This is a genomic window from Ligilactobacillus ubinensis (assembly GCF_024160875.1).
GTDB classification, from domain to species: domain Bacteria; phylum Bacillota; class Bacilli; order Lactobacillales; family Lactobacillaceae; genus Ligilactobacillus; species Ligilactobacillus ubinensis.
In genome coordinates this window covers 1-57,671 of the sequence record NZ_JAIULA010000012.1, presented here as the reverse complement: position 1 = coordinate 57,671, position 57,671 = coordinate 1, and the positions used below count along the sequence as shown (strand labels likewise).

Below are 57,671 nucleotides of genomic sequence, written 5' to 3'. Positions count from 1 at the left end.
TAGACAATCAAGCTGACCAATATGTCATTTGTTTTGGCGGGGCAATGGTTCAAGCAACAGATGGAAAAATCATTGATTTAAAAGGCATTTCTTATGAAAATTATCAAGACTTAGAATTACTTGCGCGCAAAAAAGATTTGCATTTTCATGCGATTAGCCAAGATAAAATTTTCACAGCTAATCGTGATATCGGTCATTATACGGTTTATGAGAGCAAGTTAGTTAATTTAGAAATATTCTATCGTACACCAGAAGAATTGCGCGAAGAAAAATTAATTAAGGCGATGTTTATTGATGACTCAGAGAAGTTGGATTATGCAATGAAAGATTGGGCACCTTTTGCTAAACTTGAAGATGAAGTGGTTTTTACTAAGAGTTCCCCCTTTTATTTAGAAGCGAATGCCAAGGGGGTAAATAAAGCAGCTGCAGTTGATATTTTGGCTAAGCAACTGCATTTGAAATCAGCTGAGATTATGGCTATTGGTGATGAAAACAATGATCTAAGCATGATTGAATATGCTGGCTTGGGTGTCGCGATGGGTAATGCAATTGATACTGTAAAAGCTGCAGCAGATGTACAAACAAGTGACAATGACCATGATGGTGTTGCGGCTGCAATTAAGCAATATGTTTTGAAGGCTAATTAAATATAGCACAGTTAATTAATCACAAAGCTATTGAGAGTAAGAATTACAAACAGCTATACTAAAAAATCATCTTCTATCCACTGGAATTGTTTCAGCAGATAGAAGATGATTTTATTTTTAATTAAGTAATTACAGTCGTTAGCGCACTAGTTCTCCCAGCCAAGCAGAAGTGCCACCATTGATGTTGACAACGTTAAAGCCGTTGCTGCTTAAAAACTGGCAAGCATAGGCAGAACGTGAACCGGATTGGCAGACGACATAATATTCTTTGTCTTTTGCCAAACTTTGGTATTTTTCAGCTAATTCACTTAATGGCAGATTTGTAGCATGTGGAATATGACCAAATGCAAATTCATCTGACTCGCGGACATCGATAACGGTTAATCTATTGTTGTTATATTTTTGAAAAAAGTCTTGCATTGAAATTGATTTAAACATATTTTAACTCCTCTGGTAAGACAGTATGATAAAGAGCAAAAGCACCATCTAGATTTTTAACAGTAAACCCATGCTGTTTTAACTGGCGTTCGGCAATGTAACTGCGTAGTCCACTTTGACAACTAACAATATATTCTTTGCTAGCATCTAGTTCTTTAATCCGTTCACGTAGTTCACTTAATGGAATATTGATAGAATTTGGGAAAGTTCCTTGGGCTAATTCATCTGGGTTACGCACATCCAAGAGGATTTTTCCTTTACTTAATTGATCTTTAACTTCATACCATTGAACTGATTCGCTTAAACCTTCTGCGATATTCATGGCAACATAACCCAACATATTGACGGGATCTTTAGCTGAACCAAAAGGTGGAGCATAGGTGAGTTCTAGTTCAGGCAAATCAAAAATGGTAAGCTTACCTTTAATGGCAGTTGCTAAAATATCAATACGTTTATCAACCCCTTTTTTACCGATGCCTTGCGCACCGTAAATTTTGCCAGTTATTGGATTGAAAACAAGTTTTAAAGTAATATCGGACGCCCCTGGGTAGTAACTTGCATGGTCTTTACCAGAAGTATGAACAACGGCAACTGGTAGTTTAGCTAGTTTAGCACTACGTTCGCTTAGACCAGTAGAAGCTGCTGCTAAATCGAAGACGCGAACGATAGCTGTTCCGATACTTCCACGATTCAGTTGCTTTTTGCCTGCAATGGCATCAGCAACTTGGCGTCCTTGACGGTTGGCGGGTGAGGCTAAGGAGATGAGTCCATCTTGCTGATTAATTTGTTGTTTAACGATGATGGCATCTCCGACAGCATAGATATCAGAATTACTTGTTTGATAGTTTTCATTGACAACAATACCGCCACGTAAGCCCAATTCAAGTCCGGCAGCCTTAGCTAATGAACTTTCTGGTTGAACTCCGACTGATAAAATCGTAAGATCACTGGTTAACTTCGTCCCGCTTTCTAGAACAATTTTTTTACCAGCATCAGCAAAGCTAATGGCTGAATCTGAAGTATAGACATGGATTCCTACGCGAAGTAATTCATTTTTGACATAAGCGGCCATTTCTTCATCTAACGGGGGTAAAACATGCGGTGCCTTTTCAATAATTGTGACGTCTAAGCCGCGCTTCTTTAGATTTTCAGCCATTTCAAGCCCGATAAAACCTGCACCAATTACAACAGCTTGTTGAGTGTCAGCAGTAATACCAGTCATAATCTTATCTAAATCAGGGACGTTTCTTAATGAATATACGTTTTTAGCTTCGACTAGTCCGGTAATAGGTGGTGTAAAAGGTTTTGCACCAGGAGATAAAATTAACTTGTCATAGGTTTCAGTTTGTTCTTGTCCATTGAATTGAACGGTAATAGTGTGTGTTGCTGGTGAAATAGCTGTGACTTCATGGAAGGGACGAACGTCTAAATTAAAACGTGCTTTTAGACTTTCAGGAGTTTGTACTAATAGAGCATCGCGTTGGCTAATTTCACCTGATACAAAATAAGGTAGGCCACAATTAGCAAATGAAACAAATGGACCTTTTTCAAAAACGATAATTTCAGCGTCATCCATTAAACGACGTAAGCGGGTTGCTGCTGACATACCGCCAGCCACACCACCTATAATAACAATTTTCATTTATTTTCCTCCTACAATGCGACCGGACCATTGATTCATGCCACCGCGGACATTAACGACTTGATAACCTTTTTTTAGTAGTACCTTACTAGCTTGCTTACTGCGCATACCAGATTGGCAAATAACGAAAACCTCCTTTGCTTTAGTTGAATAATTTGCAATCTTATTCAAAGGAACGTTCTTAGAACCACTAATATGCCCTGAACGGTATTCTTGTGGGGTGCGAACATCTAACAAAGTAATATTATTAGCTAGTTTATCAGCTAATTCACGTGTTGTAATTGATGGAATCTTTTGAAAAAATGAAAACATGGTTTTCCTCCTTTGGATATACCTTATAGGGTATATTAAATACCATGATAACAAAGATGTCAAATGAAAAGTTTGCAGTTTGTGTAATAAATCATTTGACTGTTATACCCATATAGGTATAATGAAAGTGCAAACAAAATTTATTAACTAGAGGAGAAGACCATGACTAAAAAAATATTGATTATCGGTGGAGTTGCTGGTGGTGCAACGGCAGCAACTAGATTACGCAGATTGAGTGAAGATGATGAGATTATTTTGTTTGAAAAAGGAGAATATATTTCTTTCGCTAACTGTGGTTTGCCATATCATATTGGTGGCGTGATTAAAGAACGTGAAAACTTGCTTTTACAAACAGTTGAGGGTATGCAAGCACAATATGGCTTAGATATTCGTAATTTTTCGGAAGTAACGGCCATCCATCCCAAAGAACATTATGTCGAAGTGGTTAATCATCAAACAAATAAAAGGTATCAAGAGACGTTTGATAAGTTGATTATCTCGACAGGCGCTAAGGCAATTACACCTAAGATTACAGGGTTAGACACTGCTGAAAATGTCTTTTCATTACGGAATATTCCTGATATGGACAAGATCAAGGCTTATATTCAAAAAAACAACGTCCAAGCAGCTTCAATTATTGGCGGTGGTTTTATCGGACTTGAAATGATGGAAAATCTAACTAAGCTAGGCATTAACGTTCAGTTAGTTGAGATGTCACCTCAAGTAATGCCTAATATTGATTTTGAGATGGCACAACAAATTCATGCTCAAATTAAATTGCATAAAGTACAATTATATTTAAATGATGGGCTAAAAGAATTTCGTGAAAATGGTAAAGAATTAATTTTAACTAGCGGAACAAAACTTCAATCCGACCTAACTGTCTTGTCAATTGGAGTATTACCAGACAGCACCTTAGCTAAAGAGTGTGGGATAGAATTGGGATTCAAGCAAGGCATTAAAGTTGATGCACAAATGAAAACTAACTATGCTGATATTTATGCAATTGGTGATGTAATTGAAGTTCCTGATTTTGTGGGGCATACAGCAACTAATATTCCTTTGGCTTGGCCAGCAAATCGGCAAGGACGTTTAGTAGCTGATGTGATTAATGGAATCTCGGCAAGTTATGATGCAACACAGGGAACATCTGTCGCTAAGGTATTTGAATTGACGGTGGCAGCTACAGGAAATAATGAACAGGCTTTACGTAGAAAAAAACTTGATTTTCAAGTTATTCATATTCATCCTAATTCACATGCGGGTTATTACCCAGATGCAGGGCCACTGCATTTAAAACTGCTTTTTGGAAAAAAAGGAGAAATTTATGGTGCGCAAGGGATTGGAGTTGAAGGGGTTGAAAAACGTATTGATGTGATCGCAACAGCAATGAAACTAGGAGCGACAGCAGCTCAATTAGCCGGACTTGAACTTTCATATGCACCACCATATTCTAGTGCTAAAGATCCAGTAAATATGCTAGGTTATACAGCTGACAATGTTTTGGCGCATAAAGTAGCAACTATTCAATGGTCACAAGTAGATGAATTATTAGCAGCGCATGCTTACTTCTTAGATGTACGTGAAGAATTTGAGCTGAGTTTAGGTACATTACCAGGCAGCCATTTGATTCCTTTAAGTACACTACGGCACCGACTAACAGAGTTACCCAAAGATCAGCCGATATATGTTTATTGTCAGGTTGGACAGCGTGGATATAATGTGGCACGTATTTTAATGCAAGCTGGGTTTGATGTTAAGAATCTAGATGGTGGTTTTAAAACTTATAAAATCGGGCACTATCAAATAAAAAACACTCCATTTAAAAATAGTAAACCAGTTATTTCAAAGGATGTTCAAGAAATAGATAATGCAGCAGGAAAAACAGCACAATTTGAACTGGATGCATGTGGCCTTCAATGTCCAGGCCCTATTCTAAAGGTAAAAGAGCAGATGGACAAAATGCAAAATGGTGATCAATTAGTGGTTACTGCTAGTGATTTTGGCTTTAGTTCAGATATTGAATCTTGGGCTAAAAACACCAGTAATACAGTTTTGACTAATGATATTAAGGGTAATAAAGTCCAAGCAACATTGCAAAAAGGAAAAACCGGCGTTCAATTAAGCCAGGCTAGTCTTGCCAATCTTAAAGAAGGTCAGCTTATTGAAACTAAAGATGGGGCAACAATGGTTGTTTTCAGTGGTAATTATGATAAAGCATTAGCTGCCATGATTATTGCTACTGGTGCTGCTGCAATGGGTAAGAAAGTAACACTCTTCTTTACATTTTGGGGATTAAGTATTCTCAAAAAACATTTAATCCAGAAATCAGGAATTGCAAAAATGTTTGATGTGATGCTACCCAAAGATGCAGATCATTTAAAGATTTCTTCAATGAATATGGCCGGCTTAGGTCGTAAGATGATTAAGAAAGTAATGAAACAAAAAAATGTTGATCCATTGCCAGAAATGATTGACAGAGCACAAAAATTAGGGATAAAATTTGTTGCCTGCACAATGAGTATGGATATTATGGGAGTCCAAAAAGAAGAGCTATTTGACTTTGTAGAATATGGTGGAGTAGCAACGTATCTTGGTGATAGTGAACAAGCCAATCTGAACTTGTTTATTTAATTTTTGCTTGTTTTAGGCTATGATTAATTAAAAGTAGAAAAAGGAGCATATATATGATTGAAGAAGACAATCAAAAGAAGATTATAAACCGTCTGCGGCGTACTGAAGGACAGTTGCGTGGTGTGCAAAAGATGATTGATGACCAAAAAGAATGCATTGATATTATAACTCAACTAAGTGCGGTACGTTCTAGTATTGATCGAACAATGGGTATTATCGTTGCTGAAAATTTACAAAACTGTCTAGAAAATCCAAGTAATAATGTGGATGAACAATCAAAGAAACTGCAAGAAGCAATTCAGATGATTATTAAAAAATAAATAACTGTCTAAAACAAATCCCCCCTCTAAAGGTAATCATCTACTTTTAAAGGGGTGATTTTGGTATCAATTATTTGAAGATGAAAAGAGCCTAGAACAAAAGTTCCGGGCTCAGAAAGCTTAATATTTGGCGTAGTGCAGAAAATACGGTTTTCCTCCAACATCTACCAGTAAGTTATACCTAAAGAAATGCTAACTATGCTTATTTTGAATAGGTAAGCAGTAGAGATTAGATTTTTGTTTCGGAAATAAGTGTTTCGTGGTCCATGATTTTACCCAATCGTTCTCGATCTTCAGCAATTAAGAGTAAGAAGATAGTTTCAATAACAGTCATTGCAGCAATTCTTGAAAAATAATATTCGGACTGCAATACACGTTGCCTAACGGCTGTACGTAAGTGATAATCAGCTTTTAGCGCAATTGGCGAATCACTGCGATTTGTAATTGCGATGACTTTCATGCCTTGCTTTTGAGCGATATTAATTTGAGCTAATAATGATTTTGACTCGCCAGAATTTGAAATGACCAGCAAAAGATCATTCTTAGTTAGATTAAGGGTTTGTCCAATTGAAGTCTGCCACGATTCTGAACAAATAGCTAAAATTCCGATTTGGTTAAAACGATAAGCCGCATCTTCAACAACTGGGAAAGTATTTCCCTCAGCAGCGATTTGAACCACTCTTGAATCCTTAATTAATTTCATAATCTTTTTTATAGTTGTAGTGGTAATGCTAGATAACGTATTTGTAATTTCAGCATTTTTATTATCTTTGATATTAGCAAGTGCTTGTTGGATATTATCGATGTTGACAGATTTGTAATAGCTAGACTCTTCACCAGAAACTTTTGCTAATTCGATTTTTAATTGATGAAAGCCGGCTAGTTGCAGATTTTTACAAAAACGCGAAACTGATGCTTCACTAACAGCTGCTTTTGCTGCAAGTTCAGAGATTGTGTAATTAACTGCTTCGCCAGGGTTCTTCAAAATGACTTGAGCAATTTTTTTGTCATTTTGTGTCATAGTATTTAGATTACTATAGATTGTATCAATAACATTTCCGGTATTCATTAATTCAGCCTCCAGATAACCGTACAAAATTGAATTACTTATATCATAGCATCTATTTACTAAAAAGCGTTATCTTTTTTTGGTTTCCAAATACCATAGATTGTGCCAGCTATAAGAGCTCCAATTATTAATGCAAGTATGAAATACAGAGGATTATGCATTAGTAAAACAACCCAAAGGCCACCGTGTGGAGCAGGAACACTAACATTCCACAATTGAGCTAAGCCACCACCAATGGCAGAACCAACTATACAAGAACCGATTACGCGCATCGGATCAGCAATTGCGAATGGAATAGCTCCTTCAGTAATGAATGAAATTCCAAGAATGTAATTGCTAAGGCCAGCTTTGCGTTCATCTTCAGTAAATTTATTTTTCCAAATTGTTGTTGCAATAGCAATTGCTAATGGCGGAATCATACCACCAACCATCACAGAAGCCATCATGCTACCATTTCCAGTTGCTGTTAAAACACCGATTGCGGTTGTGTAGGCAGCTTTATTTACCGGGCCGCCTAAATCAACAGCTTGCATCCCACCGAGAATAGCACCTAACAAAATAGCATTTGCAGTTCCCATATGTGTCAGGAAGTTAACTAAGGAGAGGTTAACAACGGAAAAAATAGGATCAATTAGAAAGTACATGAGCGTACCAACTAGAAACAAGCCAATTACAGGGAAAATAATCATAGGTTTCAAGCCGTCTAATGACTTAGGTAATTTAGCAAATAGTTTTTTTAGTAATAACATTAAGTAGCCTGCAATAAATCCGGCGATTATCCCACCAATGAAACCAGCGCTGCCACTTGACTTAATGATACTAGCACTAGATTGGGTAGCCATATAACCACCAACAAAACCAGGCATCATTGCTGGACGATCAGCAATTGAAAAGGCAATAAATCCAGCTAGAATTGGTATTAAAAAGCTAAAAGCATTTGATCCAAGTGAATTTAGGTAGATAAATGCTGTTGATGTTTTACCGAATGATTGCTCTAACAAGAAGGAAATTGCCATTAAAATACCACCGCCGACAACAAAAGGCAGCATATTTGAAATGCCACTCATCAAGTCTTGGTAAACATTGTGCCAAATGCTGCCACGTTCATCCGATTCACTTGAATTTGTGCTGTCTTTGCCACCTTTAAAAGTAGCTAAATTACCATCTAAGACACGTTGAATAAGTTCTTCAGGTTTCTTAATACCATCAACAACAGCTGTTTGTAAGACTTTTTTACCTGAAAAGCGATTTATCTCGACCTTCTTGTCTGCTGCAACAATTACACCCACAGCATTATTAATTTCTTCAGAGCTTAGCCGATGCTTGACACCTTCGGAGCCGTTTGTTTCAACGCGCATTCGAACGTTCATTTTCTTCCCAGCATCAAGTAAGGCTGATTCAGCCATATATGTATGGGCAATTCCAGTTGGACATGCAGTTACTGCAACAACTAAAGGTAGATCTTTTTCTGTATTGTCTTGAAGATTGCTATCTTTTTTAACACTTGCTTCTTTGAATAGCTGCTGAACTTCTGTCGGTGTTTTTGCTAATTTTAATTTCGCAATTAAGGTGGAATCTAATAGCAGTGATGAAAGACTTGCTAAAGCTTGTAAATGCATGTTGTCAGCATTAGCTGGTGCGGCAATCATAAAAAACAGATAGACTGGATTACCATCAAGTGCATTATATTCAATTCCATTTGCGCTTTTGGCAAAGAGAATAGCAGGTGTCTTAACAGCTTTATTACGTGCATGTGGAATTGCAATACCATCACCAATTCCTGTGGTTGCTTCTTGTTCACGTTTAAAGATATCTTGGATAAAAAGTTCTTTATCGTCGATTAAACCGTTTACAAAAAATGAATTAGCCATTTCACGGAGGGCTTCATCTTTGGATGTTGCTTGTAAATTCATAATCATAATATCTTTTTTTAGTATATTTGATATATCCATAATGAAAACTTCTTTCGTTTATATTTTTTTTATGAAATAAATTACAAAATAAATGTAACTTGTATTTTAAAAAAAGTCAACAATAAACTTAATATGTTGACAAAATAATTTTCGTATACTATGATTTGTTTGTAAATTATTTTCATTAACAAAAATAAAAAATTAGATTATTAAAGAGGTGACTGATTTGGATGCGTTAATAAAAGAAGCTGTAAAACTTATTAAACCTAATATGAAGATAAGTTTAGGTGGTGGGAGTAATGTGGCTAAACTTGCTTCTGCATTGGCGAAAGAAAATAATTTAAATCTAACGATTTGCACACCTTCTGAAATTACAAAAAAGTATTGCAATTTGCTAGGTATGCAAATTACAAGTATTGCTGAAATGACGCAAATTGATTTGGCATTTGATGGTTGTGATTCATTAGATATGGAGCTTAATGCTCTAAAAAGTAACGGTGGGATCCATCTTTTTGAAAAAGTAGTGGCAAAATTAGCAGATAGGTATATTATTTTGACACCCTTAGAAAGAGTGACCGAGGTGCTTAATCCTAAAGTTCCCCTAACAATCGAGATAACTGATGTTTCCAAAAAAGTAATTCAACATAAACTTGAAGAACTAGCACTGACATATACTATTAGGACAGCGCAAAATATTGCAGGATATGCCAGAACACCAAGCGGAAATTTATTGATAGATTGTTATGCAGAGAATTGGAATGATATTGCAAGCATTAATGCAACTATTGCACAGCAAAATGGAGTTGTTGCAACATCGTTTTTTGAAAATATGGTTACAGGCGCTTTAACTTTTGATAAAAATGGTAAAATACGTAAATTTAGAAAGGAAGATTAATTATGACAAAATATAATTGGGGTATGGTTGGAACAGGTTGGATTGCTCATGAAATGGCAGATGCTTTAAATGATGTTAATGGAGAAGTATATGCTGTTGCTGATATTAACGAAGAAATGTTACAAAAGTTTGCAACAGAAAAAAATGTAACTAAGACATACACTGATGCAAAGCAGATGATTAATGATCCTGCAGTAGATATAATCTATATCGCAACTCCTCATACTTATCACTACGACTATATTAAAGCTGCGCTAGAAGCTGGAAAGCATGTCTTTTGTGAAAAGGCAATTACTGTTAATGCTAAGCAATTTGATGAAGTAGCTGCATTGGCTAAGGAAAAAGGTCTAATCTTAACTGAAGGATTAACGCTATACCATATGCCAGTCTTCGACCAAGTTAAAAAAATAATTGCTGATGGAAAATTAGGTGATATAAAGTTAGTTCAAGTTAACTTTGGTAGTTTAAAGGATTATGACCCTAAGAATCGTTTCTTCAATAAGGATCTTGCAGGAGGAGCATTATTAGATATTGGCGGATATGCAACTGCATTTGCTAGAACATTTCTAGCAAGTAAGCCAAACACAGTACTTACTACAGTTAAATTTTTTGAGACAGGTGTTGATGAACAATCAGGAATCATCTTAAAAAATAACGAAGAACAATTAGCAGTTATGGCTCTGTCAATGCGAGCAAAACAACCAAAGCGTGGGGTGGTTTCTGGAACAAAGGGTTATGTGGAAATTAACAACTATCCACGTGCTACAACAGCTGAAATCACATATACAGCAGATGCTCATGAGCAAAAATCTGAAACATTAAGCGCTGGAGATGATTCACAGGCTTTAAGATATGAAGTACGCGACATGCAACGCTATATTGATAATGGTCAAGATGATGGACAATTGGCTATTTCTCATGATGTTGCCCATATTTTAGATAGTGTTCGTAATGCATGGGGAATGAAATATCCATTTGATTAAGGATATTTACAAATAAGTGACTATTTAAGAACTGTACTTCAAAGCAGATGTTTTATAGCGAATAGTGTTTTCTTTTACAATAAAAAGCAGAGGTAAAAAATCGATTTTTGATTTTTTACCTCTGCTTTTTTATGATTATATATATGTTAATGAAGATTTACTGTTAATAAGCGGTATTTACCAAATGCCCAAAATCTTAGTCCAAATGGTACCGACTGATAACCAAATAACAAGGTAGACTAAACCTAAGATAAAGTTCATGCGCCACCAATCAGTTTGTTTTACATAACCTGATCCAAAATAGATTGGAGCGGGACCAGACGAATAATGAGTTGTTGAAGCAAATAAATTACCAAAGAAACCAAGCATCAAAGCGGCTAATGTACCTGGTACACCGGCAGCTAAAGCAACACCTAACATGGCAGCATACATGGCACTAACGTGTGCGGTTGAACTAGCGAATAAATAATGACTATAAAAATAAGTTATAATTAAAATTACTAAAACGACAAACCAATTTAATCCGTGTAATTCACTTGCGATAGTGTTACTTAACCAAGGGATAAAACCTAATTTATTTAACTCAGTTGCCATCATTACTAAAACGGAGAACCAAGTTAATGTATTCCAAGCACCTGTTTCATGTAAAACATCTTGCCATTCTAGAACACCAGTTATCAATAAAAGGCCTAACGCGATAAATGCTGTAAGTGTGGCATCAATTCCAGTAAGTGTTCCAGTAATCCAGAGTAATAGAGCGACTAAGAAGATACAAGTCATCATTTTTTCTGCAAGGGATATTTTACCCATCTTTGCGAGTTCTTGATCAGCCCACTTTTTGGCGTTGGGCGTTTCTTTGATTTCAGGTGGATACATTTTATAAATAAGAAATGGAATTAAGATTAACGAGATAATTCCAGGGACTAAAGCGGCTAAAAACCAAGTCATCCAACTTAACTCAATATGTTTAGCGGCTGCGAAGGTTTGCGCTAAGGGGTTAGCTGCCATCCCAGTTAAAAACATTGCAGCAGTAATCGCATCACCATGAAACTCTGAAAATATTAAGAATGAGCCAATTTTACGTTCGGTTCCTTTTTGGGGATCAGAATCAAATGTTTGGGCTAAAGACTCAATAATTGGATAGATAACACCACCAGCACGAGCAGTATTACTTGGTGTAGCGGGTGCTAAAATCAAATCAACACCTATAATTGAATAAGCTAAGGTTAATGTTTTTTTACCAAATAACTGGACAAATTTCAAGGCAATCCGCCGGCCTAAACCAGTTTTAATAAAGCCACGCGAGATGAAAAAAGCCATCGCAATTAACCAAATACTACCATTACCAAAACCTGCAACTGCAGTATCAATATCGACTGTTCCTGTGAGGGTTGCGGCCACAAAGCCAAGGATTGCTACCGCTCCGATTGGTAACGGCTGAACAATACAACCTACAATTGTAGCAACGAAAAGTGCAAACATGTGCCAAGCAGCTAAGGAAAGTGCTGCTGGACGCAAAGGAGCGCTAAACCAGAGAATTAGACCAACGACAATCGGCCAGATAAACTTCCGATAATCAATCTTTTTTAGCGTCATTTAATTCCATCTCCTAGTATATATTTATAAGCTTGTTGACCAGCCTGACGACCGAAAACAACTGTTTCTGAAATTGAATTACCACCAATTCGATTGTTGCCATGAAGGCCACCGGCAACTTCACCACCAGCAAACAAACCAGCTAAGGCGGTTCCATCTTCGCTTAGAACTTCTGCTTTAGCATTAATTTTAATACCACCCATGGTGTAGTGAACTGCTGGAGCAATATGAATTGCAAAGAATGGGCCGACTGAGATGTCACGTTCCATCCCAGTTGAACGATTAAAGTCAGTGTCTTTTTTAGTGGCTACATATTGATTCCAACTAGTTATCGTAGCGGCTAGTTGCTTAGAATCAACGTCGATTGTTTGAGCTAGTTCTTCAAGAGTAGCTCCATGTTTAACTAATCCAATTTTGTCATAAAAATCAACAGCTTTAACGTGTTGTCTGATATGACTGTCGAGGATTAGGTAAGCACTTTTAGCGGGTAATTGATTAATAGCATTCGTTACGTTTTTGCGCGTATCTAGTTCATTCACAAATCGTTTGCCGTTAGCGGCCACCAAAATGGCACCTTCACCTCGGACTGCTTCACCAATTAAGTAAGCATGATCTGTATCTTGTTGAACGGTAGGATGAACTTGAACTTGATCCATGTCAACTAAACCACTGCCAGCAGCTTGGGCAAGCAAAATACCATCACCCGTTGCACCTGGTTGATTGGTTGTTTCATAGCCAGCTAAATCTGGACGAAACTTTTGGAGCAGTTGTTTATTAGCCCCAAAACCACCTGTTGCTAAAATGACGGCTTTAGCAGCAATATCGGTAGTTGTCCCATCTGGTAGGCTAATTGTTGCACCAGTAACTGCTTTTGTCGCTGTTTGTAATAACTTATCAACATGAACATTAGTAAATAATGGAATCTTTTGTTCAGCAACTTTTTTTAATAAGCCAGTAACTAAAAAGCCGCCAATTGGTGCCATATTAGTAGGACGATGCGTTCTTTTCAATTTCATTCCGCCAGTGATTGTTAGATCATCTAAGACGATATCTTTTGAGGCTAACCAGTCGACGGCTAAAGCAGCATGAGAAGCAAAATATTGCAATAAGTCGGTATCATTTAACTTGCCGCCACCACGATAAGTATCTTGATAGAATTCTTGATAACTGTCAACAATTCCATGTTGCAGTTGAACATCTGTTTCCGCTGCATTCATCCCGGAAGATGCACGGGTAGTGTTACCGCCGATTTTATCCATTTTCTCAAAAATAGCGACAGAAGCCCCTAATTCTTTAGCTTGCAGTGCGGCGGTTAAGCCAGTTGCACCAGAACCGACGATTAGGATGTCATACTGCTTAGCTAAATCAGCCACAGACGTTGCTTGGAAGGTAAATTTATTTGGCATTGCTTTTTCTCCTTTGATTATTATTGGATAACAAAACTAATCAATATTAGTCATTTTCAATGGATCAACCCATTCATCGAATTGTTCTGCAGTGACTTTACCCGATTTGATAGCAGCTTCACGTAAAGTAGTTCCAGCCTTATCAGCTGCTTGCGCAATTACAGCACTATCATGATAGCCGATGTGTGGTGAAAGTGCAGTAACTGTCATTAAGGAGTTATTCACTAAATCTTCCATACGTTGTGCATTAACAGTTAAACCATGAACCATCTTATCAGCAAAGCCGGTCATTGTCCCAGCTAATAAGTCAGCAGATTCTAAAAAGGCGTCAATTAGTACTGGTTTATAAACATTCATCTCAAAGTTACCTTGTGATGAAGCTAAGTCGACGACAACATCATTTCCCATTACACGAACTGCGGCCATGGTGATGGCTTCAGATTGTGTAGGGTTGACTTTACCAGGCATAATAGAAGAACCTGGTTCATTAGCTGGAATGTTTAATTCATCATAACCAGCACGTGGACCACTGGCTAAGAAGCGGACATCGTTAGCAATCTTCATTAAGTCAGCAGCTAAAGTTTTTAGAGCGCCATGGACAACGTTTAAACCAGAATGGGCTGCTAAACCTGCAAACTTATTGGTTTTAGCGGTAAAGTTTAAGCCATAAACACTGCTCATTTTATCTGCAATGTCATCAGCAAAGTGGGGAGCAGCATTTAAACCAGTTCCGACTGCCGTGCCACCCATAGCTAGTTCTAGCAGGGTTCCTTCTAGTTGTTCTAGGTAGTGGACATCATGTTCTAACATGCTGACCCAACCGCTAACTTCTTGGCCAAATGTTAGTGGTGTTGCATCTTGGAGGTGTGTCCGTCCGATTTTAACTGTGCGCCAATATTTAGTTTGTTTGATTTTTAGTTCAGAAATTAGATGTTCAGCAGCTTTCTTAACTTGTAAGATAGCTTCGCTTGCTGTGATATTCATTGCGGTTGGAAAGATATCGTTTGAACTTTGCCCGCGGTTAACATCATCATTAGGTAAAATTTTAATTTTACTGTTAATTTGAGATGCTTTGTAGGCAACGACTTCATTAACATTCATATTAGTTTGAGTACCTGAACCAGTTTGATAGACTTTCAAAGGAAAATCTTTACGTAATTCTTCATCTGGTAAGGCTAGTAGTTGATCAATAGTGGTAGCAATTAATTCACTTTTTGCTTGTTCCATATTTCCTTCGGCTAAGTTTGCTTGTGCAGCTGCCTTTTTTAGTTGTAACAATGCCTTAATAATTGGTAATGGCATATAGTTACCAGTTGGAAAATTATTGCGACTCCGTTCTGTTTGGGGTCCCCATAAAGCTGTTGCTGGAATCTTAACTTCACCAAGTGTATCTGCTTCAATTCTAAAATCTTTTTCTGACATGAAAGTCCCTCCTAAAATTAAATCAAAGTTTCTAAACTATTGTTAAAAAAATCACAATCAACTACAACCAAATAATATGCTTATAATCACCTTATAGTCAAATTCCCATCAGCTAATTAATAATATTAATGTATGCGCGATAAATGTTATTAAATTGGCAAATAAAAAGTTAACTAACAAAACAGAGATTAGCATTGTGATAATATAAAAGCAAAAAATATTTAATTTTTGCTAATTGAATGCTAAAATAAGTTATTAACTTCACATATCAAAAAGGAGTATAGCAATGAAATTACATGATTTAGCTTATTTTTGCAGCCTATACAATTTGAGAACTTTTACCGCTGTTGCCAAGCACTTCAATGTGGAACAGCCAACGGTAACATTAGCAATCAAGCGTTTGGAAAATTCCGTGCAAGCAAAACTTGTATTTCGTGATCGTTCAAAAGGGATGATTCAAGTCACACCAGCTGGCGAAATACTGTATCGGCATGCCGTTAAAATGTTGGAAGATGCTAACTTAGCTGAAATAGAGATTAGGCAATATGCAAACAGTAAAATTCGGTTTGGGTTACCGCCAATTATTGGCAGTTTATATTTTCCAAAGATTATTAATGAAATTACAGATGCAGAATTATTAAAGAATCTAGAAATTGACGAGTCTGGCTCACAACAGTTATTAACAGATCTGATGACAGGAAAAGTTGATATTGCGTTACTAGCTACATTGCTACCAGTTCAAAATAGTAATATTAGTGTCAACTTTTTGGGTAGTCGTGATTTTTACATCATTTCAGCGACGAATCATTGGTTAGCACAACAAGAAGAAATTGATTTTAGCGAGTTAAAAAATGAACCTTTTATCACACTCAATGGAAAGTTTATTCATCAACACTTGTTGAAACTATATGGTCATCAGGCGCATTTCAAACCGCGAGTAGTTTTTGAAACGCAAAGTATTTCTACCTTAAAAAAGCTAGTTGCTAAAAATGCAGGGATTGGTCTTTTAGTCGGGGATGCTGTTAATTCACATGATCAACTCTCTTTGACGAAGATAACTCCCGCGTTACCTGAAAGATTTAATATTTCAATTGCAACACGCAAAGATTACTTGTTTGATGAACAAGAAGAAAGTTTTATTAACAAGTTGTTGCTTTTGCAAGATAGGATAAATAATTAGTAACTAAAACGTGTTCTTAAGAAGGCAGCTTGAGCTTCAAAAGAACACGTTTTTAAAACAAGTATCTAATAAGTAGTAACATCAATAAATTTGAACTTATCCCATGGTTTAATGAAGTCAATAAACTCGGTGTTGCTAGAGCAGACTTTGGCAACTACATTTTTATGTTTATCCGTATTCGGCATGCTTTGTTTGACGATACTTACTTCACCTTTATATTGACCAAAGCTGTTATTTCCAAGCGTTACATCGCCTTTTTCTAATTTGTATAAAGCATTATTAATGGGAATATCGCTATTAGCGTACTTGAGTTTTACAAAAGTTGAGCGAATAGAATAGCTATTAATATCGCCACGATTGAAATGTAAATTATCTAGAATAATTTCTTTTTCGAGGTCAGTTGTACCTGGGAGAAAAGCAATAAAAAATTGAGCTAGCTCTAAGTTTAATTTAGCAACATCTTTTAATTCTTTTTCTGAAGCAAAGGCATTTCCAATGATAATATCATCAATTAATTTAGTATTAATTAGATACTGTGCTTGTTGGACTAAGCTACTATGGCGATGGATTTCTAAAGTAGGCAAGCCGTCATTATAAGCATGCGGGCCTTGAGTAGCAGCTTCTGATGAGATAAAGGCGGCTGTTCGCAAGCCCATTTGTTTATATTTCGCAGTGGTTTTCAGAAAGTAATCTGTGTCTAACCCGGTAAATGGTTGAGGATAAAAATTATGACAACCAATAATCTTATTTTTGAGCGGACTGTAGCTAAAGGTATTAGCTATATTGCCAGTATCATTACTAATATTAACCTCTAACAAAAGCCCGGATTTATCGTAAGTCATGATAGATTCAGATAGGCCATCGAAGTTCATATCTAAGCGGATAATATCAGCACCTAAATCTTTAAAAAAGCTAAGATTATCGTAATCAATGTTAAGCAATTTAAATAAGTGCGGATTAATATCAAGACTAACCCACATTTTTTTAGTTTTTGCATGATGCAATACTTTTTTGAACGCAGCAACTGTTTGGTCTATATTTTCGGGCTGCAATTCTAATAGACTGGTAAAGAGGCGTTTATAGCCTAATCTAGCTGCTTTATTAATATAGTCATTACATTCTTCTACGGTACTTTTATTTGGATACACGGAAATTCCGAGCATAAGAAAACACCTGCACTTTCTATTTTGATGTTAAATTGAAATTATTTAACTAGATTGCTAGTATTTCTAATAAGGTATTTATTAATCATTTTGTTCAAAGCCATTATGGTCAATTAAATCGCGATACCAGAACCCACTTTTTTTAATAGTTCGTTTGTAATTATTATCCAAATCGAGACTAACCAATCCATAACGATTACGATAGCCATTTAGCCAAGACCAACAGTCAACAAAGGTCCAAAGATGATAACCGCAACAGTTACTTCCTTGCGTGATCCCCTTATGTAGTTGCACTAAGTGTTCTTTGATAAAATCAATGCGATATTGGTCGTTAATCTGGCCGTCTTTGTTAGCATAACGCAGTTCATCAGCAACTCCCATACCGTTTTCACTGACATACCACGGAATATTGCTATACTGTGTTTTCATTATCATGGCAATATCATAGAGAGCTTCGGGATAGATTTCCCAACCACGGTAGGGATTAATTCTTCTTTCAGGCCATTCATATTGTTCAAATAAATCAGTTGTATCTTTAGCCGGAAAGCGAGGATTACTTGGTGCCTTGACACGCAATGGCTGATAATAATTGATTCCAATAAAATCGACAGTATTTTGTTGGATTAAATCGAGATCCTTTTTTCTTGTCTCTGGTAATAGCTGATGTTTTTTGAGCAGTTGGATTAATTCTTCAGGAATAACACCGTGAACAGCAGGGTCTAGAAAACTTTTACTTAGCAATAAATCGGCTACATTTTGGGCAGTTTGATCTTGTGGATCATTACTTCGTGCATAAGCAGGAGTAACATTTAGGATTATCCCAATCCGACTATGTCTAATGTTTGATTCACGATATGCTTTAACTGCCATTACGTGTGCCATTAAAGTGTTGTAACCAACCTGAACTGCTTTTTTGAAATCAACAATAGCAGGGTAATGATAATGAGATAGATATCCCATTTCAATGTGGACAAGTGGTTCATTAAAGGTCACCCAATCTGTAACAAGATCACCAAATTGGGCGAAGGCAGTCTGAGCATAGAAATAAAATTTAGTAATAGCTTCTTTATTTTCCCAGCCGCCTTTTTCCATTAACCACCAAGGCATATCAAAATGAAATAAATTTACAGTAGGTCTAATCCCATTATTAAGCATTTCCTGAAAATAATTGCGATAAAAAGTAACGGCTTCTTGATTTAGATGTTCACCGTCTGGTAATAAACGTGCCCATGAGATTGAGGTACGGTAAGAAGTTATATGCAGCTTTTTCATCAATTTGATATCTTCAGGGTACATCTCATACGTATTATTAGTAGTTGCAGGGCCTTGATTTTCATTAAATATTTCAGGTTTTAATGAAAACCACTTGTCCCAAGTTGTAGCAGATTTGCCATTTTCTAAACTATGTCCTTCTGTTTGTGGTGCTGAAGTAGCAACACCCCATAAAAAGCCTTTTGGAAATTTCATTAATTTTCATCCTATCTATTTGAGAGTAGTGAGTGTTTCAATTTTTTAAAAATGGATATTGTAAAAATTTTAACGGTTAGTCTTTTTTAGTTGGAAACAATGTTTCAGCTGCGGCGTAGATCAGTTCAGATTCAGCATCTAGTGAAAGCTCCCAAAGCATTAACCCACCTAGATTATTTTGGTGAACAAATTCAGCTTTGCTAGCAATAGATTTTGTGTCTTCAAATGACATAAACACTTCACCATCGAAATAATAAGGGGCAAGAGCATTGTTGTCCCAATGACAGTTGGTGGGGTGTTTTTTTAATATTAATTTCAAGTCATTGTAGTCAGTAGTATGAGTTCCATTTGAGTGAGCAGTTTTTCCAATAATGGGTTGTGTATTTGGCTCATCAAATGTGTACCAGTCACGACTATATGCAGCTGCACCAACAACGATTTTACTTGCTGGGACATGATGTGAAAGTAACTGTTTGACTGCTTGATTAGCACTTAATGCACCATTTTCTTGTGGATATGCATATAGATTAGCATGATGTCCAGTAATATTCGTCCAACTGCCACGTAAATCATAAGTCATAACATTAATAAAATCTAAATACTGGGTATAACTGTACTGACCATCCACCGCCAAAGAATCGATTAAATCAGCATCTGCACCAATCGCTGCTGATAAGATATATTCTTTAGTTTCAGCATGTAATTTTGTATGAAGTAGCTTTAAAAACGCTGTATAGTTTTTGGCATCTTCTGTGCGGGCTTTAATTCCTCCGAGTGCTGATCCGGGGTATTCCCAGTCGATATCAACGCCATCAAAATTATATTTTTTGATGAATTTAACAATTTCTGAGGAAAAGGTTTCTCGATTTCGCTGTGAAACAGCGGCATCTGAAAAACAATCTGCTGCCCAGCCACCAATACTGATATTGATTTTTAAATGTGGATATAAAGTGCGTATCTCAGAAATCTTTTGAATGTTAGGGACATCTTCTCCCAAGGATAATCCTTTAATTTTGGCAAAAGAGTAATTTAAACAAGTTATTTTATCGCCTGGAATCTGTGCGGGAGTCCAGTTTTTTCTACCATGCAGGTAGGCAATTAATTCAGTCATAAAAAAATCCTCCTAAAAAAATAAAAAAACGGTTGCAAAAAAACCTTTCTTTAGTCATAATATAATTGAACCGGTTCAAAAGCAAGCTTAATCTTTATTTTTTAGGAAATTATCTGTGGAATATCCGCAGTTATTTGGTTAAATGCGTGAATTTTTATAATCTATACAAGTTACAGGGGGAAAAATGAAAAAAATTCGGCAAGATATCGTTGAAAATGAAACAACCAGTAATGAGGCGTATGGACAGTTAACTAAAGAGCAACAAGAACAATTAGAGTGGTTTCAAGATCAAAAGCTAGGAGTGATTTTTCACTGGGGGTTGTATTCAGCTGCAGGAATAGTTGAGTCATGGCAACTATCTAAAGAGGATAGTTGGGCGAGAAAAAAGCCATGGCGAAAAGATTTGGCCACCCTAAGACATGATTATTGGCAGTTGGCAGAACAGTTTAATCCACAAAACTTTGATGCGGATACATGGGCTAAAGAAGCCAAAAAAGCAGGCTTTAAGTATGCTTTATTTACGACTAAGCATCACGATGGTTTTAATATGTTTGATACAAGACAATCTGACTATAGCGTAACCCACTATACGCGAAAAGATCTTTTTGGTGAATTTGCGAATAGATTTAGAAAACAAGATATTTCGGTAGGGGCGTATTATTCAAAAGCAGATTGGCATTCACCATATTATTGGCCACCACAATCAGATCCTAAAGGACGATATGCAGCTTATGATCCTAAAAAGCAACCTGAACTCTGGCACAAATTCAATAATTTTGTAGCACAACAATTATTAGAGATAAGTCAGAACTACGGTAAGATTGATATTTTATGGTTAGATGGTGGTTGGGTCAACAAAGAAAATCATGAATTTTTAGATATGGATAATATTGTCGCAAATATTCGCGAAAAACAACCCAAGATGTTAGTCGTGGATCGAACGATTGGTGGAAAATATGAAGATTATGTAACCCCTGAACGTAAGGTTCCCGCCATAGTACCCAAAAAGGCATGGGAGAGCAATATACCTCTAGCTAAGAATTGGGGTTATGTTGAAAATGATATTTATAAGCCATTTTCGCAAATACTTACAACGATTGTTGAGATTGTTTCTTTGGGAGGAAATATTATATTAGGGGTTGGACCAAAACCAGACGGGACTTTGCCTAAAGAGGCACTGAACATTATGGGGCGGTTGGGTAATTGGTTAAAAATATATGGTGAAGGAATATACAATACACGAGCAATTCCAGCGTTAAAACAAACTGGTTGGTATTTCACGGTAAAGCAAAAGACACTATATGCTTTTGCTAAAAGAGATTGTTTTGATTTGAATAATTTGGATTTAACAGCAATTACACCATGGATTGTGAGCAAAGAAATTATTAATCAAGGCGTAACAGCTAGTGAAATATTATGCGCTAAAATCAATTGCACTAAAAATATTCGAGACATCATAAAATGAAAATTTGCATAAAAAAGGAGTAACTACGTAATGAGTTTAACAGATAAAATTTCGGCTAAGTTAGTACCCGTGGCAGCAAAGTTAAATGGACAACGACATTTAACAGCAATTAGGGATAGTTTTATCGTGACTATGCCATTGATTATGGCAGCATCGGTTTTTATTTTATTAAACGCTTTATTGTTTAGTAATGCAGCAGTCAATAAAATAATTGATTTAAGCAAGTTAGCTGATTTAGCAACGATGACTAATAATGCAACTTTAGGGATCTTAGCTATTTTAGTAGCGTACAATATAGGGATTAATTTGGCTACATGGTATGAGGCTAATGGCAACATTAATTCAAAAGCCTTTACACCTAATCATGCCGGTGGATTATCCGTATGTTTAATGTTTTTAATGATGCCAATTCAAACAACAGTAACATTAACATCTGGAAAAACAGCTGCTGTTACAGGGATTTACTCACAAGATTTAACATCATCATCAGGTTTGTTTTTAGCAATGTTTGCAGGTATCTTAGGAACTGAAATCTTTGTTAGATTATCTAAGGTTGAAAAACTACGGATCAAAATGCCAGACTCAGTGCCACCAGCAGTTGCATCTACGTTTAATTCGTTGATTCCAGAAGTCTTAGTTATCATCATGGTTGCAATACCAATTTACTTAATAAAGGCTTTTACTGGTATGAGCATTCCCGATATTATCACGATAGTTATTCAAACACCGCTTAAAGGGTTAGTTTTATCTGGCGTGGGAATGATCGTCATTCAATTTATTTCAGATACACTTTGGGTGTTTGGATTACATGGCTCAAGTATTTTATCGCCAATAACGGTTGCGCCACAGTTAGAATCTATTCAAGAAAATATGCAAGCATTTGCCGCACATAAGACAATTCCCAACATTGTAAATGCGCCTTTTCTTGGTTCATACGGGATGCTTGGCGGTGGAGGTTGTGTTCTTGCATTATTAATAGCCATCTTTTTAGTTTCAAAGAGAAAAGAGCAAAAAGATATTGCAAAATTAGCAATTGGACCAAGTTTATTCAATATTGCTGAACCAGTTATGTTTGGCTTGCCAGTTGTTATGAATCCGATCTTTATGATACCAACAGCAATTATTCCATCAATAAACTTATCATTGGCATATATGTTAACCAAAATCGGGATTCTAGGTAAAATGGTTGCAATTTCTCCATGGATAACACCACCTGTGTTACAAACATGGATTTCAACTGCTGGTAACATTCCAGCTACTGTATTTACGATATTGTTATTGATTATGGACATTTTAATCTATATACCATTTGTTATTGCAAGTAACAAAGTTAATCAAAGCGAGGACTAAAAATGCGTTATCCATATCAAAATGCTAATCTAACGATTAGAGAGCGCGTGGCGGATTTATTGTCACGAATGAGCATCCAAGAAAAAATTGGACAAGTTAATCAACATCTATATGGGTGGGAATCTTTTACAGATGAAAAACGACAAGAATTCACAGAAAAGTTTAAAAACCATGTTGAATGGGGCGGTGGTTTAGGCGCGCTATATGGCCTTTTTAGAGCTGATCCGTGGTCGAAAGTTAATTATAGCAACGGTGTTTTAGCTAAGGACAGTTGGAAAGTAGCAAATCGTGTCCAAAAATATGTGATTGAACATTCGCGGTGGCAAATTCCAGCACTGATTGTGGAAGAATGTCCCCATGGTCATCAAGGACTAGACGGAATTTCATATCCTACAAATATTGGGCGGGGGAATTCATTTAACACTGATTTAATGCAACAATCAGCCCAGTTAATGAAACAAGAACTTGCTTTAAAAGGAGTCAACTTAGCTTTAGTATCAACCTTAGATCTAGTAAAAGATCCAAGGTGGGGGCGCTCAGAGGAATGTTTTGGTGAAGATCCAAAATTAGCAGCAAAAATGACGGAGGCTATAGTAGCAGGATTTCAGGAAGATCTAATTCAAAAAGATGTAAATTATTTAGATCAAACGGTAAGTTTACGAGAGAATAAAGCCGTTGGAGTAGTTTTAAAACACTGTATTGCGCAAGGGGAGGCATTAGGTGGTCATAATTCTGGAACGGTAACTATAGGTATGCGAGAATACAGTGATATTTACCGCCCACTACTAAGTAGTGTTAAGCAAGCTGCTGGTGTTATGGCTGCTTATAATGATGTTGATGGTGTTCCGTGTCATATAAACCAAGAATTACTAAAAACGCAATTGCGTCAAGAAGTTGGTTTTCAAGGGATTGTTATGGCAGATGGAGTAGCTTTAGATCGGTTAGAGGACGTTTTTGATAGTAAGGCAACAGCAGCGGCAGCAGCTTTAAAAGCAGGTGTTGATTTGAGTTTATGGGATCAAACCTATATGCAAATCAATGAGGCTATTCAAGAAAAATTAGTTGATTTAAAGGCATTAGATCAGGCAGTAGCCCACGTTTTAGGCTTGAAATTTTTATTAGGTTTGTTTGACGATCCTTATCTAGAGGAGCCAGAACAAGAATTAACGCAGGTACTAAAACAATCTGAAGAACTTAACCTAAAAGTTGCACAAGAAAGCATAACGCTAGTTAAAAATAGTGGGATTTTACCATTGAATCAGACAAAGAAAAAAATAGCAGTTATTGGTCCGAATGCAGATAATATCTATCATTTACTAGGTGATTATACGGCGCCACAAAGCTCTCAACGGCAACAAGAAACGATTTATCAACAAATTAAGCAAACATTTCCGAATGCGCAGGTAACTTATGCACAGGGGTGTGAGGTTCGTGCAGTTGATTCAAGTTATGCACAGATTGAACACGCAATGGCACTTGCAAAAGATGCTGATATAATTGTTGTGGTTTTAGGAGGGTCCAGTGCACGTAATTTTGATATGGAATTTTTAAGTAATGGTGCAGTTAGTTCTAAGGGAATCAATATGGATTCAGGGGAAAATGTCGATGTCGCTTCATTGAAGTTAGGCGGACAACAGTTGTCTTTATTGACAGCTCTTAAGCAGCTAAAAAAGCCAATTATTTCTATTCTTATTCAGGGACGCCCATATGAACTAACAACCGTACAAGAAGTTTCAGATGCTGTCTTAATTGGTTGGTTTCCTGGACAAAAGGGGGCACAAGCAATTGCTGACACTTTAAGTGGAAACAACAATCCTAGTGGTCGGTTAAGTATCTCATATCCATTAAACAGTCAACAATTGCCAGTGTATTACTATCAAAGGGACGCTAGCAAACAAGAAAATTACTATGATCAACCAGGGGCTCCCTTGTATTCTTTTGGAACAGGATTAAGTTACACCACGTTTGAGTACGATAATTTACAAGTGAAAACAGCTGTTGACAAAATAGTGATAACTGTTAACATGAAAAATAATGGCGTATGTGCAGGTCAAGAAAGTACATTGTTGTTTGCTAAACTAAAGGGTGGACATGTTATCCAACGAACTAAGTTATTAAAGGCATTTCAAAAGAATTGGCTAGAACCAAAGCAACAACAAAAATTGACATTTGTATTGCCAAAATCGGAATTTGAGTATATGGATATAGACCATAAAATCAAACAGGCAAGTAAAGTAACCTTTATGATTGATAAATTAACCATAGATATAGCATGGTAGTTTAAGTGAGGAAGAATAATGGCATCTGTTAAAGAAGTAGCAGAGTTGGCGGGTGTTTCTGTAGGAACCGTTTCTCGTTATTTGAATGGCTACAAGTTAAAAGCAGCAAACATGGATAGGATTGCTGCTGCAATTAAACAACTAGATTATAAGCAAAACATTATTGCTAAAGGTTTAAAAAACAATCGCAGTTTTTCGATTGGATTGTTAATGAATAGTATCTCTAGTCGTTTTGGTGCGGAAGTTGTTTCAGGAATTGAACAGCTATTTGAGGCGCAAGGATATAGCTTAATATTAAGTGGTTTTAACGGTGATGCGCAACAAGTAGATCAGAAACTAGACTATTTGATGAGTCGTTCAATTGATGGATTAATTGTTTTTTTAACGGGAGAAGAATGGAATAGTATTGAAAAATTAGCGGATTTGAAGATACCTATTGTCTTTATCAATAGACCTAATAACCTACAAAATGCGGATGCCATTGTTGTGAATGATCGTGAGAGTGTTAAACAAGCAATTCAACGTATTATTGAGCTCGGACATAAGAAAATCGGGATGATTACACCTCAACAAGCAGACTATTCTGCTAAGGAACGCTATGGTGGCGCAAAAGAAGCCGTGTTGGGGTTAACGGATGTTGATTTGAAGATATATGAGGGCGACTATTCTAGGTTTAGTGGATATCAGGGAGCAAAAGAGTTGATTCAAGAAGGAATTACTGCGCTTTTTGTAAGTAACTACACCATGTCTATCGGTGCTTTGGAGTATTTAAATGTTGCAGGAATACGAATTGGTAAGGATATTTTCTTTGGACATTATGATTACGATGATCAAATTAAGAATGAAGAAATTCCAATGCTGATTATACAGCCGCCAACTAAAGCAATGGGACTAAAATGTGCTGAAATTCTATTAGAACATTTAAATAATAATACGACCACAACAGGTCAAACGATTGTGATGAAGAATCAAATTGATTGTTTTAATTGAAGTAAGTGAAATTAGAAGATTTAGATTGATATAGTAATGAAAATTAATTCTATAAAAATAAGCTAAAATTAGTTCTGATGATGAAACGCTAAAAAGAGTTTCATCATCAGAACTTTTTTATTTCCACTAAAAGAGAAGTTAAAACCAGCTGTAGATTATGGGACAACATGAGGTATATCCCCAAAGTTAAGTGATTTTTACTTTAACTTTTGGGGTATACCAAAAGGCAAGCACTTAACTTTAATTGCACACCATTTTTCTTTATCTAATAGTTCAACATAATGTTGAGCTATAGTTTTGCGCACTCATCTAGAATATGTGTTTTAATCAGACAAACCTTAATTGAAGAAAAAAATCTATGCCCCTTTTGGTATAGCTGAAAAATTGGCTGAATATGATAAAAAAACGAAGAGTCAAGCAAGAAAGAAATTACTTGCGGAACTCCAAAAGAGGTTTGAGAATAGTTATTATTAATAGTCTATTGAATCTTACAAATACATTTTTGTGTTGACTATTAGCGATAATTTGAGATAATATAGTCATATTTAGTATTTAGTAACGAAAAAACGTTTTTAAGGGAGAATAATATGTTAGTAGAATTCAAAATATCCAACTATAGATCTTTTAAAAATGAACAAGTCTTTTCTATGCAAACTGGGAAAAGACTAACCAAGTATCAAAAATCCAATACGATAATAATGGGAAAAGAGAAATTATTAAAATCATCCTTACTTTTTGGAGCAAATGCCAATGGAAAAACAAATTTACTCACTGCTCTATTAATGCTTAAGAATTTGATTATTCATCCAACAACAGATGAAATTCAAAAATTGCATACTGATTCATTTGGTTATAATAAAAGAAATACAACTTTTGAGATTACATTTATAAAAAACAAGAATGAGTATAATTATGCTTTAGAGTATAATTCAAAAGAAATTGTTAAAGAAGTTTTGACTTTAAATAAAAAAATTGTGTTTAGTCGTAATAGACAAAAAGTTGAGCATATTCCAAATCAATTGGTTCAACTAACTGCTAACGTTAGAAAAAACCAGTTACTTTTATACTTTGCGCAACAAAACAATGAAAAGTACTCCAAAGAGGCATATAGCTGGTTTGTTGAGGATTTAGTATTTGTTAATACAGATAGAATTCAAAATATCAAGTTTAAATCGTTGAAAAATGAAAGATTTAAAAAAAGGTTTCTCCACTTTTTACAAGCAGCCGACTTCAATATCAATGATGTTGAAGTCAAGGAACGTGTAGAAAATGTACCCAATCCTAAATTTATATTAAAAAAAATAAACGCAGATGATGACGATTCTGGTGAAATTGATGAATTAATTCCATCTACTTTTTACGATATTTATTGTACACATAAATCTGAAGAAGGATCTTTTTCGGTTTATTTCAATAATGAAAGTACTGGTACTAAAGTATTTATGTTTCTGGCCTTATATATTTTAAGTAATAGTAAAAAAACTTTATTGATTGATGAATTTGATCGATCTTACCACTTAGAATTAGCGCAGGCATTACTAGTATTGATAAACAGTGCAACGCAAACAAATCAATTCGTTTTAACTACACATGAGCTTTCCCTCATGGATTGTAACTTACGACAAGATCAAATTTGGTTTGCTGAAAAAAATAGATTTGGTGAAAGTGAATTATTTAGTCTTTTTGATTTTGATGATCCTGCATTAAAGAGAAGTGACTTTAATTATAAAAAAAGGTATTTAGAAGGCCGATATGGTGCAACACAAATAGTTAATAAAAAATTATTATTGGAGGCTCTCGAAGAAAATGAGTAGATCTAAGAAGAAAAGAAAACTCAAACCTAGAATTCTTTTTTTTGTTGAAGGGGAAACCGAAGAAGCTTTCTTTGATTCTTTATCACAGAATTATGGAATGTCAGCAGCCAAGACTATTAAAATTTTAAACAATAGTGGGGGGGATTGGATCGATAAAGCCAAAAATATGATGGCTAACAACACGGCATTAAAACCCGATTCCAAAACTAAAGTTTTTATTATTTTTGATAAAAATAATAATACTGAAAGAGAAATTACAGAAATGTTTAAAAAAGCTGAAAAATTAAATTTAAACAATGCTACATGTAAAATAGGTTTTTCTAACAGTTCTTTTGAAGTATGGTTGCTTGCTCACTATCAAAAAATAAGCTCAACAGTTAAAAGCCAGAAAGAGTTATATATGGCCTTAACTAAATATTTAAATCAAGAATATATTAAAGCTAATCGAAGACAAATTGAAAATATTTTGAAAGGTGATAAAGTTTATACTGCAATTGAAAATACAAAAAATGTTTCTACTATTTCAGTTAGTAAACAATCAACAAACATTGGTAATATTGTAACTGAGGTTATTTTATCCAATCAATAATGCTTATGACCAAGCAGTTCAACTTCAGGGTATATATATCAAATATCCCCTCTAAAACATTGTTTAAATAGCTCTCGGTATCTATGCCGCAGATATTGGGAGCTATGGATGTAGTATGAAACTTGAGACAACTTTTTATAGAGGTTATACTCGTTAAAGAGCCAGTTATATTAAACTTTTGAGAACACGTTTTTACTGATATACTGAGTTGTAATTTGAATCGGAATTTAGTATAACAAATGGTTATAAAGTTGAGATAATCGCTAAAATTAATTGAACATATGGTGTTTTTGGTATATATTGAGCATGAGCACTAAGTGTGTAGCTATTAAGTGGAAATTATAATATTTAATTGGAATCAAAAAATGGTTATATTTTTAAAGTAGCTAGAAATATAGGTCATTAGAGGAGGCTAATTATGATAATTTATAAACTTATTTTTTTGTTTTTAGTGATAGAAGGAATCGTGAGAACTTTTTTCCCACCCCAATATACAAAGTTAGGGAATCACTGGGGCTATAGAACTCCTACGTCAAAGAAAAATAAAGAAAACTGGTATTTGGGACAAAAGTTTAGCGCCATTTATTCAATAATTACAGGCTTAATCTGTTTTTTAATTTTGCTTAGATATAATACAAGCACAGTAGCAAACATATTAGTTGTTTTTGAAGTGATTTCGATAATTGTGTTCACGGAATTAGTATTATTTATCTATGAACATTTTTATAAACAAAATCAGCATACTATTAAATAATTAGCAAAATAGTTGATAAGCTCCTATTTGAAGTAAATATATTTATAAAGTCTGGGATAAAATTTTCAGACTTTTTTAGTATTAGAAATTGAAGATAAACGATAAATTTTACTTACACAGAATTTGAATGAGAGTATATACTTAATAGTGATTGTAAACGTAGTTTTTGTATTTGTATTACAAATGATACAAGTAGTTATTGAAACTGGAAGGGAAGAAATTAACGTTTTATGGAAGAGTTGTTTTTACGCACACCAGTACCTAAAGCATATTTTAAATTAGCTTTACCTGTGGTCTTGGGGATGGTTGCTAGTATGATTTATAATTTAGCAGACACCTTTTTTATCGCAAAAACGCAAAATGCAGCTTTAGTCGCAGGGGTGACAATTTGTACACCGCTTTTTTCATTAATGTTAGCGTTAGGTGATATTTTTGGGTTAGGCGGTAGTGCCTTGATTTCACGATTGCTAGGAAAAAAAGAGCAAGAAGCTGCACGAAAAACAAGCAGTTTTTGTTTTTATGCAGCTCTAGTTGTTGGGGTAGTAGTCAGTGTTTTAATGTTGCTTAATGAACATCCTATTTTAAAAATGCTAGGCACAACAAATGCTACATATCACTACGCAGCAGAATTTTATCGAATAATGGTTGCTGGATCTGCACTTATAATTGTTTCATTGGTGCCAGGTAATTTATTGCGCACAGAAGGATTAGCAATGGAATCTATGCTTGGAACGATGAGCGGAACCATTTTGACAATAATCTTGGATCCACTATTTATTCTCTACTTTCATTTAGGGGCAACTGGAGCAGCATTAGCAACTGTAATTGGTTATGCTTTTTCAGACACGGTATTACTTTATTATGTTTGCCGGCGAGCACGCTTTTTAACCATTGAGCTAAGTAGCATGAAAGTAAGTCGGCAAACGATAGCTGCGATTTTAGTAATTGGAATTCCAGCTTCTATAACAAATTTGATGCAAAGTTTTGGAACGGCACTTTTAAATAACTATTTAGCAAGTTATGGAGCTGCAACAGTTGCCGCTTTAGGAATTGCGCTTAAGATATATCTGATTGTAATGTTAGTAATGGTTGGTTTTGCTTTTGGGGCACAACCATTAATTGGCTATAACTATGGTGCTAAACAGCGAGAGCGTTTGAAAAAGGTAATACATTTTGATTTATTGATTGAAGTTGTTGCTGCTTTTAGCCTAAGTATTGTGTTAATGATATTTGCACCTGTGATTGTGGGATGGTTTATGCAAAATCCGACAGTTGTTCGTGATGGCGCACAGATGTTGCGTTATTTATTGCTGACAACACCGTTTGTTGGTGCCATTTTAGTATTTACAACACTATTTCAATCTGTGGGTCAAGCGCTGGGGGCATTTGCAATGTCTATTTCACGTCAAGGAGTATTGTTGTTACTTGTTTTAGTGATAATTGTTCCAATTTGGGGATATACAGGAATTATTATAGCGCAACCTTTGGCAGACTTAGGAACTCTCTTGATTGGTTTGCTATTTTACCAAGGATTTAGAAAGAAATTAGTGAAATTATAATCTTTATTGGATAATTCAAAAAAGATAACATTATGATGGCAACTTACATAGTAGGTTTAATGCATTCAAGAAACTTAAGCGACAGTTAATTAACAAGCATAATAAGAGAAATATTGTGTAACGGCTGTAAAGGCTTTATTATTATGGTTAGGAGCACAAATGTTAAGTTACTAACCCTAAAATCTTTAGGGGTATGCTTTGGGTGTCATTATTATCAGCGATAAATGCAGCTTTACTTGCTTGATAAAATTAATGGCAATAGTCCGAAAGGGGAAAAAGAAATGTTACCTATTATTTTGGATATGGATCCTGGAATTGATGATGCGGCAGCGATTGCAGTTGCAGTTAATCATCCTAAATTAGATGTAAAATTAATTACGACAGTTGCTGGAAATGTGACAGTTGATAAGACAACAAAAAATACACTTAAGTTACTAGATTTTTTTGATAAAGATATTCCTGTTGCAATGGGTGCAAAAGCTCCACTTAAGAAAAAGTTTGTTGATGCATCAGCAATACATGGTAGTTCAGGGATGCCAGGGTATGATTTTCCAGAACCGCAAAGAAAGCCACTATCATTATCGGCAGTTGAAGCTATGCATCAAGTGATTTGCGAATCTAAAGAAAAAATTACTTTAATCGCAACTGGGTCATATACTAATATTGCACAGTTAATGGAGAAATATCCCAAAGATCTGGATCAAGTTAATAATTTGATTCTTATGGGTGGTAGTATTTCAGGGGGGAATTGCAGTTCCGTAGCGGAGTTCAATGTCTTTACTGATCCAGATGCAGCAAAAATCGTTTTTGACTTTCCAATTGAAAAAACAATGATAGGTTTAGATGTTACATTAAAAGCGCTCATTACACCTCAAACATTGGACAAAATTAAAAAGATGGGTAAATCAGGGGATATGCTCTACAGTATTATTTTAGCTTATGGAGATGTACATGTTGGTGGAAAGCCAATGCATGATGTAAATACGATTTTATATGCACTTAATCCAGAATTGATTACTACTAAAAAGTTGAATATTGAAGTTGCAACGAAAGGACCTGCAATTGGTGCTACTGTTGCTGATATACAAAATAGATGGCACAAAGCAGGAACATACAATGCAAATGTAGGTATTGATATTAACGCTGAGTTGTTTAATGAATGGTTTATTGATCAGGTATCAAAAATGCCAAAGTGATTTGTATTATATTAAAACTTATGTGACAATCCTCATATAATGTACAATCTTAGATGTATTCAACGGTTCCTTGCTATAATAAGAAATATTTAGTTAATATAATTTTTTAATACTCTTTTTGATTTTCAATGTTGGGTTCTGAAAATCATGGGGGTGTTTTAGTATAACTCCATAAGAAAAATAACTGAATCTTTAAATGATAGATAAAAAACTATAGTATTTGATATCTATTTTAGATAAATAATTTTGATTTACATCTAATGTATTCTACGATATATTAAGTAACATGAATTGTAGACAATGTATTTGGTTTTGTGAGGTGAGTTGAATGAGTGTAACAATATTTGATGTTTTAAAGCTTTCTTCTATGCGTGGAGCCAAGGTTTTAACCCATAAAAGCAGTTTGGAACAAATAGTAACGTCAGTTACAGTTTTAGAATATTCTGAAACAAACGAGACACAAAGAGAGCTTAAAAATAATATTCATTTTAGAGGAAATGAAATTGTTTTAACATCTTTTTCTGCAATTAAAAATGATGTAGATGCACAGTGTCGAAATCTAGAGTATCAAGCAGATCTTGGTGAAGTTGCTGTTGTATTATTTTATGTAGGTATTGTAATGCCTAAGGTTCATCAGCGTTTAATTGATTTAGCTGATGAGTTAGGGATGGTTCTTGTTTGTATGCCTCAAAATGATCCTACTTTAGCGTATAGTGATATTATAACTGAAACTTTAAATTCAATTTTCAATGATCAACTGAAGCATCCCAATCTAGTAGTTGAAGTACTAAAAAACTTTTCTAATATGCCGGATAGAGGGAAAAACATTGAAACAATAATGCAAATTGTCAGTAATCGTTTAAAAGTGTCATTAGCAATTTTTGACAGTAAAAATATTTTGTTGCATGAAGCTAATTGGCCACGAAGTGAAAAAATAAATTGGATAGCAGTTTATAAAAAAGATAGAGACAAAGATTTTCAGAAATTAAATAATGAAAATATAGTCTTAAAAAATAGTATTCAAGATTTTATGCTTTTAATTTTACCAAGTAGTAAAAATATTAGCGAAGTTAAAGAACGTCAGATTGTCCAAATAATGGAAATTGCTTTGAGAATATGGCAAGAAAGCAAAACATATATTGGTAGAGCAGATTTGATTGAAACATTGATAATGGGTCAAAGAGGAAAAGCAAGACAAATTGCGGAACGCTTAAATGTTAAAATGGAAAGTTTAAAAAATGCTTGGATTATAAAAAATGTGCTAAAGCAAGATAATAGTCAGCAAATAGAAGTCGTACGCGAAATATCAAAAATATTTGCAAATAATGTAATTTGTGAATACTACAATGATAATATTATTATTTTATATACTAAGAAACTGAAATTATATGATATTCTTCAGTGGGGTAAGCAGTTGAAGGAGTGTTTAAGTGGAAAACGGTTTAAAGCAAGTATTAGTTACTATATTAACTTGGCTGATATAAATGAAATAAGTGAAATATTTTCACTAACTGAAATGGTAAAAAAAGATTTACAAGTTGTTTTTCCGCAAAAACAAATATTTAATTTACAGGATTTTACTTTTGTAAAAGAATGTCGGGAATTACAAAGAAAAAGAAATAATCAATCAATTCAAGTGAAAAATATTATTCATCCTTTAGTTTCAAAGCAGGAGTTAATGAGAACATTAGCTACTTATTTATTAGATACACAGGCTAATGTTATAAAAACTGCAAATTTAGAATATGTTCATCGTAATACTATAAAATATCGATTACGTCGCATTAATGATTTATTAGGTATTTCGATTGATAATCCAATAATGATAGGTTATTTAACCCAAGAAGTAGCAATCTATCGTTTAAATAAATTAAAATAAAAAAATAATTAAATTAGTAAAGAGTTAGCATTTGTTAATTTTAACAAATGAAACTCTTATTTTTTTGTCATTTTAACAATGTTAAAAATTCAATAATTGCTGTATGTTATAAAACAAGACATATTGTAAAAGGGTTAACTGTATAGAAAAGAGAGGTTACTTGTTATGAGAGAAAAAGAGATAGTTGCAAAAACAGCAGAGCTTAATGATGACTATTCATTAAGTCGTGTCCCAGAAGAACAAAGAGATCCTATGTGGAAAATTTTATTAATTCGAATTGGAAATTTAACATGCGTTTCTCAGTTTATGATTGGGGCAGAGTTAGGATATGGATTAACCTTTGCGCAAGCATTTTGGGCAACCATGATTGGAAGTGTTTTTTTACAATTTATTTCGTATGGATTAGGAGTTGCTGGACAAAGAGAAGGATTGTCAACTAGCTTATTGTCAAAATGGGCAGGTTTTGGAACATATGGTTCGGCATTAGTTGGTCTAGCATTTGCAATCAGTCTAACAGGATGGTTTGGAATACAAAATTCAGTTTTTGCACAAGGAATTGTGTCGATTTTAGGAAATAATTTGAATTTTGCGGTAGTTGCAGCCTTTACTGGATTAGCAGTTACTTTAGTAGTTCTTTTTGGATTTAAGAGTATGAGTTGGACTGCTAATATTGCTGTTCCAGGTTTTTTGATTGTAATGGGAATTGGTACATTTAATATGTTGCGGACACATTCGCTGGGAAGTCTTATTACAATGGCAGCACCTAGTCAGTCATTGACATTTACAGCTGCAATAACGGTTGTAACAGGTGGATTTATTGTTGGATGTATTATAACTCCAGACATTACCAGATTTGCTAAAAGTTCAAGAGATGTTTTTTGGGCTACTTTAATTGGGACAATGTTGGGAGAATTGGGAGTTAACTTATTAGGAGTTTTAATGGCGCATGCTGTTGGAACAGAGGCAATAATGCCAATTATTTATCAATTAACAGGAATATTAGGTGTTTTTATAGTTATCTTCTCAACTTTAAAAGTAAACGATGTAAATTTATATTCTTCAAGTTTAGGTATCGTTAATTTCATTAAACAAGTTTTTAAGATAAATGTTAATAGGGCATTAATGACAATTATAATTGGTATTTTAGGAACAATTCTTTCAATGATGGGCATTATTGACAAATTTGAATCATTCTTAAGTTTTTTGGGTATTGTATTTCCACCAATAGCTGGAATTATGTTCATTGACTATTTTGTTTTGAAAAGAAGCAGAAGAATTCTGGATGAATCTCGAAAATTAGGAAAGTTACCAGATCAGGCAGAAAAGCTTCATCCAGTGACATTGATTTCGTGGATTGTAGGCAGTATGGCAGGTTTCTTTATTACAATTGGAATTCAATCAATTACTTCGATAGTAGTTGCTGCCATAGTTTATTATATGGGAATGAAAATTTTTAGTAAGGAGAAATAGTTGATGAGAAAACTATCTGTTAACAGCATTAAAAATATAGCGATTGGTGCAGCTTTACTTGGTGCAGGAGGTGGTGGTAACCCCTATATAGGAGAATTGATGGCTGTTAGTGCTACGCGAAAATATGGTGAGGTAACATTGCTTAATGTGGATGAAGTGGAATCGGAGGCTTTGGTTGTACCTGCTTCAATGATGGGAGCTCCATCTGTTCAATTAGAAAAATTTCCCAATGGACAAGAATTTTATAAAGCTTTTGATCTACTGGAAAAGCGACTTAATAAAAAAATAGCAGCTACATTTCCTATAGAGGCAGGAGGAGTTAATTCGATGATTCCAATTATGGTGGCTGCTAAAACGGGTTTACCTCTTGTTGACGTTGATAGTATGGGCCGTGCTTTACCAGAATTGCAAATGTCAACTTTCACTCTATATGGGCATACAGCGACACCTATGGCAATTGTAGATGAAAAAGGCAATGGTGCTTTGTTAGAAACAATCGATAATGTTTGGACTGAAAAAATTGCTAGGTCTATTGCAGTTGATATGGGGGCAACAGCAACAGTTGCTAGTTATCCTTTGACTGGGAAAGACTTACTTGAATCAGGTGTTAAAGGGGTTATTACATTATGTGAAAAAATAGGCGAGATAATCACTAATGTTAATTCTTATTCTACTGTAGCTCAAGCGTTAGTTGCACTGCTTGATTTAACAAATGGTTTTTGTTTTATGGAGGCAAAGATTGTTGACATTAAACATACAACAAAAGATGGCTTTAATTTTGGAAAAGTTGAGCTTGAAGGATTAGGAAATTCAAGAAATAAAAATGGAGAAGTGGAGTTTCAAAATGAAAATATAATCTTTAAATTAAATGGAGAAGTTGCAATCACAGCACCAGATATTATTACTTTCTTAGATATTGAGAGCCTGAATCCGATAACAAATGAAGAGTTGAAATATGGAAAACGTATTTATGTTTTAGGTGTACCATGTTCTGATAAATGGAGAACACCAGCAGGTATTAAATTAGTTGGACCACGCTATTTTCACTATGATGTAGATTATCAGCCTGTGGAAGACTTATTTAAGAAAGTAAAGGAGCTGAATTAAAATGAAACGATTGGGAATTGATGTTGGCGGAACTAATACAGATGCAGTTTTATTAGATGAACAATCTAGAGTTATTGCTTCAGTTAAAACGCATACAACAGTAGATATTCAGACTGGAATTAATAATGCAATAAATGATGTTTTAAAGAAAAGTAAAGTAGATCCTAAGACAATAAAGCAAGCAATGCTTGGAACGACACAATGCACTAATGCAATAGTTGAAAGAAAAGGATTGGCTAAAGTAGGAGTTATTCGTTTGGGTTATCCAGCAACAACTTCTGTAGAACCGTATGCAGAATGGCCGATAGATATTGTCAATGAACTGTCAGGCAAATTTAAAATTGTTAAGGGAGGCTATGAATTTGATGGGCAAGAGTTAACGCAATTAGATTTTGAAGAACTAAAAGAGACATTACTTTCATGGAAGGGACATATAGAAAGTATTGCAATTATAGGCGTATTTTCTGCTATTAATAATGAACAAGAGGAAAAGGTAGCTATTTTTGTAAAAAAAGTACTTGGTAATAAGATTCCTATTTCTTTATCGGCAAAAGTTGGATCGCTAGGACTGATAACTAGAGAAAATGCTACAATTTTAAACTCAGCACTTTTTAACGTTATTCATAAAGTTAGTACAGGATTTACTAAGGCATTAGAAAAACAAGCGATTACAGATGCTGCAATTTTTTTATGCCAAAATGATGGGACATTAATGTCAACAAAATATGCAGAGAAATACCCAATTTTAACAATAGGCAGTGGTCCAACTAATAGTATTCGTGGAGCAGCTTATTTAGCCAAAAAGAAAAATGCTTTAGTGTTAGATATTGGAGGGACTACATCAGATATTGGGGTATTAAGTAACGGATTTCCACGTGAATCTTCAATTGCTGAAACAGTAGGTGGCGTTAAGACTAATTTTCGAATGCCGGATATTTTATCAATCGGCTTAGGTGGCGGTAGTATTGTAAGGCAACAAGCAGATGGAACTGTAACAGTTGGTCCAGATAGTGTTGGATACAAAATTGAAGAAAAAGCAATTGTTTTTGGCGGAAATATTATTACGACGACGGATATTGCAGTTAAACTTGGTATGGTTGAAGTTGGTAATGTAAATTTAGTTGATAAAATTGATATAAAATTTGCACAACAAGCTTTTATAGTTATTCAAGATATGCTAACAGATGCCTTAGATAAAATGAAAACAAGTTCTCAACAAGTTGAGTTGATCTTAGTTGGTGGTGGAGCCATAATTGCACCAAAGCAAATATCAGGCATTTCAAATATTTGGAGAAGTAACTATGGTAGTGTCGCAAATGCTATTGGAGCAACAATAGCACAGGTAAGTGGTGAATTTGAAAAAATTTATCAATATGATATTATTAAACGTGCTCAAGCTTTAGAAGATTCTAAGTCCAAAGCTATTAAACAAGCTTTAGAAGCTGGTGCGGAAGATAAAAGTATTAAAGTAGTTGAAATAGAAGAGATACCTTTAGCGTACGCGCCAAACGACACAACTCGTGTAAAAGTAAAAGTTGTTGGTGAAATTAAGTGATGAGTGGATATTTTAGAATGATCAAAATATTTAGAAATCAATAATGCGAGAAGTGTTTTTTAGTGGTTGGTAAAATAAAATGAGTTAATATGTCTTGTTACTATTTAGACTGTCTGTTTTATAACAGATAGTCTTTTTTAGCTACAAAGTAATTTTAAAATCTAAATTACTAAAAAGAAATTAAATTTCATTATTTTTTATTTTTTATAGTTTAATTTGTAATTTAGTAACATAGATGCTATACTCTAACTGTAAACGATTCCATATGCAAGGAGGAGATTAGATGTTAGGGTTCTCGGTGTTTTTAAATAAGAAACTGACGGTTCCTGAACAAAAACGAATAGAACTGATGAAAAGCTCTGGTTTTGAAGGAATATTTACATCGTTAAATATTCCTGAAGACAATGTTAGTGAATCACTACAACGCTTAAAAGATTTGGGGGGGATTTGTAAAAAATTAAACTTCTACTTAACAGTAGATGTGTCAATTAAGGGGCTAAATCGTTTAAATATTGGAATTAAGGATATTTATAAATTAATAGATTTAGGTGTAACAGCACTAAGAATTGATGATGGTTTTTCTATGGAAGAAGTTGCGTGCCTTTCAAATGAAATGAACATCGCTTTGAATGCAAGTACTATCAGTGATTTGGATATCGAATGTCTAAAAGATAATCATGCAAATTTTGATAATTTAGAAGCTTGGCATAATTACTATCCACGTCCAGAAACAGGATTAGATAATAATTGGTTTATTCATAAAAATGAATGGCTTAAGAAACAAGGTTTTACCACAATGGCCTTTATAGCAAGCGATACTGAATTAAGGGGACCAATCTTTGCAGGCTTGCCAACATTAGAATGTGATAGATATACTAATCCATTAGTTGCAACAATAAAGCTATTGAATGACTGCAATATTGACAAAGTTTATGTTGGTGATGGAACTTTGAGTGAGAAGATGTGCAGAAAATTTGAAATGTTCTTTTCAAAAAATGTTCTGCAATTGAGCATCCAATCAGATGCGGAGTTTTTGTATAAATCTATTTGGCATAATAGACCAGATATTTCTCGTGATGTAGTAAGACTGATAGAGGGGCGCGAGAGAAATACAGAAAAAATAGTTCCACACGAAACAAGAACACGACTTGCAGGTGCAATTACAATCGACAACTGCCGCTATAAGCGATACTGTGGCGAATTGCAAATAGTTAAAAAGCAACTTAATGCAGATACAAAAGTTAATGTTATCGGGCAAGTAGTTGCATCAGAAGTACCATTATTACAATGGATAGGCAGCAATCAAGCTATTCGTTTTGTTAAAGGGGATTAACGAAAGTGAATTTAGAAAATTTAACAACAGAAAAACGTAATGAAAAGACAATGTTATTGGATACTTTATCAACGAGAGAAATTTTAGAACTAATGAATGAAGAAGACCAAAAAGTACCTTTAGTAATCAAAAAACAAATACCTAGAATTGAAGAAGCAGTCACAGAAGTAATTAAACACTTCAACATTAATGGTCGGCTGATATATATGGGGGCTGGGACTAGTGGACGATTAGGGGTGCTAGATGCAGCAGAATGTGTACCAACATTTGGAACAGATCCTAAAATGGTTCAAGGAATTATAGCTGGGGGCATGTCGGCTATGACGGTTGCGGTCGAAGGAGCTGAAGATTCAAAACTACTCGGCAAACAAGATTTGGTGAAATTGAATTTAACTTCTAATGATGTTGTTGTAGGGATTGCAGCTAGTGGGAGAACACCATATGTTGTTGGGGCATTAGATTATGCTGATGAAGTTGGAGCGGTTACGATTAGTATTTCTTGTAATGACAATGCGATAATTAGTAAGCATGCACAGATTCCAATTGAAGTTGAAGTTGGTTCTGAGGTTTTAACAGGCTCAACACGTTTAAAATCAGGGACTGCTCAAAAATTGGTTTTAAATATGATTTCAACGGCAGCAATGATTGGAATTGGGAAAGTATATAAGAACTTAATGGTTGATGTAAAACCGACTAATGAAAAATTAATCGAACGTGCAAAACGTATTATTATGCAAGCAACTGATTGTTCAGAATTAGATGCAGTTAGAGCTTTTAATCAAGCTAAGCAAGATGTTAAAGTTGCAATTATTATGATTTTAACAAATCTAAGTAGAGATGAAGCTATTAAATCTTTAAAGGATGCCAATGGTTTTGTACGTCAAGTAGTTAAATAAACATGGGGGGATATGAGATGAGTACAGATAAATATACACGTATTGCAAATGAAATTTACAGTCATGTTGGGGGACCACAGAATGTTGAAAAATTAATTCATTGTATGACTAGAGTTCGGATGACAATTAGAGATGAAGCGCTAGTTGATATTGATGGATTAAAAGCAATTGATGGGGTAATGGGAGTTGTTCAAGAGGATACCTTACAGGTGATTGTTGGCCCAGGAACTGTTAATAAGGTTGCAGATATAATGGTAAAGCAAGTTGGAGTTGAACTGGGGGAAAAATTTCCAGAGGCTAGTACTATCGCGGCAGCTAGTGATGAAATATCAAAATCAGATTATGAACGTGATAAAGAAATGGTTCAAGCTAAGGCTAAAGAGATGCATGCAGCACAAAAATCTAAAATTAAGCAGACACCTGTACGAAAAGTATTAGAAGCTATCTCTAGTATTTTTATCCCTTTAATTCCGGTATTTGTAGGGGCTGGGTTAATATCTGGGATTGCTGCGATTCTGTCTAATTTGATGGTAGCAGGGGATATTGGTAAAAATTGGACAGAATTCATTGCAATTTTAAAAATTATTAATAGTGGCTTATTCTCTTATCTTGTAATATATGTAGGTATTAATAGTGCTACGGTATTTGGTGCAACTGCCGGATTAGGTGGTGTTATAGGGGCTGTGACTTTATTAACAGGAGTTACGCCGCAAGCTCCTATCCATAATATTTTTAATGGGCAAGCACTGTCAGCTGGACAAGGTGGAATTATAGGTGTTATTTTTGCCGTTTGGGTATTATCAATAGTTGAAAAAAGTTTACGTAAGGTAATTCCAGATTCAATTGATATTATTGTGACACCGACAATTTCACTATTAATCGTTGGCGTATTTACGATCTTTTTGGTTATGCCAGTTGCAGGAGTTGTCTCAACCAGTTTAGTTGGAGTTATTGAATGGATTTTAAATGTTGGTGGAGCAGTTGCAGGTTTCTTATTGGGCTTATTCTTCTTGCCAATGGTTATGTTTGGGTTACATCAGATCTTAACACCAATTCATATCGAAATGATTAATAAACTAGGAATGACACCACTATTACCTATCTTAGCTATGGCTGGTGGTGGTCAAGTTGGAGCTGCTTGTGCATTATGGGTACGTTGCAGAAAGAATAAACAATTGGTCAATATGATTAAAGGAGCTTTACCAGTTGGAATTTTAGGTGTGGGTGAACCCTTAATTTATGGGGTTACATTGCCACTTGGAAAACCATTTATTACTGCCTGTGTTGGTGGTGGTATTGGTGGTGCAGTTATCGGAGCTTTGGGTAATATTGGAGCGACGGCAATTGGACCATCAGGAATTGCATTAATCCCGTTAATAAATAATGGACATTGGTTAGGTTATATTTTGGGATTATTAGCTGCATATATTGGCGGTTTCATAGCAACATATTTCTTTGGAATCCCAAAAGATGCCAGAATGTCTAAGGATGTAAAGGGAAATCTTATTAAGGACTAAACTTAAACTATGACAAACATTTTATTTGAAATTTCTAACAAATTAAATAAGTTTTCACGATCAGAACAAAAAATTGGTCGTTATATTTTAGCGCATGTTACAGAAGTTACAAAAATGAGTACTGCTGAATTAGCAACTGCTTCTGGTGTAAGTACAGCTACAGTTACGAGATTTGGAAAACTAATAGTTCCAGATGGTGGCTATCCAGAATTAAAAATGAAGTTAGCTTTAGAAAAAAATATTGATAAAACCTTATATGATGAAATAAATCCTAAAGATAGCATCGAATCAATAAAAGATAAGTTGGCATTAAGAATAAATCATACAATTGAAGCAACTAATGCTTTATTGAAAGAGGATATTTTAAGCCAAGCTAGTCATTATATTTTTGAAAAAAAGAGTATATATGTCTACGGCTTAGGGGCATCAGATGTTGCTGCACGGGATTTCACACAGAAATTCATGCGTATAGGTAAATCAATAATTCATTCGCAAGATACACATTTACTAGCTGCTGGATTAACGACACAGAGTGAAGATGCAGGTTTAGTTTTATTCTCCAATTCGGGTGAAAAGTTAGAAAGTATCAAATTAGCAGAAGTTGCACGTTCCTTAAAGATTCCAGTAATTTCAGTAAGTAGCAATAGATACAGCACATTAGGTAAATTATCAGATGTTGTAGTAGTAAACGATGATAGTGAGGAAAATCAAACGGCACGTTCAGCTGCAACAACATCATTAATGGCCCAACTATATGTTGTGGATATGCTATATTACACTTTTATTACTAATGACTACCAAAGAAATATCAAGCAGTTAGTAGAATCGCAAAAAACAATAAAAAAACATTTTTCGTAATAGGTGGTGAATATTTTGTTTGGTTTTAAAAATAAGAATAAAAAAGTAGAATTTAAAGCAATGGCTAGTGGCGTTTTGATTCCAATTACGAAGGTAGCTGATGACGTGTTCTCACAAAAGATGATGGGCGATGGATTTGCTATTCAGCCAAATAAAGGTGAAATTTTGGCTCCAATTTCAGGGGAAATTAAGATGGTAGCAGATACAAAACACGCAATAATGCTAGTAACTGACACTGGTTTAGAAATTTTACTTCATCTAGGAATAGATACAGTAGAATTGCAAGGGGCACCTTTTAAAATCCATGTTAGTGTAGGTGATCAGGTTTCAGTAGGGGATAAGTTAGCTGATATGGATTTAGACTTTATAAGGGAACATGAAAAAAAGACAACAGCAATTACAGTAATTACTAATATGGATAAAGTAAGTACCGTAGATGTAAAAAAAGTGGAAAATGTAACACCAGCAGACGTTGTCGCAGATGTAACTCTTAGTTAGATGTTGTCATAGTCGTAATTATCTTTTTGGGGGAGATATTATGAAAAAAAAGTATTTGATTTTTGCAGCGGTTGGTGTTGCTATTTTAACGGGATGTACAAAGAGTTCTACTTTATCAAAAAAGAGCACAGCAAGTGTTATTCGGTATTCCAAAAGTGAACCTAAAGGTGATTTTCAAAGTACAGCAACATTTTCAGAAAAAGCGAGTGCAACTAATGATGATTTTGATTCCTATGCGTTATTAAATAATCAAGAACAACAATTCAAGGGATTTAAAGGTCAAGGGTATTTATGGCTTAAAGCTAAAAATAATAAGGACTTAAAGGTTTTTATTAACAGTCATAAGCTTAATGTGGGGAGCATAAAGCAAAACTATTGGAATAAAATCAGTATTAAGGACTTAACTAAAAATGGAGCTAATATTTTGCAGGTAGATACGCTTAAAAATAAGAATGTTAAAATTAAAATACCATATCCAACATTAAAAAATAAAGCGAATGATGCTAAGTATAAAAATAATGACTCCTTTAAGTTACTGGATGCAGTTATAAAGGCAGAAATAAAGAATGGTTTTTCATCAGCACAATTAGTAGTAGTGCATAATGGTAAAATTATCAAACAGTCTTCTTATGGTATGGTGAATAGTTATAGCAAAGATGGAAAAAGATTAAATGGTCAAAAAGCAGTTACTAATAATACCTTATATGATTTAGCCAGCAACACGAAAATGTATGCAACTAATTATGCAATTCAAAGATTAGTATCTGAAGGTAAACTAAATATTGATTCTAAGGTTAGTGATATTTTACCTAACTTCAAAGATCAAGCTACAGATACAATTAAAGGTAAGAGTGATTTAACTGTCAGAGAAATTCTAGAACATCAAGCAGGATTTCCAGCTGATCCACAATATCATAATCAAAACTACAACAGTGATAATCCATTGAAACCAGAGAAAAATAAGAATATTGCATTATATACACAAAACAGAAATGAAGTTTTGGATAAAATAATCGCAACACCACTAGACTATACACCAGGTACAAAAACGGTATATTCAGATGTTGATTATATGCTATTAGGTTTTATTATTGAAAAAATAACAAATACGCGCTTAGATCAATATGTTAACAAAGAAATATACAAACCATTGGCACTAAAGCATATCACCTTTAATCCACTTGAAAATGGCTTTTCTAAAAACGATACGGCTGCAACTGAATTAGATGGTAATACAAGAGGTGGAGCAGTATCATTTAACAACATTAGAAAAAATACATTACAAGGACAAGTTCATGATGAAAAGGCATATTATTCAATGAAAGGTGTAAGTGGTCATGCTGGCTTGTTTAGTAATGCAACGGATTTAGCAAAATTAGCGCAAATTGTTGTAAATGGTGGAGGCTATGGAAATTATAAATTATGCAATGAAGAAACACTGCAAGAATTTATTAAACCTAAGTCAACAGATCCTAGTTATGGTCTAGGATGGCGCAGAAATGCTACAGGAACTGTAAATTATAACTGGGCATTTTCAAAACAAACAGATTCTAGCACTGTGGGGCATACGGGTTGGACAGGTACACTAACAGTAATTGATCCAAAGAATAACAATGTGATAATTCTGTTGACTAATGAAAGAAATACACCACTGGTTGATGCTAAAAAAGATCCTAATGATTTTGCTGGGGGGCATTATCTGTTAGCTAAATACGGCGATGTTGTGAATTTAGCGGTATCTGGCATTAATAACGATAGCAAAAATGCTAATGATCAAAAAATTATAAGTTTAGTTTCGCAAAGATATGCTGAAATTAAAGAAAATAAAGCGGATAATAGCAAATACGACAAAGCTGATTTGCGTGCACTATTTGAAACTTTAAAAGACAGAGATACGACGACTACAAACAATTTCCTAAAAACAACAACTGCTAAGAATATAACAAGCTATTTAAAAGGTTCTAAGGTAAATGTTGAGTAGAAAATAAGGTACACAAAATAAAAAGTTGTATTTTGGTTACTATAAATTATCTAGTATGTATAGTCAGTTAATGTTTTTTATATGTTTCTGGGTTGAAAATAGTAAAGCAGCTATATTAATCTAGGGGTAATAATTATGCTGTTAGCTAACTAATAATGCGTGCATGACTGTGACGTCAAAAGCCAAAGAGATTAGATTCTTTTTGGTTTTTTTATTGCACTTTATATAACTTTTATACATATATTATGCTTGTAAAATAATATAGCAGAGAAGTTATATTGAAGGATATAAATAAGATGCATGAAATAGAAGTTTACGAAGATAGAAATGGCTAAAGTGAGATTAGGGTAGGTAGCTTGAATGAGAGCAAACAAAAAGATGACTAAAAAGTGCTGAAAAAGGTATGTTATCAGCTAGAAACTTTAGAAAAACTATTAGGTTATCACATGCAAATGTACTAAAGAGTTATAAATATCCAATCATGGAGTTAAGACCACAATCGGAAAGAATTTTCTATGCGAGCTATGCTGGCGAAAGGTTTGTGTTGTTAAGTCACTATACGAAAAAACAGAGTAAGACTGATACGAAACAGGTTGAACACGCAATGACGCTATTAGAAGGTTGGTTTGCAAGAAAGCAAGAGTCTGTTTTGTATTTGACTTTTATATCTTTTAGATATATATTGTTTATATCTAAAAGATATAAAAGGACGGTTGATATTGAAATGATGAATGAATTGTACGTTTTGGGTGAGTTGATGGAGAAGCCTAAGACAGCCTATCGTTTGCGACAATCAATGCAGGTCTCGCTTGGGCGTCACCGAAAAACTAGTTTTGGCGTTATTTATCCGCTATTCGAGCGCTTAGAAAAAGAGGGCTATATTACACTAACCATACAAGACGATGACAAAAGATCGACAAGATTGGCTGCGATTACAAAGAAGGGTGAAGCACGCTTTTTTAACCTGATGCATGAACCGGTTCCAGAGGGTGCCCACACGGATGATATTTTCCAAATTAAGTTGGATTCAATGCAGCATTTACCGCTATCTAAACAGCAGGATTTGTTGGATCAATATATGAATGAACAAGTGGCTATTGTGGATGACTGCCAAGCAGAGCTCGAGCATTTAAAGAAACATGAAAAAAAGGATCACTGGTATGCGATGCAAAAAATGCAATTACGCTTGAAACAGGCACAGGTGACGCAGCAGTGGATTCAAGAATTTAAAGCAGCTTTGAAGAAGAATGGTGGCTTTCAATCGAATGACTAAAGAAATCAAAATTGCGTTATTAATGGCTGCAAGTCTCTTCATGGAAATCATGGATGGGACGATTGTCACAACAGCGTTACCAAGCATGGCGAAATATTTTCGGACTGGATCGTCCACTGTTGCACTACTTGTTAGTATTTATCTAATTACTGTTGCCATTTTTATTCCTCTAAGTGGCTGGCTTGCTGATCGGTTTGGTAAGAAAAAGATGTGGATACTGGCGGTTGGATTATTTACGTTAAGTTCTCTTGGTAGTGCATTAGCACCGACGTTTGGAGTTTTATTAGGGATGCGCGTAATTCAGGGAATGTCGGGTGCAATGATGACACCGACGGCTCGGCTGATTGTGTTGGAAAAAACAATTCCTGAACAATTATTAAGGATGACAAGCTATCTAGTTTGGCCAGCTTTGCTTGCCCCAGCAATTGCTCCTTTAATTGGTGGCCTAATTGTGACGTGGTGGAACTGGCGTTGGATATTTATGATCAATTTACCAATTGGAATCATCATTATTCTATACGGCCTCTTCTTAATCGATCACGATAATCGAACAGTGATTCATCGCCGGTTTGATGTTATGGGGTTTATTGCAATTGCGATTGCTTCAGGGCTGATTTTAGCTGGTGCGGAATTGGCGACACATGGGCGAGCTGAATGGTTATTGGCAGCACTGATGGTTATTATTGGTGCAGGGATGTTAGTTTTTTCTTACTTTCACTTGTGTAAAGTCGAAAATCCATTATTTTCTGTTTCATCATTGCAAATTGAATCATTTCGGTTCACACAAATAGGTTGTAGTGTACTATGGCTATCAGTTGGCGCGATGCCATACTTGATGACTGTGTATTTGCAAACAGTTTTTCAATGGTCACCCGTTAAAGCATCGAGTTTTGTAATTTTTATTTTTCTAGGCAATATAGGGATTAAACCATTCACAACGGTGATTATCAAAACGCTCAAATATTGTGGCGCGCTCCTTAGTGCCTTTCTAATGGTGATGATCAGTTCGCTTTGTTTGGCCATGATTACGACGGAAACATTTCCATGGATTATTGCCTTGCTAGCGTTTATCTCTGGTGTTGGGCGCTCATTAGCATTAACTGCATACAACGGGTTGACATTTGCTGATGTACCTTTGGCTGAACGAAATAGTGCTAATACGTTAACGGCAGTGATTATGACCCTAGCACAAGGGTTGGGTGTATCCTTAATTACGGTGATTGTTTCAATTCTTAGCCACACAATGCCTTTGGAACATGCTTATCAGTTTGGTTTTGCTTTTTTAGGTTTGCTCATGTTATGGCCAATGTTTGAGTTGACGACGGTCAGTCGAAATATTGGTAAAAGTACGATTTAGTTAAAATACTCTTCTGGATTCTAGTACAGAAAATTTAAATTTGATTTATAGTTAGCCTAGAAACAAGGTAGCTATGGCGAAGAATTAAGTTAAATTAAAGTTCATTATTTCTAGAAAGATATTTTTAGTAGCCATTGCCTATTCTTTTTAGGCTCTTATTGAGCCACTGTGGTATTGTTGAAGTTTTACATGATTGTGGATTGCCATTCATCATACAAGTGTTATGCGATGGATTTACTATTATATCAAAAGCTGGACTACGAAAACTTCCAAGTTTTCACAGTCCAGCTTTTTGATATAAGTAGTATGTTTCAATTTTGGCGACAACATCAGGAACTCTTAATGAAAAATTTTTATTGGAATCAAGGATACTACGGATTATAAAAATAAAAAAGAAATTTTGTGAAGCTACTACTCCTTGACTATATACCTGGGTGGGTATATTATAAAAGCATAAACTAGTTTTTAATTACGTAAAGAACAGTGCGTACGACAGAGATCTAACCAACTTTTGGTGAATTAAACGAATATTTTGGATGAAAAAGCAGGAGTGATGTAATTGCCCCTGTATATTAAAATTATCATTTGTGAAATAATAGACAAGGAGAAAATATGGCTAAAAAAATAGTAATTATTGGTGGAGTTGCTGGTGGGGCAACAGCGGCAACTCGGTTACGACGGTTAAGTGAAGAAGATGAAATTATCCTACTAGAAAAAGGAGAATATATCTCTTTTGCAAATTGTGGATTGCCCTACCATGTAGGTGAAGTAATAAAAGAGCGTGAAAGTCTGTTACTGCAAACTGTTGCAGGGATGAGTAGTCAGTATGGTTTAGATGTACGAAATTTTTCTGAAGTTACGGCGATTCATCCAACCGAAAAAACGGTCACAGTCACCAATCACAAAACAGGTAAGGTATATGATGAAAGTTTCGATGAATTGATTATATCAACAGGAGCCAAGGCAATAGTGCCAGCGATTGATGGTTTAGAAAATGCTAAGAACGTATTTAGTCTACGTAATATACCGGATATGGATTTAATAAAAACATATATTACTAGAAACAAAGTCAAGACGGCTACAGTTATTGGTGGCGGATTTATTGGACTAGAAATGATGGAAAACCTTTCTGAGCTTGGTATAAATGTTCAATTAGTTGAGATGGCGCCACAAGTAATGCCAAATATTGATTTTGAAATGGCACAGATGTTACACGCTCAAATTAATATGCACGGAGTTAAGTTAATTCTTAACGATGGTTTAAAAGAATTGCGCAATAATGGTCATGAGTTAGTTTTGACAAGTGGACAAGTACTGGCAACAGACATGACAATTCTATCAATTGGGGTTTTACCAGAAAACACATTGGCCAAACAATGTGGAATAGAGTTAGGATTCAAAGGTGGCATTAAAGTAGATACTCAGATGAGAACAAACTTTGCGCATATTTACGCTATTGGTGATGTTATTGAGGTGACCGATAGCGTTAGTGGTGAAGCTACCAATATTCCACTAGCATGGCCTGCAAATCGGCAAGGTCGTTTAGTTGCAGATATAATAAATGGACTTCCAGCTAAATATCCAGGTACACAAGGGACATCAGTTGCTAAAGTATTTGAATTGACGGCAGCAAGCACCGGAAATAGTGAACGTATCTTGAAAAAGCAAGGAATTGAGTATCAAGCAATTCATATTCATCCCAATTCACATGCAGGTTACTATCCTGGTGCGGCACCAATAGCATTGAAACTTTTGTTTGCACAAAATGGGAAAATTTTAGGTGCGCAAGCAATTGGGACTGAAGGTGTTGCCAAAAGAATTGATGTTATTTCTACGGCAATGAAATTTGGCGCTAAAGCCCCTGATTTAGCGGCGATTGAGTTGGCATATGCACCGCCGTATTCATCCGCTAAAGATCCGGTAAATATGTTAGGTTATACAGCTGATAATATAGTGAATGGTAAAGTTAAAACCTTCCAATGGTCTGAAGTGGATAGCTTAAAAGAACAAGGAGCATATTTTCTTGATGTCCGGGAAGACTTTGAATTATTAACAGGCAGAATTGGTGGTAGTGTTGAAATTCCATTAAATCAGTTACGCCAACATTTAGTTGAAGTGCCTAAAGATCAGACAATCTATGTTTATTGCCAAGTTGGTTTGCGTGGCTATAATGCAGCGAGAATTTTGATGCAACATGGTTACAGTGTGAAAAACCTTGATGGAGGCTATAAAACATATAAAAATTCAAAGTATCAGTTGCATCAGGTTGAGTTTACAAAAATCAAAAAAGATGTTGTGAAAAATGATTATGCCAAAGATACGTTAGAAAATATTGAATTAGATGCGTGCGGTTTACAATGCCCAGGGCCTATCTTGAAGGTTAAAGAAAATATCGACAGGATGAAGCCAGGCCAAAAAATTGAAGTTCAAGCAAGTGATTTTGGATTTAGCAATGATATTGAGGTTTGGTGTCAGAATACAGGTAATACAGTTATTGATAATAAAATAAAAGATAATAAGGTTTTTGCAACGATTGTAAAGGGAAAAGAACTGCCCCAAAAATCAGAACCAAAGATGCCAACTACATTACCTCCTGAAGGTCAATTACTTGAAACCAAAGATGGAGCAACAATGGTGGTATTTAGTGGCGATTTAGATAAGGCCCTTGCTTCAATGATAATTGCATCTGGAGCAGCCGCATATGGTAAAAAAGTAACAATGTTCTTTACCTTCTGGGGGCTATCTATTTTAAAGAAACAGACCGTTAAAAAATCCGGATTGGCAAAAATGTTCGATATAATGTTACCTGCAGGTGCAGATAAACTTAAGATTTCTCAAATGAATATGGGTGGTCTTGGTGCAAAAATGATCAAAAAAGTAATGAAGCAAAAAAATGTAGCACCTTTGCCAGAAATGATTCAACAAGCACATCAATTGGGTGTTAAGTTTGTAGCATGTACGATGAGCATGGATTTAATGGGTATTGAAAAAGAAGAGTTATTTGACTTTGTAGAATATGGTGGAGTCGCTACCTTTATAGGCGATAGCGAAAAAGCTAATATGCAGCTGTTTATATAGAGGTAGAGGTTTAAATTAAGTTTTAAGAGAATAGATATATTTGAGGAGACATTGTAAATATAGCCTGAAATAACTCAGAAAATGGTTTATTTGTGATGTTGCATTATGGTAGATAAAGAATTTAGTCTGTTTAACACCGAAGATGTTTAAGTTTTCGGTGTTTTTAGTGTAGTTATTATAAAAAATGTTATATTGAAACATGTAAATTTTCTATAAATATAAGATTTATAAGACAGACTAATAAAATAGAATTAATGGTATAAAATACAATTTATCTAATCAACTTACAAAGATGGCATCAAACTATTTTTAAATTAATTGAGCTTACGGCTAGATATTGTTAGAATAAAAGAAGTTGGCGCATAGAATTCGTACTAACTATTCAATGACGCAAGGAGAAATATTTAATGGCAACAATTGAAGATATTGCAAAATTAGCTGGTGTTGCAAAAAGCACAGTATCTCGTTATTTGAATGGGGGATATGTAAGCGAAAAAACTAAATTTAAAATTGAACGTATTATACAAGAACAACATTATACACCAAATGCATTTGCGCGTAGCTTAAAGGCTAAAAAAACATATATCATTGGAACAATAATTGCACGATTAGATTCAAGTTCATTATCGCAAGTTTTAAGGGGATTAGATCAGCAATTACAGGATGCAAAATATCAATTGATAATTGCTAATACAAATGAAAGTCAAACTCGTGAAATTCAAAGCATGATTAATTTAGCACATCAAAAAGTTGATGGCATTGTACTATTAGCAACTAGAATAACACCTAAACACTTAAAAATAATTAAGGAGATTGATGTCCCTGTTTTAGTTGTGGGACAAGAGTGTGATACAACATATAATTTACTCAATGCAAATGAAGAAGCTGCCTTTGCGTTAAGTAAGTCAATTTTAATGCATAATTATAAAAATATAGCGTACATAGGCGTATCTGAAGATGACCATGCAGTTGGTAGAGATCGAAAAATGGGATTTCAAAGAGCGTTAAAAAAATTTAGAAGTTGCAATGTTGAATATTATGAAACAAGTTTTAATGCAAATGATGCTAAAAAAGTAGCATTAGAAAATTTTTCTTCAAAATGGCCAGATTTAGTGGTCTGTGCAACAGATAACATTGCTTTTGGAATAATAACAGCTGCTCAAGAAATGGGAGTAGCAGTACCTAAAAAGGTCTCTGTTACAGGATTTGGTGGATATCAGATTGGGCAACTATTGCATCCTAAATTGGTAACAGTAGACCTTCATTTTTTTGAAACAGGCCGTAAAGCCGGTGAAATGATGATAAATATTTTACAGAATAAACAAGAGGAGAAAAAAGTTATAATGGCGTACTCAATTATATATGGTGAAAGCGTTGACAAAAAGTTTTAAATGATTTATTCTAGTTTAAGGAACCGGTTCCTTATAAATTAATGGAGGCTTATGCTATAAAGAATGAAAAATTAGCACAAGATATTGTTCAAAAAGTTGGAGGACGTGAGAACGTTAAATATTTAACTCACTGTGCTACACGATTACGTTTCAGATTGAAGGATCCAAACAAGGCTGATATGGATGCTCTGAAGGCACTAAATGTTTTGCAGGTTGTTAATGCGTCAGGTCAATTGCAAGTAGTAATAGGACCTAATGTAGGTGATGTTTATGATGATGTAATAAAAGTAGGAAAGTTTGATTTTGATTCTAATAATTCTACAGATGATAATAGTGATAAAAACACTGGTATAGTATCCAAAGTATTTGACATCTTATCAGGGAGTTTTACACCATGGATTCCTGTTTTTTGTGGATCAGGGCTAATTAAAGCCTTTTTATCTATTATGACAATGGTAGGCTGGATGTCAGCCAAAAGTGGAACGTATGCGATTTTAGCTGCTGCTGGGAATGCTGTATTTTATTTCTTACCAATTTTGTTGGGAACAACATTAGCCAAAAAATTAAATGTGAGCCCTTATATTGCAGCAACAATAGGAGCCGCTTTACTAGAACCGAATTTTACTGCGCTCATTAAAGGAATCGGTTCCACAATTGATTTTGCTGGTATTCCAGTAGTTTTAATGAATTATTCTACAACAGTAATTCCAATTCTAGTTGCAATTGTTATTTATTCATTTTTAGAAAAATTTCTTAAAAAATATATTCCAAGCCAATTACATTTACTATTTTTACCACTACTTTCACTTATTATTATGGTCCCGTTAACAGTAATGATTTTTGGACCGTTTGGTGTATATGTTGGTAAAGGTATTGCAACTGCAACGACATGGATTATTGCAAAAAGTCCGATTATTGCAGGGTTATTGATTGGAGGATTTTGGATTCCTATTGTTGTTTTTGGTTTACATTGGGCAGTTATCCCTATCATATTATCTAATATAGCTACAAATGGAAGTGATCCAATTTTAGCGATTGCAATGGGAAGTGTATGGGCAGCATCTGGTGCCGGATTAGGTGTGTTATTTAAAACAAAAAATGCACAATTGAAAGAAATAGCTGCTTCCGGTTTAATCCCAGGATTGCTGTCAGGTGTTACAGAGCCTATCATCTATGGTATTTTCTTTAGATATAAACGTTCATTTGCATATGCAATTGCAATGAGTGCTATCTCGGGCGCAATTGCTGGTTCTCTTGATGTTAAAGCAACACAATTAGCAGGAGGTATATTTACGATTCCTACCTTTAAACCAATATGGGGTTATGCATTAATTGCAGCAATTGCATTTTTTGGGACTGCTATTTTACATTGGGTTTTTGGCTTTGGTGAGGATGAAAAACTTGTAGATACAACAACTGAAACTAAAAAAGAGAATAATCAATATACTAATGAAATAGATACAGTAATTAATAGTCCGGTAGAAGGTGATGTAGTATCCTTGAAAGATATTAATGATACTGTATTTAGTTCAGAAGCAATGGGTGCAACCATTGCGGTTGATCCAAGTTCAACAAGTATTAGAGCTCCTTTTTCAGGAAAAGTAATCAAGGTATTTCCAACATTACATGCAATTGGCTTAGTGTCTAATGAAGGAGTTGAAGTCTTAATTCATATTGGGTTGGACACAGTAAACTTACAAGGAGAAGGTTTTACTGCATATGTAAAAGATAATCAGTCTATTGTCGTAGGACAAAAACTTATTAGTTTTGATATTGAAAATATTAGAGCTAAAGGCTACGATCCTGTTGTATTAACTATTATTACAAATCAAGCTGATGTACAACAATTAAAAAAACATGCTAATCTACAGCAACATGTAACTACAGAGACTAAGTTATTTGAAATATCAAGTAAATGATAGTTAGCAAGTAGGAGGAGAAGAGAATTATGATAGAAGTTACTCGACGTTTGAATGATCGGGCATCTTTAACCTTATATATGTTAGATCAGGAAATTTCTTATCAAGTAATTAAAGAGCATCCAACTTTAATTATTTGTCCAGGTGGTTCTTATTTATTTAGAGCTAAAAAAGAAAGTGAACCCGTAGCATTAACCTTTTTAGCACGAGGATATAATGTTGTTTTGTTGAATTATACAACTTATTTTGAAGAGAGGGTTGATTTAAAAATAGATGTACCAAAAGTAGACTCAAATTCTCATTATCCTCAGCAATTAAGTGAATTGGTACAAACTTTAAAAATTTTAAAAGAATTATCTGTAGAATATAAATTAGATTTAACAAGACTATTTTTATTAGGCTTTTCTGCTGGAGGACATATAGCTGCATCATATGCTGTTCACTGGAATGATTATGAGTATTTAAATAAAATTGGAATTGATGGTAGAGATTGTTTAAAATTACGAGGAATCTTACTAGCATACCCAATGTTGACTGGCGATTTGGGTGATATGATTAGTAAAGCCAAAAAAGATACTAGTATTAAAGAACAGTTACCATATTTGAATAATGCAATTTATGGTACTGAACAACCAACGTTAGTTCAAAAGGAGGAGTTAAATTTAATTCATCAAATAAATAAAACAATTCCTCCCACTTTTTTATGGCAATCGTTGCAAGATGAAGTGACGCCCGTTTCGGATTCACTAAAATGGATGGTAAAATTAACAGAATTGAATATTGAATGTGAGAGTCATTTCTTCGGTTCAGGAAAACATGGCATGGGTTTAGCAAATAGTATAGCAGCGAAAAATAGTTCAGATGAAGATATAGCATGCTCAAAATGGGTAGAACTTGCTGATCTTTGGATGAAACGACATGATTATATTAATATTGTAGAGGAGGCTTAATCAATGGCGTTAGACAATCGCTTATTGCGTGATTTAGCTTCCAATGAAAAAAAGTTGTGGTATAAAGAAATTGAAAAGATAAAAAATAATAGTAGTTTGCGGCAATTATTTCATATTGAAGCACCAATTGGTTTTTTAGGTGATCCAAATGGATTTAGTTTTTTTCAAGGCTCCTGGTATCTATTTCATCAATGGATTCCAAGAAAAACAAAGCGTAAGATGGTTTATTGGCGAGGATTACGATCAAAGGATTTAGTTCATTGGGAAAGTCTGCCATATACAATAGATCCTGATACAAAATATGATAGCGATGGGGTATATTCAGGAAGTGCGTGGGTTGATAAAGGAAAACTAGAATTTTTTTACACGGGAAATGTTAGAAATAACGATAATGAACGTGAAGCTTATCAAATGCGTGCAACTTTATCTGAAAATAAGATAAGTAAGGAAATAATTCCAGCCATTAAGGAGCCACCTCATGGCTATACAATGAATTTTCGTGATCCTAAGGTGTGGCAACAAAATGGCAAAAATTATGTAGTCATAGGTGCACAAACTAAAGAAGAAAAAGGATGTGCAATTATATATGAAGCATCGGCTAATCTAAAAAAATGGCAATTTAAATCAGTATTACAGCCTTTTGATCATAGTATTGGTTACATGTGGGAATGCCCTAATTTTTTTGAACTTGATGGGCATCAAGTGTTTATTTTTTGTCCACAAGGAGCAGAAGAAAAAGATTTAAAGTATGAAACACAATTTCCAAATGCAGTTGTGATTGGTCCTAAGTGGACAGATAATAATCTTGAGTGGCAGTTAAATAAGCCAAAACTTAGCTTAATAGATGAAGGATTCGAGAGCTATGCAGCACAAATTGTTCAAGTTGAATCTAGGACAATTATTGTTAGTTGGATGGGACCAAATAAAACAATATTACCAACTGAAGCATTAGGATGGAATGGTTGTCTAAGCCTTCCACGGGAGTTATCTATTCAAAATGGTAAACTTTATCAAAAACCAGTACAAGAACTAAAAAGTCTATATGGTACAAAACACGTGATCAATTTTGAGCAGATGGCTAAGTTTAAAACAGGGTTAACTAGTCAATTTAAAGTGAGTTTTAAAGGACAAGGACAAGTAGTGTGGAATCTTAGAGCTGGAAATGATAATTTAGGTTTATTAATTAAAGCTGATTTAGAAAATAATACTTTAGAAGTTGACAGACAATCAGTTTTTGAAAAAGAAATTAATGATAGAGTAAAGGGTGATACAAGTAGAAAGATTAAACTTGAATTAGATAATGATGAATTAGAACTAGAAGTATGGATTGATCACACATCTTTTGAAATCTTTATAGATCAAGGTAAATATATATTAAGTGGTCGCATTTTTACTAGTGAAGAGAATCAGAATTGTATTTTTAAAATTAATGGACCAGTAGAAGTTAAAGGAACCTGGCACGAGATAAAATATTAGTTAAATATAAATTGTATTTATAAAAATAGTGATGTTAGGCTGAGCGATTACGCTACCTAGCATCACTATTTTATATGAAGAAATAATAATACTATTGTAAATTAGTCTCAAGAAAAGGATAATTTTTAGGAACATGTGTCTTGATTGTTTTGGGGCAATCAGTAAGTGCAGGTGCAAATTTAAAGGATAGTTTTGGAAAAACAACTGAGAAAAATTGATTTTATATTACTTTTTCGTGGGGGTGTTGCTGTAACAATGGCGATTTATGTTGCAGGATCATTAGGATACTTGAATCTAGCGATAACAGTTTCATATGCATTGTTTGGTTTATTCGTATGGGAAAAAGTATTATCATATTTAACAGGACAGGTTTTAGATGCTTTTTTAGGAACCGTCATTGTAATGATATATTTTTATCCACAGTTTAAGAAAACAACTTCAGTTGAATCTAGAAATTCCGTTTCTATTTTCGCAACAATGCCAGCAATAGAAAATAAAATATTTAATTTTTAAGTTAGTTTATCGCAACTTTTTTTATCTTGAATTGTCAAATTAAATGTAACACTTTATCAAAATAAACCTCATACGGTGTTCGCCAATCCAACCGCGATAAATGGTGATAAAACTTATGATTGTTTCGCCTGTTTCAAGCAATAAGCGTTGTGAAATTTCTTCTGGTGACCACTGACAATCTAGGAACAGATGTTTAATTCTTTGAAACAAAGATGGATCCTCAATAAACTTTGTTTTACGTCCACACTTACTTTTAGAAAATATATAATCATTCTGTGCTTTATCTGGTGAGTATTTTCCAGTATTTTTACTCTTATGTCGTTTAATTTCGCGAGAAATTGTAGCAAGGTGCACTACGCCCTGTCAAGTTGACAAATGAAATAATATAAAATTGAATCTATCTCTAAGCGGCTTCATTACAGTATT

At 34.6% G+C, this 57,671-nt stretch carries 44 protein-coding genes and 2 pseudogenes (1 of these 46 running past the window's edge); 34 read left to right on the top strand and 12 right to left on the bottom strand.

Features of this window, described 5'->3' with window-relative positions:
• Positions 1–647: the 3' portion of a sugar-phosphatase gene (gene yidA / locus LB941_RS07210; protein WP_253360763.1), read on the top strand. The gene continues 178 nt to the left of window position 1, outside the view; only the last 647 of its 825 coding nucleotides appear in the window; the start codon falls outside the window, past its left edge; the stop codon is at positions 645–647.
• Positions 648–785: 138 nt separating this feature from the next.
• Here yidA and LB941_RS07205 read toward each other — a convergent pair whose 3' ends face one another.
• From LB941_RS07205 to LB941_RS07195, 3 genes are read right to left on the bottom strand one after another with little or no spacing between them, the layout of a single operon-like run.
• On the bottom strand, positions 786–1,085 hold the full coding sequence (locus LB941_RS07205; protein ID WP_253360721.1) for a rhodanese-like domain-containing protein: 300 nt from the start codon (positions 1,083–1,085) through the stop codon (positions 786–788).
• Positions 1,078–2,727, bottom strand: coding sequence for an FAD-dependent oxidoreductase (locus LB941_RS07200; protein ID WP_253360719.1), 1,650 nt, complete (start codon positions 2,725–2,727; stop codon positions 1,078–1,080). Before LB941_RS07200 ends, LB941_RS07205 begins: the two co-directional genes overlap by 8 nt.
• Positions 2,728–3,039 (bottom strand): rhodanese-like domain-containing protein, encoded by a 312-nt coding sequence (locus LB941_RS07195; RefSeq protein WP_253360717.1) that lies wholly within the window; start codon positions 3,037–3,039, stop codon positions 2,728–2,730.
• Between the two features lie 162 nt (positions 3,040–3,201).
• On the opposite strand from LB941_RS07195, the gene LB941_RS07190 reads away from it, so the two are divergent.
• Together LB941_RS07190 and LB941_RS07185 are read left to right on the top strand one after the other, a co-directional pair.
• The gene (locus LB941_RS07190; protein ID WP_253360715.1) at positions 3,202–5,673 is read left to right on the top strand and encodes an FAD-dependent oxidoreductase; all 2,472 of its coding nucleotides are present in this window, start codon (positions 3,202–3,204) and stop codon (positions 5,671–5,673) included.
• Between the two features lie 53 nt (positions 5,674–5,726).
• On the top strand, positions 5,727–5,993 hold the full coding sequence (locus LB941_RS07185; RefSeq protein ID WP_253360713.1) for a metal-sensitive transcriptional regulator: 267 nt from the start codon (positions 5,727–5,729) through the stop codon (positions 5,991–5,993).
• Positions 5,994–6,222: 229 nt separating this feature from the next.
• Here LB941_RS07185 and LB941_RS07180 read toward each other — a convergent pair whose 3' ends face one another.
• On the bottom strand, positions 6,223–7,062 hold the full coding sequence (locus LB941_RS07180) for a MurR/RpiR family transcriptional regulator (protein WP_253360711.1): 840 nt from the start codon (positions 7,060–7,062) through the stop codon (positions 6,223–6,225).
• Between the two features lie 59 nt (positions 7,063–7,121).
• Positions 7,122–9,014 (bottom strand): PTS fructose transporter subunit IIABC, encoded by a 1,893-nt coding sequence (locus LB941_RS07175; protein ID WP_253360709.1) that lies wholly within the window; start codon positions 9,012–9,014, stop codon positions 7,122–7,124.
• Between the two features lie 187 nt (positions 9,015–9,201).
• On the opposite strand from LB941_RS07175, the gene LB941_RS07170 reads away from it, so the two are divergent.
• Positions 9,202–9,870, top strand: a complete 669-nt coding sequence (locus LB941_RS07170; protein WP_253360707.1) for a ribose-5-phosphate isomerase A — start codon at positions 9,202–9,204, stop codon at positions 9,868–9,870.
• Between the two features lie 2 nt (positions 9,871–9,872).
• A complete protein-coding gene (locus tag LB941_RS07165) occupies positions 9,873–10,853 on the top strand; it encodes a Gfo/Idh/MocA family protein (RefSeq protein ID WP_253360705.1) in 981 nt (326 codons plus the stop codon).
• Between the two features lie 177 nt (positions 10,854–11,030).
• Here LB941_RS07165 and LB941_RS07160 read toward each other — a convergent pair whose 3' ends face one another.
• From LB941_RS07160 to LB941_RS07150, 3 genes are read right to left on the bottom strand one after another with little or no spacing between them, the layout of a single operon-like run.
• The gene (locus tag LB941_RS07160) at positions 11,031–12,449 is read right to left on the bottom strand and encodes an anion permease (RefSeq protein ID WP_253360703.1); all 1,419 of its coding nucleotides are present in this window, start codon (positions 12,447–12,449) and stop codon (positions 11,031–11,033) included.
• Complete coding sequence (locus tag LB941_RS07155) at positions 12,446–13,855, bottom strand: flavocytochrome c (RefSeq protein WP_253360701.1); 1,410 nt, start codon at positions 13,853–13,855, stop codon at positions 12,446–12,448. Before LB941_RS07155 ends, LB941_RS07160 begins: the two co-directional genes overlap by 4 nt.
• 36 nt (positions 13,856–13,891) lie before the next feature.
• A complete protein-coding gene (locus tag LB941_RS07150; RefSeq protein ID WP_253360699.1) occupies positions 13,892–15,277 on the bottom strand; it encodes a class II fumarate hydratase in 1,386 nt (461 codons plus the stop codon).
• 286 nt (positions 15,278–15,563) lie between these two features.
• Here LB941_RS07150 and LB941_RS07145 point away from each other — a divergent pair, with 286 nt between their 5' ends.
• Positions 15,564–16,457 carry a LysR family transcriptional regulator gene (locus LB941_RS07145; protein WP_253360697.1) on the top strand — a complete coding sequence of 298 codons (894 nt, stop codon included), beginning with the start codon at positions 15,564–15,566 and terminating at the stop codon, positions 16,455–16,457.
• A gap of 65 nt (positions 16,458–16,522) precedes the next feature.
• On the opposite strand, the gene LB941_RS07140 is transcribed toward LB941_RS07145, so the two are convergent.
• From LB941_RS07140 to LB941_RS07130, 3 genes are all read right to left on the bottom strand, one after another.
• Positions 16,523–17,620: a DUF871 domain-containing protein gene (locus tag LB941_RS07140; RefSeq protein ID WP_253360695.1), complete on the bottom strand. Its 1,098-nt coding sequence runs from the start codon at positions 17,618–17,620 to the stop codon at positions 16,523–16,525.
• A gap of 81 nt (positions 17,621–17,701) precedes the next feature.
• Positions 17,702–19,087: a glycoside hydrolase family 1 protein gene (locus LB941_RS07135; protein ID WP_253360693.1), complete on the bottom strand. Its 1,386-nt coding sequence runs from the start codon at positions 19,085–19,087 to the stop codon at positions 17,702–17,704.
• A 76-nt stretch (positions 19,088–19,163) separates the two neighbouring features.
• On the bottom strand, positions 19,164–20,198 hold the full coding sequence (locus tag LB941_RS07130; RefSeq protein WP_253360691.1) for a glycoside hydrolase family 18 protein: 1,035 nt from the start codon (positions 20,196–20,198) through the stop codon (positions 19,164–19,166).
• 184 nt (positions 20,199–20,382) lie between these two features.
• On the opposite strand from LB941_RS07130, the gene LB941_RS07125 reads away from it, so the two are divergent.
• From LB941_RS07125 to LB941_RS06990, 28 genes and pseudogenes are all read left to right on the top strand, one after another.
• On the top strand, positions 20,383–21,663 hold the full coding sequence (locus tag LB941_RS07125) for an alpha-L-fucosidase (protein WP_253360689.1): 1,281 nt from the start codon (positions 20,383–20,385) through the stop codon (positions 21,661–21,663).
• A gap of 30 nt (positions 21,664–21,693) precedes the next feature.
• Positions 21,694–23,013 (top strand): PTS sugar transporter subunit IIC, encoded by a 1,320-nt coding sequence (locus LB941_RS07120; protein ID WP_253360687.1) that lies wholly within the window; start codon positions 21,694–21,696, stop codon positions 23,011–23,013.
• 2 nt (positions 23,014–23,015) lie between these two features.
• Positions 23,016–25,292, top strand: coding sequence for a glycoside hydrolase family 3 C-terminal domain-containing protein (locus LB941_RS07115; protein ID WP_253360685.1), 2,277 nt, complete (start codon positions 23,016–23,018; stop codon positions 25,290–25,292).
• Between the two features lie 18 nt (positions 25,293–25,310).
• A complete protein-coding gene (locus LB941_RS07110; RefSeq protein WP_253360683.1) occupies positions 25,311–26,282 on the top strand; it encodes a LacI family DNA-binding transcriptional regulator in 972 nt (323 codons plus the stop codon).
• Positions 26,283–26,869: 587 nt separating this feature from the next.
• A complete protein-coding gene (locus tag LB941_RS07105) occupies positions 26,870–28,096 on the top strand; it encodes an AAA family ATPase (RefSeq protein WP_253360681.1) in 1,227 nt (408 codons plus the stop codon).
• Positions 28,089–28,685, top strand: a complete 597-nt coding sequence (locus tag LB941_RS07100) for an RloB family protein (RefSeq protein WP_253360679.1) — start codon at positions 28,089–28,091, stop codon at positions 28,683–28,685. Before LB941_RS07105 ends, LB941_RS07100 begins: the two co-directional genes overlap by 8 nt.
• Positions 28,686–29,103: 418 nt before the next feature.
• On the top strand, positions 29,104–29,439 hold the full coding sequence (locus tag LB941_RS07095; protein WP_253360677.1) for an SdpI family protein: 336 nt from the start codon (positions 29,104–29,106) through the stop codon (positions 29,437–29,439).
• A 230-nt stretch (positions 29,440–29,669) separates the two neighbouring features.
• A complete protein-coding gene (locus LB941_RS07090) occupies positions 29,670–30,998 on the top strand; it encodes an MATE family efflux transporter (RefSeq protein ID WP_253360675.1) in 1,329 nt (442 codons plus the stop codon).
• Positions 30,999–31,279: 281 nt separating this feature from the next.
• The gene (gene rihC, locus LB941_RS07085; RefSeq protein WP_253360673.1) at positions 31,280–32,194 is read left to right on the top strand and encodes a ribonucleoside hydrolase RihC; all 915 of its coding nucleotides are present in this window, start codon (positions 31,280–31,282) and stop codon (positions 32,192–32,194) included.
• A gap of 328 nt (positions 32,195–32,522) precedes the next feature.
• Positions 32,523–34,073 carry a PucR family transcriptional regulator gene (locus LB941_RS07080; protein WP_253360671.1) on the top strand — a complete coding sequence of 517 codons (1,551 nt, stop codon included), beginning with the start codon at positions 32,523–32,525 and terminating at the stop codon, positions 34,071–34,073.
• Between the two features lie 165 nt (positions 34,074–34,238).
• Positions 34,239–35,543: a purine-cytosine permease family protein gene (locus LB941_RS07075; protein WP_253360669.1), complete on the top strand. Its 1,305-nt coding sequence runs from the start codon at positions 34,239–34,241 to the stop codon at positions 35,541–35,543.
• A 3-nt stretch (positions 35,544–35,546) separates the two neighbouring features.
• Positions 35,547–36,650 carry an S-methyl thiohydantoin desulfurase family protein gene (locus LB941_RS07070; RefSeq protein ID WP_253360667.1) on the top strand — a complete coding sequence of 368 codons (1,104 nt, stop codon included), beginning with the start codon at positions 35,547–35,549 and terminating at the stop codon, positions 36,648–36,650.
• A gap of 1 nt (position 36,651) precedes the next feature.
• The gene (locus tag LB941_RS07065; protein ID WP_253360664.1) at positions 36,652–38,205 is read left to right on the top strand and encodes a hydantoinase/oxoprolinase N-terminal domain-containing protein; all 1,554 of its coding nucleotides are present in this window, start codon (positions 36,652–36,654) and stop codon (positions 38,203–38,205) included.
• Between the two features lie 283 nt (positions 38,206–38,488).
• Complete coding sequence (locus tag LB941_RS07060) at positions 38,489–39,538, top strand: MupG family TIM beta-alpha barrel fold protein (protein ID WP_253360662.1); 1,050 nt, start codon at positions 38,489–38,491, stop codon at positions 39,536–39,538.
• 5 nt (positions 39,539–39,543) lie between these two features.
• Positions 39,544–40,434: an N-acetylmuramic acid 6-phosphate etherase gene (murQ, locus tag LB941_RS07055; protein ID WP_253360660.1), complete on the top strand. Its 891-nt coding sequence runs from the start codon at positions 39,544–39,546 to the stop codon at positions 40,432–40,434.
• A gap of 17 nt (positions 40,435–40,451) precedes the next feature.
• The gene (locus tag LB941_RS07050) at positions 40,452–41,951 is read left to right on the top strand and encodes a PTS transporter subunit EIIC (RefSeq protein WP_253360658.1); all 1,500 of its coding nucleotides are present in this window, start codon (positions 40,452–40,454) and stop codon (positions 41,949–41,951) included.
• A 9-nt stretch (positions 41,952–41,960) separates the two neighbouring features.
• Positions 41,961–42,809, top strand: a complete 849-nt coding sequence (locus LB941_RS07045) for a MurR/RpiR family transcriptional regulator (protein ID WP_253360657.1) — start codon at positions 41,961–41,963, stop codon at positions 42,807–42,809.
• Between the two features lie 15 nt (positions 42,810–42,824).
• Positions 42,825–43,307: a PTS sugar transporter subunit IIA gene (locus LB941_RS07040; RefSeq protein ID WP_253360656.1), complete on the top strand. Its 483-nt coding sequence runs from the start codon at positions 42,825–42,827 to the stop codon at positions 43,305–43,307.
• A 40-nt stretch (positions 43,308–43,347) separates the two neighbouring features.
• Positions 43,348–45,288 (top strand): penicillin binding protein PBP4B, encoded by a 1,941-nt coding sequence (pbp4b, locus tag LB941_RS07035; protein WP_253360655.1) that lies wholly within the window; start codon positions 43,348–43,350, stop codon positions 45,286–45,288.
• A 403-nt stretch (positions 45,289–45,691) separates the two neighbouring features.
• A pseudogene (locus LB941_RS12560) lies at positions 45,692–45,844 on the top strand (type II toxin-antitoxin system RelE/ParE family toxin); the annotation flags it as partial.
• A 48-nt stretch (positions 45,845–45,892) separates the two neighbouring features.
• Positions 45,893–46,561, top strand: a complete 669-nt coding sequence (locus tag LB941_RS07025; RefSeq protein WP_253360761.1) for a PadR family transcriptional regulator — start codon at positions 45,893–45,895, stop codon at positions 46,559–46,561.
• Complete coding sequence (locus LB941_RS07020) at positions 46,554–47,918, top strand: MFS transporter (protein WP_253360654.1); 1,365 nt, start codon at positions 46,554–46,556, stop codon at positions 47,916–47,918. The genes LB941_RS07025 and LB941_RS07020 overlap by 8 nt, the downstream gene beginning before the upstream one ends.
• Positions 47,919–48,530: 612 nt before the next feature.
• On the top strand, positions 48,531–50,996 hold the full coding sequence (locus tag LB941_RS07015) for an FAD-dependent oxidoreductase (protein WP_253360653.1): 2,466 nt from the start codon (positions 48,531–48,533) through the stop codon (positions 50,994–50,996).
• 407 nt (positions 50,997–51,403) lie between these two features.
• A complete protein-coding gene (locus LB941_RS07010) occupies positions 51,404–52,387 on the top strand; it encodes a LacI family DNA-binding transcriptional regulator (RefSeq protein ID WP_253360651.1) in 984 nt (327 codons plus the stop codon).
• A 41-nt stretch (positions 52,388–52,428) separates the two neighbouring features.
• Complete coding sequence (locus tag LB941_RS07005) at positions 52,429–54,306, top strand: beta-glucoside-specific PTS transporter subunit IIABC (RefSeq protein WP_253360649.1); 1,878 nt, start codon at positions 52,429–52,431, stop codon at positions 54,304–54,306.
• A 29-nt stretch (positions 54,307–54,335) separates the two neighbouring features.
• Complete coding sequence (locus LB941_RS07000) at positions 54,336–55,256, top strand: alpha/beta hydrolase (RefSeq protein ID WP_253360647.1); 921 nt, start codon at positions 54,336–54,338, stop codon at positions 55,254–55,256.
• A 3-nt stretch (positions 55,257–55,259) separates the two neighbouring features.
• A complete protein-coding gene (locus LB941_RS06995; RefSeq protein WP_253360645.1) occupies positions 55,260–56,732 on the top strand; it encodes a glycoside hydrolase family 32 protein in 1,473 nt (490 codons plus the stop codon).
• A gap of 192 nt (positions 56,733–56,924) precedes the next feature.
• Positions 56,925–57,245, top strand: a complete 321-nt coding sequence (locus LB941_RS06990) for an aquaporin (protein WP_253360643.1) — start codon at positions 56,925–56,927, stop codon at positions 57,243–57,245.
• 90 nt (positions 57,246–57,335) lie between these two features.
• Here the strand turns inward: LB941_RS06990 and LB941_RS06985 are convergent.
• Positions 57,336–57,590, bottom strand: a pseudogene (locus LB941_RS06985) (IS30 family transposase); the annotation flags it as partial.
• Between the last annotated feature and the right edge of the window lie 81 nt (positions 57,591–57,671).

Bases quoted from the DNA above. Each gene is read 5' to 3' on its own strand.
- LB941_RS07070 (WP_253360667.1), top strand. From the start codon at position 35,547: ATGAGAAAACTATCTGTTAACAGCATTAAAAATATAGCGATTGGTGCA.
- LB941_RS07120 (WP_253360687.1), top strand. From the start codon at position 21,694: ATGAGTTTAACAGATAAAATTTCGGCTAAGTTAGTACCCGTGGCAGCA.
- LB941_RS07050 (WP_253360658.1), top strand. From the start codon at position 40,452: ATGAGTACAGATAAATATACACGTATTGCAAATGAAATTTACAGTCAT.
- LB941_RS07065 (WP_253360664.1), top strand. From the start codon at position 36,652: ATGAAACGATTGGGAATTGATGTTGGCGGAACTAATACAGATGCAGTT.
- LB941_RS07045 (WP_253360657.1), top strand. From the start codon at position 41,961: ATGACAAACATTTTATTTGAAATTTCTAACAAATTAAATAAGTTTTCA.
- LB941_RS07060 (WP_253360662.1), top strand. From the start codon at position 38,489: ATGTTAGGGTTCTCGGTGTTTTTAAATAAGAAACTGACGGTTCCTGAA.
- LB941_RS07025 (WP_253360761.1), top strand. From the start codon at position 45,893: ATGACGCTATTAGAAGGTTGGTTTGCAAGAAAGCAAGAGTCTGTTTTG.
- LB941_RS07095 (WP_253360677.1), top strand. From the start codon at position 29,104: ATGATAATTTATAAACTTATTTTTTTGTTTTTAGTGATAGAAGGAATC.
- LB941_RS07105 (WP_253360681.1), top strand. From the start codon at position 26,870: ATGTTAGTAGAATTCAAAATATCCAACTATAGATCTTTTAAAAATGAA.
- pbp4b (WP_253360655.1), top strand. From the start codon at position 43,348: ATGAAAAAAAAGTATTTGATTTTTGCAGCGGTTGGTGTTGCTATTTTA.
- LB941_RS07130 (WP_253360691.1), bottom strand. From the start codon at position 20,198: ATGACTGAATTAATTGCCTACCTGCATGGTAGAAAAAACTGGACTCCC.
- LB941_RS07165 (WP_253360705.1), top strand. From the start codon at position 9,873: ATGACAAAATATAATTGGGGTATGGTTGGAACAGGTTGGATTGCTCAT.
- LB941_RS06995 (WP_253360645.1), top strand. From the start codon at position 55,260: ATGGCGTTAGACAATCGCTTATTGCGTGATTTAGCTTCCAATGAAAAA.
- rihC (WP_253360673.1), top strand. From the start codon at position 31,280: ATGTTACCTATTATTTTGGATATGGATCCTGGAATTGATGATGCGGCA.
- LB941_RS07145 (WP_253360697.1), top strand. From the start codon at position 15,564: ATGAAATTACATGATTTAGCTTATTTTTGCAGCCTATACAATTTGAGA.
- LB941_RS07150 (WP_253360699.1), bottom strand. From the start codon at position 15,277: ATGTCAGAAAAAGATTTTAGAATTGAAGCAGATACACTTGGTGAAGTT.
- LB941_RS07000 (WP_253360647.1), top strand. From the start codon at position 54,336: ATGATAGAAGTTACTCGACGTTTGAATGATCGGGCATCTTTAACCTTA.
- LB941_RS07075 (WP_253360669.1), top strand. From the start codon at position 34,239: ATGAGAGAAAAAGAGATAGTTGCAAAAACAGCAGAGCTTAATGATGAC.
- LB941_RS07205 (WP_253360721.1), bottom strand. From the start codon at position 1,085: ATGTTTAAATCAATTTCAATGCAAGACTTTTTTCAAAAATATAACAAC.
- LB941_RS07115 (WP_253360685.1), top strand. From the start codon at position 23,016: ATGCGTTATCCATATCAAAATGCTAATCTAACGATTAGAGAGCGCGTG.
- LB941_RS07160 (WP_253360703.1), bottom strand. From the start codon at position 12,449: ATGACGCTAAAAAAGATTGATTATCGGAAGTTTATCTGGCCGATTGTC.
- LB941_RS07090 (WP_253360675.1), top strand. From the start codon at position 29,670: ATGGAAGAGTTGTTTTTACGCACACCAGTACCTAAAGCATATTTTAAA.
- LB941_RS07175 (WP_253360709.1), bottom strand. From the start codon at position 9,014: ATGGATATATCAAATATACTAAAAAAAGATATTATGATTATGAATTTA.
- LB941_RS07140 (WP_253360695.1), bottom strand. From the start codon at position 17,620: ATGCTCGGAATTTCCGTGTATCCAAATAAAAGTACCGTAGAAGAATGT.
- LB941_RS07010 (WP_253360651.1), top strand. From the start codon at position 51,404: ATGGCAACAATTGAAGATATTGCAAAATTAGCTGGTGTTGCAAAAAGC.
- LB941_RS07100 (WP_253360679.1), top strand. From the start codon at position 28,089: ATGAGTAGATCTAAGAAGAAAAGAAAACTCAAACCTAGAATTCTTTTT.
- LB941_RS07185 (WP_253360713.1), top strand. From the start codon at position 5,727: ATGATTGAAGAAGACAATCAAAAGAAGATTATAAACCGTCTGCGGCGT.
- LB941_RS07135 (WP_253360693.1), bottom strand. From the start codon at position 19,087: ATGAAATTTCCAAAAGGCTTTTTATGGGGTGTTGCTACTTCAGCACCA.
- LB941_RS07080 (WP_253360671.1), top strand. From the start codon at position 32,523: ATGAGTGTAACAATATTTGATGTTTTAAAGCTTTCTTCTATGCGTGGA.
- LB941_RS07190 (WP_253360715.1), top strand. From the start codon at position 3,202: ATGACTAAAAAAATATTGATTATCGGTGGAGTTGCTGGTGGTGCAACG.
- LB941_RS07180 (WP_253360711.1), bottom strand. From the start codon at position 7,062: ATGAATACCGGAAATGTTATTGATACAATCTATAGTAATCTAAATACT.
- LB941_RS07125 (WP_253360689.1), top strand. From the start codon at position 20,383: ATGAAAAAAATTCGGCAAGATATCGTTGAAAATGAAACAACCAGTAAT.
- LB941_RS07015 (WP_253360653.1), top strand. From the start codon at position 48,531: ATGGCTAAAAAAATAGTAATTATTGGTGGAGTTGCTGGTGGGGCAACA.
- LB941_RS07195 (WP_253360717.1), bottom strand. From the start codon at position 3,039: ATGTTTTCATTTTTTCAAAAGATTCCATCAATTACAACACGTGAATTA.
- LB941_RS07200 (WP_253360719.1), bottom strand. From the start codon at position 2,727: ATGAAAATTGTTATTATAGGTGGTGTGGCTGGCGGTATGTCAGCAGCA.
- LB941_RS07020 (WP_253360654.1), top strand. From the start codon at position 46,554: ATGACTAAAGAAATCAAAATTGCGTTATTAATGGCTGCAAGTCTCTTC.
- LB941_RS07110 (WP_253360683.1), top strand. From the start codon at position 25,311: ATGGCATCTGTTAAAGAAGTAGCAGAGTTGGCGGGTGTTTCTGTAGGA.
- LB941_RS07155 (WP_253360701.1), bottom strand. From the start codon at position 13,855: ATGCCAAATAAATTTACCTTCCAAGCAACGTCTGTGGCTGATTTAGCT.
- LB941_RS07005 (WP_253360649.1), top strand. From the start codon at position 52,429: ATGGAGGCTTATGCTATAAAGAATGAAAAATTAGCACAAGATATTGTT.